This is a genomic window from Acidovorax sp. GW101-3H11, assembly GCF_001633105.1.
In the GTDB taxonomy this organism is placed as follows: domain Bacteria; phylum Pseudomonadota; class Gammaproteobacteria; order Burkholderiales; family Burkholderiaceae_C; genus Acidovorax.
The window spans coordinates 115,344-160,423 of the sequence record NZ_LUKZ01000019.1; the positions used below are offsets into that span (position 1 = coordinate 115,344).

The window sequence follows — 45,080 nt, forward strand, 5'->3', positions numbered from 1 at the left end:
CCATCCCGCGCTTGCAGGTGGGACAGCTGGCCGTGCTGCCCCAGCCCCCACGCGAGGAAACGCTGCGCCTGGGCCAGAACCCGTTCATGCACAAGAGCAAGGCGCCGCTGTCGCACCACTACCTGGCGGTGTACCTGTGGGCGCAATTGGAGGCCGACGCGCTCATCCACTTTGGCACCCACGGCACGCAGGAATGGGCCGGTGGCAAGGCGCGCGCGCTGGATGTGCACGACGACGCGCTGCTGCCGCTCGGCGATCTGCCGGTGGTCTACCCCTACATCGTGGACAACCTGGGCGAGGCCCTCACGGCCAAGCGCCGGGGCCGCGCCGTGCTGGTGAGCCACCGCACGCCGGTGTTCGCCCCGGCGGGCTTCGAGGCGCGCATGGCCCACATGCACGAGGTGATGCACGAGTGGGAAACCGTGGACGAAGGCCCCACGCGCCGTGCACTCGAAAAGCAGCTGGTGGCGCAGTTTGTGGAGCACCAGCTGCACCGCGACCTGGGCTGGAGCGCCGCGCGCATCGCGGCCGACTTCAGCGGTTTCCTCGAAATCCTGCACCCCTACCTGGACCAGCTCGCACAAAGCTCGCAGCCCAAGGGTCTGGCCGTGTTCGGCCGCGTGCCCGCGCCCGAGCAGCGGCGAGAGACCATCCTGCAGGCGCTGCGCAAGCCGCTCATAGAGGCGCTGGGTGAAGACATCGACGAAGCCTTCCTCATCAAGCACGATGCCGTGCTGGCCGCACGCCCCGCGCGCTGGCTGGAAGTGGCATTGAAGGACGCCGAGGCCGCAAGCAGGCTGGACCTGCGCCCCGCGCTGCCCGCGCAGGCAGCAACGCCGGGCACGGCGGGGGCATCCGACGTGGTGCGTGCCGAAGACCATGTGCCCAACCGTGCCGCGCGCAAACCCATCGACACCCCCGCGCTGCTGAAACTCGCGCAGCGCGCGCAGGAGCTGGAGCGCCTGCTGGCCACGGAGGGCGAGATGCCCGGCCTGCTGGCGGGGCTGGAGGGCCGCTACCTGCCCGCAGCCTACGGCGGCGACCCCATCCGCAACCCCGACAGCCTGCCCACGGGCCGCAACCTTACAGGCCTGGACCCCAGCCGCCTGCCCACACGCCAGGCCTATGCCGTGGCGCAGACGCTGTTCAACGACTGGTTCAAGGACTACCAGGCGCGCCATGGTGGCCAGGCGCCAGAGCGCATGGCGCTGTCGCTGTGGGCGGGTGAAACGCTGCGCCACCAGGGCATCATGGAAGCCCAGGCGCTGGTGGCGCTGGGCATGCGCCCGGTGTGGGACGACGCGGGCCGCCCGGTGCGCGTGGAGACCATTGCCGCCGATGAACTCAAGCGCCCGCGTGTCGATGTGCTCATGAGCATCACCGGCTCGTACCGCGACCAGTTCCCCGCTTTGATGGCGCTGCTCGACCGCGCGGTGGCCCAGGCTGCCACGGCCGATCCCGGCAACGCGATTGCGCGCAACACCGCGCAGATTGGCCAGGAGTTGCGCAAGCAGGGCGTGCCCCGCGCGCAGGCCGAGCAGCTGGCGCGCGTGCGCGCCTTCGGCAACGCGGTGGGCGACTACGGCACCGGCCTGTCGGACGCGGTGCAAAGCGACGGCCTGCAAACCAACGATGCGCGCTTGGGCCAGATGTTCCTCGAACGCATGAGCCAGCCTTACCTGGATGGCGAACCCGTGACGGGCGTGGCGGGCGGCACGGCGGCGAAGGCGCTGGGTGCCCACCTGCGCCGCACCGACGCGGCCATCCTCTCGCGCAGCTCGCACCTGTACGCCATGGTCAGCTCGGACGACCCGTTCCAGTACCTGGGCGGCCTGTCGGCGGCCGCCCGTGTGGCTGGGCGCAAGCAGGGGCTGGAGCTGCATGTGGCCCAGTTGCAGGACGTGGGCGAGCCCACCACGGAGACCGCGCAACGCGCCATTGCGCTGGAAATGCAGTCACGCTACCTGCACCCCGGCTGGCTGCAGGCCCAGAAGGCCGAGGGCTATTCGGGCACGCTGCAGGTGCTCAAGGCCGTGCAGTTCGCCTGGGGCTGGCAGGCCGTGGCGCCGGACACGGTGCGCAGCGACCACTGGCAAAGTTTTTACGACGTGCTGGTGCGCGACAAGCACCAGCTGGGCCTGCCTGAGTGGCTCAAGGAACACCCGCAGGCCTACGCCCAGTCGCTGGAGCGCCTGGTGCAGGCGCAGCGCCAGGGCTACTGGCAGGCCGATGCCGACACGCAAAAGCAGCTTGCGCAGATGTACCAGGAACTCACACGCGCTGCGCCCCTGGCGGCCGAGCTGCCGGTCGTGCGCCGCTGGGTGGAGCAGGCTGCGCAGGGCACCCCGGCGGCAGACGCCGCACCCGTGGGCCTGGCCGTGGCCACGCCGCAGTCACCCGCGCTGCCGCTGCCCGCACCGCCAGCCGCCGACCTGCCTGCACCGCCACCGCAGGCTGAAGCCCCGCCTGCTTTGCCCGCCGTGCCTGCCATGGGTGTGCTGCTGGAGCGCCAGCCTGAGCGCGAAGCACCCGACGCTGCCCAAGAGCCCAGCCCCGTGGAGCGCATGGCCCACATCGTGGCCCTGCTGGTGATGGCCCTGGTGGTGCTGGCGGGCGCTGCGTGGCAGGCGCGTCGTCCGTTTTCACTCTCCGCTGCGCCCGGCCTGGCCCGCGCTTGAATCCACCATTCTTGAAAGCACCCCCAACCATGCAGATCGAAACCCCACCCACCGAGAAGCGCTACGAAAAGCCCGAGGGCGAGCGCCGGGGCATCGTCATCGTCAACACCGGCGACGGCAAGGGCAAAAGCACGGCGGCCTTTGGCCTGGCGCTGCGCGCCCACGGCCGGGGCAAGGCCGTGAAGATTTACCAGTTCATGAAGGTGCCCACGGCGCGGTTTGGCGAACACCGCATGTTCGAGCAGATCGGCCTGCCCATCGAGGGCCTGGGCGATGGCTTCAGCTGGAAGAGCAAGGACCTGGAGCACTCGGCCCAGCTCGCGCGCGATGGCTGGGAGAAGGCGCGCGCCGCCATCCTGTCGGGTGAGCATTTCCTGGTGGTGTTGGACGAGATCACCTACCCGCTGATCTACGGCTGGCTGCCGCTCGATGGCGTGCTGCAGACGCTGCGCGATCGGCCCAAGGACGTGCATGTGTGCCTCACCGGCCGCCGCTGCCCGCCCGAGATCATCGAGCTGGCCGACACCGTGACCGAGATGCAGCTCGTCAAGCACGCGTTCAAGGCGGGCATTCCTGCCCAGCGCGGCATCGAGGACTAGGCCGCCGTGTCTGACCACTGGTTTTTGCTGATCACACCCGCCGGGGGCTGGCCCTTTTTAGCGGTGTGGCTGGGGGTGCCGCTGCTGGCCTTGGCGGTGGACTGGTGGCTGGGCGAGCCACCTGTGGCCTGGCACCCCGTGGTCTGGATGGGCCAGGCGCTGCAGTGGTCGGGCGACCGGCTGGCGCCCAGCAGCCCCGTGGCCCGGGATTTCAAGGTTTTTTGGCGCTCTGCGCTTGTCTGGTGTGCCTTGGTAGCTATCGTTTTGATAGTTTCTGGGCTGGCGCAGCACCTGGTGCTGATGCTGCACGGGTTTCTGGCAGCGGCATTGCTGGCATTGCTGCTCAAGCCGCTGCTGGCCTGGCGCATGCTGCACGACGAGGTGCTGGCGGTGGAGGTGGCGCTGGGCCAGTCGCTGCCCGCAGGCCGCGCGCAGCTTGCGCGCCTGGTGAGCCGCGATGTGAGCAGCCTGAGCGCCGTGCAGGTGCGCGAATCTGCCATCGAGTCGCTGGCCGAGAACCTCAACGACTCGGTGGTGGCGCCGCTGTTCTGGTTTGCGCTGCTGGGCCTGCCCGGTGCCGCGTTGTACCGCTTTGCCAACACGGCCGACGCCATGTGGGGCTACCCCGGCATGCGCGGCGGGCGCTACTGGCAGTGGGCGGGCAAGTGGGCGGCGCGGGCGGACGATGTGCTGTCGTGGCTGCCTGCGCGCATCACGGCCCTGCTGCTGGTGCTGGGCGCCCAGGGCCTGCCGCTGCGCACCCTGGCGCGCCAGGCGCGCAAGACGCCGTCGCCCAACAGCGGCTGGCCCATGGCGGCCATGGCGCTGGTGCTGGGCGTGCGCCTGGCCAAGCCGGGGGTGTACACGCTGCACGGCAAGGGGCGCAGGGCAGGGCCGCTGGATACGCGGCGGGCCGCGCGGGTGGGCACCCGGGTGGTGGTGGCCCTGGTGCCGGTGGTGGCGGCCATCCAGTTGCTGGTGGCCATGGTTTTATCTGCGTGGATGTCCGCATGACAGAGCATGAAATCACGCCCGTGTGGGATTCCATTCACGGCGGCCCCGATGCTGCGGGCGTGCCGCTGTTTGATTTTTCAACCAACAGCAACGCCTGTGGCCCCTGTGCGGAAGCGCGTGAGGCGGTGCAGGCGGCCGACGCCACGCGGTATCCCGATCCGGCGTACACGGCCTTGCGCGAGCGCCTGGCTGCCTTCCACGGCGTGGCACCCGCCCGCATCGTGCTGGCGGCCAATGCCAGCGAATTCATCCACCGCATCACCGCGCTGGCGGCGCAGCAGGGTGTGGTGCAGGTGGCCCTGCCTGCGCACAGCTATGGCGACTATGCCCAGGCCGCACAGGTGCGCGGGCTGGGCTTGGTGCGAGGTGGCGATGCGGCGGCGGGCCTGCAGTGGGCGTGTGAACCTTCCAGCCCCTTGGGCCTGGCCGACCCGGCGGTGCGGGCCTGGCAGCAGCAGGGTGTGGAGTGTGGTGGTGACGATGCAGCCGGTGTGCTGCGGGTGCTTGACTGCGCCTATGTGCCCCTGCGCCTGGGCCCTGAGGGCGCGTGGACAGGCACGCCGCCTGCGCAATTGCCATCGGCCTGCTGGCAGCTGTGGACCCCCAACAAGGCCCTGGGGTTGACCGGTGTGCGTGCCGCCTACGCCATTGCGCCCGCTGGCAGCGAGGAGCTGGTGCGCGCGCTGGTGGCCCTGGCGCCGTCGTGGCCGGTGGGGGCGCATGGCGTGGCCTTGCTGCAGGCCTGGGTGTTGCCCGTGGTGCAGCAATGGCTGGTGTACAGCCTCTCCACCCTGCGCGAGTGGAAGTCGCGCCAGCAGGCGCTGTGCTTGGACCTGGGCTGGGCGGTGCACGCGGGCAGCCTGGCCAACTACTTTTGCGCGCAGCCTGTCAGCACGTCGTTGCGGAACGACCTGGCGGCCTTGCGCGCAGCGGGCATCAAGCTGCGCGATACCACCTCGTTCGGGCTGCCGGGCAGCGTGCGCCTGGGGGTGCTGGCGCCCGCAGCGCAGGATGCGTTGCGGCAGGCCTGGAGGGCTGTCGCAAGCAGCCGTACCATCGCCGACAGCCATTCAACCGGTTCAAAGGACGCCTTGTGAGAACCATCACTGTCAACCGCTACGTCACGCCGCTGCGCGAAGGCGGCTCCATGCCCGCCATCGTCGAGGGCGACGACCTGGGCACCTACGTGCTCAAGTTCCGGGGCGCAGGGCAGGGCGTGCGCGCCCTGCTGGCCGAAATGATTGCGGGCGGCATCGCCCGTGCGCTGGGCCTGCCTGTGCCCGAGATCGTGCTGGTGCAACTGGACCCCGCCCTGGCGCAGACCGAGCCCGACCCCGAGATCCAGGACCTGGTGCGCGCCAGCGGCGGGCTGAACGTGGGGCTGGACTACCTCTCGGGCGCGCTGAATTTCGACCCGGCGGTGGATGTGGTGACGGATGACTTCGCCTCGCGCCTCGTGTGGTTTGACGCACTGGTGGGCAATGTGGACCGCACCGCGCGCAACACCAACCTGCTGATGTGGCACCGCCAGCCCTGGCTCATTGACCATGGTGCGGCGCTGACCTTTCACCATGCGTGGAATGGCGCGGTGGCCCTGCCCGCCAAACCCTTTGCGCCGATTGCCGACCATGTGCTGCTGGCCCGTGCCACGGCGTTGGCGCAGGTGGATGCCGAGCTGGCCGCACGGCTCACGCCCGAGGTGGTTGCGCACATTGTTGGCGATGTGCCCGATGAGTTTCTGGCACTGGCCGGTGCCGAGCACACCGAGGGCCCGCTGGCGGCGCCCGCAAGCCACCGCCAGGCTTACGTGGATTACTTCTGCGCGCGCCTGGCTGGCCGAGCAACGTGGGTGAATGCCTTGAAGGAGGCTGTCGATGCACGCGCCTGAGGTCTACGACTACGCCATCGTGCGCGTGGTGCCGCGCGTGGAGCGCGAGGAGTTCATCAACGCGGGCGTGATCCTGTCGTGCCAGCGCAGCGGTTTTCTGCAGGCCGCCATCGCGCTCGACGAAGCCCGCCTGCTGGCCATGGACCCGCAGGCCGACATCGACACCGTGCGCCGCCACCTGGCCGCCATCGTCGCCATCTGTGCGGGCGACGATGGCTGTGGCCCGATTGCCCGCCTGCCTTACCGCCAGCGCTTTCACTGGCTCACTGCCAAGCGCAGCGCCATCATCCAGACATCCCCCGTGCACACGGGCCGCTGCACCGATGCGGCAGCGGCGCTTGAACACATCATGGACCGCATGGTTCGCCCTCTGCCTTGACTTCCTCCACCTCTCCCAAACGAGCCCGCTGCGTGATGGTGCTGGGTACCACCAGCGGCGCGGGCAAAAGCTGGCTGACCACCGCGCTGTGCCGCTACTACAGCAACCTGGGCCTCAAGGTGGCGCCGTTCAAGGCGCAGAACATGAGCAACAACGCGCGGGTGGTGGCCAGTGAGACGGGCAGTGGCGAGATCGGCTCTGCCCAGTACTTTCAGGCCCTCGCCGCCCGCGCTGAGCCCGAGGTGCGCATGAACCCGCTGCTGCTCAAGCCCGAGGCCGACACCCATAGCCAGGTGGTACTGATGGGGCAGGTGAGTGCAGAGCTCACGGCCATGCCCTGGCGCGGCCGCAGCGAAAAGGTGTGGCCGCAGATAGCGGCTGCGCTCGATGCATTGCGTGCCGAAAACGATGTCGTGGTGATCGAAGGCGCAGGCTCGCCCGCCGAGATCAACCTGCACGCCAGCGACATCGTCAACATGCGTGTGGCCCGCCATTCTGAAGCCCGCTGCCTGCTGGTGACCGACATCGACCGGGGTGGCGCGTTTGCCCACCTGTATGGCACCTGGGCGCTGTTGCCCGAGGATGAGCGCGCACTCATCCACGGCTTTGTGCTCAACAAGTTTCGCGGCGACGCCAGCCTGCTGGCGCCTGCGCCGCAGATGCTGCAGGAGCTGACCGGTGTGCCCACCGTGGCCACCATCCCCATGCACTGGCGCCATGGCCTGCCCGAAGAAGACGGCGTGTTCGATGACCGTACCCTGGTGGCGGGCGCCGTGCACACCACGGTGGCCGTGGTGGCCTACCCGCGCATCAGCAACCTCGACGAGTTCCAGCCGCTGAAGAACGTGCCCGGCGTGCGCTTGCTGTGGGCGCGCAGCCCGGCGGACCTGGGTGGTTTGAAGCCCACAGACTGGGTGGTGCTGCCCGGCTCCAAGGCCACCGCCGCCGACCTGGCCTGGCTGCGCGCGCAGGGCCTGGACCAGGCGATTGCCCAGCACGCCGGGCAGGGCGGCACGGTGCTGGGTGTGTGTGGTGGCCTGCAGATGCTGGGCGAGGCGCTGATCGACACCGCAGGCATCGATGGCAATGCGCCCGGCCTGGGGCTGCTGCCCCTGGTCACCACCTTCGAGGTTGCCAAAACCGTGCAGCGCACGCAGGCGCAGTTTGGCGCAATGTTGGGCGCGTGGGCGGCGCTGGCTGGCGTGCTCGTCACAGGCTATGAAATCCACCACGGCCAGACGGCCCAGCACCCGGCCATGGCCGCCAAGGGGGATGTGGCGCGCGAAGTGATCCCGGGCATTGCCTGGCAAAACGCTGCGGGAAATGTGCTGGGCGTGTATCTGCATGGCCTGCTCGAAGACCCCGCTGTGCTGCAGGCCCTGTTTGGCCGTGGGGGCGCGTCCCCCGTTCCCACGCTCGACGCCGTGTTTGACGGCCTGGCCCGCATGGCCGAGGCCAGCTTTTCCCCGGGTGCGCTGCAGGCGCTGATCGCGCCAGATTCCACGGCTGCCTGAGCGCCTGTCCCTCGTTCCATTTCGTTTTCTGCTTCTTTTCCTCACACCATGCAATCCCTCGCCGCATTCAACGTCCCCGCCATTGCCGACATCTCCGACGCACCATTGACTGCCCGCCTGCAGCACCTGCTTGACAACAAGACCAAGCCGTTGGGGTCGCTGGGTCGGCTGGAGGCGTTGGCCTTGCGCATTGGCCAGGTGCTGGGCACCGAGGCCCCCGCGCTGCTGCTGCCGCAGATGCTGGTGTGCGCGGGCGACCATGGCTTGGCGGCCAAGGGGGTCTCGGCCTTCCCGAGCGACGTGACCTGGCAGATGGTGGAAAACTTTCTGGCCGGTGGCGCCGCAGTGAGCGTGCTGGCGCGCCAGCACGGGCTGCAGCTCACGGTGGTGGACTGCGGTGTGGCGCGCCCTATTGCACAGCGCGAGACAGCCCCCGGTGCGCCGCGCCTGCTGGTGCACAAGGTGGCGCCCGGCACGGCCGATGCATCGGTGGGCCCGGCCATGACGGCGGAGCAGTGTGCCCAGGCCATCGCCAACGGCATGGAGGTAGTGCGTGGCCTGCCGGGCAATGCATTGCTGCTGGGTGAGATGGGCATTGGCAACACCTCGGTGGCATCGCTGCTGCTGGCGCGGCTGGCTGGGCTGCCGCTGGCCGAGGTGACAGGCGCTGGCACAGGCCTGGACGCAGCAGGCATCGAGCGCAAACGCGCTGTGCTGCAACAGGCGCTGGATGCCAATGCCGATGCCGCCACGCCGCTGGCCGCCCTGGCTGCGCTGGGGGGTTACGAGGTGGCGACGCTGGTGGGCGCGGTGCTGCAGGCAGCGGCCGAGCGCCGTGTGATTGTGGTGGACGGCTTCATCACCAGCGCCGCCGTGCTGGTCGCCAGCCGCCTGCAGCCCGCCGTGTTGCAGCGCTGCGTGTTTGCCCACCGCTCGGGCGAGCGGGGGCACACCCTGATGCTGGCGCAGATGCAGGCCGAGCCGTTGCTGGACCTGGGCCTGCGGCTGGGCGAGGGCTCGGGTGCCGCGTTGGCCTGGCCGCTGTTGCAGTCGGCTTGCGCGGTGCTGGCCGAAATGGCGAGCTTTGAGTCCGCCGGGGTGGCCACCCAGACGGCCTGACACGGCTTTGCGGTCAATCGCAGGCAACTGTTTGGGCCGAGCCTGCCTGCGCCGCGCGTGGCGCCTGAACGGGCTCCGAGGCCACCACGGTCCGGTTGCGCCCTTCGCGCTTGGCGCGGTACAGCGCCGCGTCGGCGCGTGAGAGCATCGCGTCCAGCGTGTCGTGGGAGCCGGTCCAGCTGGTCAGCCCGATGCTGACCTGGCAATCCAGCGCATGGCCGGTGGCCAGCGTGGCGTGGATGCGTTGGGCCACCACCATGGCGGCATCGGCATCGCTGTCGGGCAGCAATACCAGAAACTCCTCGCCCCCGTAGCGCCCCAGCCTGTCTGCGCGGCGCAGCACCTGGCGCGTGCATTCGGCAAAATGCACCAGCACCGCATCACCATGCTGATGGCCCCGGGTGTCGTTGACGGCCTTGAAGTTGTCCAGGTCCACCATCATGATCGACGGACCGTGGCCGTAGCGCTGGGCGCGCTCCAGTTCGTCCTCGCAGCGCGCCAGCAGCGCGCGGCGGTTCAGCGTGTTGGTCAGGGAGTCGTGCGTGGCCAGGTGTTCCAGCTCGGTGCGCAGGCGATCGGTGGCCATCAGCACCGCACCGATGGAGAGCATGAGCACCATGAGCACATAGGCGCCGATGTAGAGGGTCTGGAACAGCGAGGGTTCCATCAGGTCGGAGCCGCCCTTGCCGATCAGGATGGACGTCAGGCGCACGGCCAGCACCAGCGTGTGCACGGCCAGCACCACCTGCACCAGCCGCACCGGGAAGCTGCGATCGCCCTGGCGCAGCATGAAACGCAGCTGCGCCACATAGATGCAGCCCATCAGCACCGTGAAAAAGCCCACCCGCAGCGTGTAGCTGGGAAACCAGTAGGTGAGCACCACAAACACCGTGGTGCTGCCCGCCATGATCCAGCCCCAGAAGCGCCAGTCAAAGCGGTGCCCCAGAAAGTGGCGTGTGCCCATGTAGTAGATCAGGGCACCCAGCACCAGCAACTGGTTGGCAAGCACCAGACCCAGCCAGGACGGGATCACACCCCGCGCACTGAAGAGCACGGTGGACACCAACCACAGAAGCGGGGCAACGGCCCAGGCACCGACGCCCCGGATGGAGGGCGGGTAGTGGCGCCGCATGAAGAGCAGAACGACGGCCATGATGGCGGACATGAAGCCCGCCATGGCAATCATGGAGCGTGGATCGAGGTTCGTCATCCGTCGTGCGTGGGTGGGGTGGCGCGCCTGCGTAAGCAATTGTTTCTTATGCCTGGGCCCAGTATAGCCACGCGTTGTGGGTGCCTGGTCTGCAAGGCAAGTGCCCGCCGCCAGACGCCCGTGCACCATGAAGGCCCCGGGTGCGGGCCGGGGATGGTGCATGGCGTGCGCCCCGCTGGGGCGGTTGCGCACGGCGTTGGTGCATTTTGTATGCAATGTATTAAAAGCATTGTGTACAAAGTTGGCATGGGCTTTGCATACACCCTGGCCCATGCACGCCACCACTTCTGCGCAGGCTCCCGCCGCCATCGAAATTGTTGCGCTCACCAAGCGCTATGCCAGCGGCAAACCCGCCGTGGATGCGATCAACCTGCGCATCGCCAGCGGCAGCTACTGCTGCTTGCTGGGCCCCTCGGGCTGCGGCAAGAGCACCACCTTGCGCATGATTGCCGGGCACGAGTCGGTGACCAGTGGCGACATCCTGCTGGAGAACCGCAACATCACCGACCTGCCCGCCGCCGCGCGCGGCACGGCCATGATGTTCCAGAGCTTTGCGCTGTTCCCGCACCTGTCGGCGCTGGACAACGTGGCCTTCAGCCTCAAGATGAAAGGCGTGCCCAAGGCCGAGCGCCAGGCCAAGGCGCGCGACCTGCTGGAGCGCGTGGCGCTGGGCCACCTGGCCGAGCGCAAGCCCGCTGAACTCTCTGGCGGGCAGCAGCAGCGTGTGGCGCTGGCCCGTGCGCTCATTACCCAGCCGCGTGTGCTGCTGCTCGATGAACCCTTGTCGGCCCTCGACCCTTTCCTGCGTATCCAGATGCGCGCCGAGCTGCGCCGCTGGCAAAAGGAACTGGGCCTGACCTTCATCCACGTCACCCACAGCCAGGAAGAGGCCATGGCCCTGGCCGACACCATGGTGGTGATGAACCACGGCGTGATCGAGCAGGTGGGCAGCCCGCACGAGGTCTACAACCGGCCCGCCAGCGAATTCGTGGCGCGCTTCATGGGCGGGCATAACGTGATCGACACGCCCGAAGGCAAGGTGGGCGTGCGCACCGATCACCTGCAGATTGCCCCCGCCAGTGCCGAGCTGCCCTGGGGCGCCCAGCGCATGTTGGCCGTGGTGACCGATGTGGAGTACCAGGGCACCTACGTGCTGCTGGGCCTGCAAAAGCAGGGCGTGGCCCTGTCGGCCAATGCCACGGCGGCGTATTCGGTGATGGTGTCTGAAGCCGCCTTTGCCGCGCAGCCCTACCGGGTGGGGCAGGGCGTGCAACTGCACTGGACGCCCGACCAGGCGCATCCGCTGTCCGTGCCCGCTCCCGCAATGGCCGCAGCCGTCTGACCGCGCCGCTGCGCTCCCTGTTTTTTCACCCGTCCCCTTCCGCAACCCAAGGAGTTTTCCCATGTCCGATGCTTCCCGTGCTGATTCCCCTGTTGTTGTCTCCGATGCCACTGGCGTTGTCCGTGAAGCCACTGGAGTGGCGCGCCGTTCGTTGCTCAAGGGCACGGCGGGCATCCTGGCGGCTGGCGTGTTCCCGGCCGTGCATTCGCAGGAAAAGATCGTGCTGCGCTACCTGGGCACGGCGGTGAACCAGGACAAGGCGATTGCCGAGAAGTTCAAGGCGGACACCGGCATCGAGATCCAGTATGTGGCCGTGACCACGGACGATGTGACCAAGCGCGCCGTCACCGCCCCCAACAGCTTTGACCTGATCGACACCGAGTACTTCTCGTTGAAAAAGATCGTGCCCACGGGCAACCTGAAGGGCATCGACACCAAGCGCATCAAGAACGCCGACAAGATCACCACGCTGTTCACCACCGGCCAAGTGGCCGGCAAGGCCGTGGGCGACCAGGGCACCGCGCCCAAGAAGGTGATCTACCTGGAAGGCGAAAAGTCCAAGAAGTTCGCGACCGCGCCCACGCAGTTCATGTCGCTCATCCCCACCGTGTACAACGCCGACACGCTGGGCATCCGCCCCGACCTGATCAAGCGGCCCATCAACTCGTGGGCCGAGCTGCTCAACCCTGAGTTCAAGGGCAAGACCGCGATCCTGAACATTCCTTCCATCGGCATCATGGACGCCGCCATGGTGGTCGAGGCCCTGGGCCTGTACAAGTACCCCGACAAGGGCAACATGACCAAGAAGGAGATCGACCTCACGATCAAGACCCTGATCGAGGCCAAGAAGCAGGGCCAGTTCCGCGCGCTGTGGAAGGACTTCAACGAATCGGTGAACCTCATGGCGTCGGGCGAGGTGGTGATTCAGTCGATGTGGAGCCCGGCTGTGACCGCGGTGCGCACCAAGGGCATCGCCTGCAACTTCCAGCCGCTCAAGGAAGGCTATCGCGCCTGGGCCGCAGGTTTTGGTCTGCCGGCCACGCTGTCGGGCCGCAAGCTTGATGGCGCCTATGAGTTCATCAACTGGTTCCTCGACGGCTGGGCCGGTGCCTACCTGAACCGCCAGGGCTACTACAGCGCCGTGCTGGATACCGCCAAGTCCAAGATGGAAGCCTACGAATGGGCCTACTGGATGGAAGGCAAGCCCGCCACACAGGACATCAAGAGCCCGAATGGCGACGTGCTGGCCAAGGCCGGTGCAGTGCGCGACGGCGGCAGCTACGAGTCGCGCATGGGCGGCATTGCCTGCTGGAATGCGTTGATGGATGAGAACAACTACATGGTGCAGAAGTGGAATGAGTTTGTGGCTGCTTGATGGGCTGAGGGCGATGCCCTGGCTTCGACAGGCTCAGCCCGAACGGTTCGGGGATGGATGCTCGCTTTCCCCCGCCCGTTCGCACTGAGCTTGTCGAAGTGTGGGTCCACGCACTTGCTCTTGATACCGATTTGTTTTCAGTGATCCCTCAACCCGTTCACGCTGAGCTTGTCGAAGCGCCGCGCAAGGCTTCGACAGGCTCAGCCCGAACGGGTGAATGGGGTGGATGGATCGACCCGACCATCGAACACCCGTCCCAATGAAGCGCCACGCTCTCCCGAGCCCCCTTGCATGAATTGATTGCCATGAGCACGACCACCACACCGTCCCTACCTGCTGCTGCCGTCCCTGGCCGCAGCATTGCCGCCTGGTGGCAGGCTGCGCCGTTCACGCTGGTGTTCGTGCTGTTCTTCCTCGTGCCACTGGCGCTGATCGTGATGGTCAGTTTCTGGGACTTCAACGAGTACGAGCTGCTGCCCGGCTTCACGTTCAAGAACTACGTGTCGATTTTTGCGGGCTGTGGTGATGCGTCAGACGGCCTGTGTGTCACGCTCAAGACGTATTACTCCACGCTCAAGTTCAGTTTTCTGGTGTGGCTGATCACGTTGGTGATCGGCTTCACCGTGGCCTATTTTTTGGCTTTTCATGTGCGCTCGTCCGGCATGCAGACGCTGCTGTTTGTGCTGTGCACCATCCCGTTCTGGACCTCGAACGTGATCCGCATGATCTCGTGGGTGCCACTGCTGGGGCGCAACGGGCTGGTGAACCAGACGCTGATGGGCATGAACCTCATTGAGACGCCTGTGGAGTGCCTGCTGTTCTCGGACTTCTCGGTGGTGCTGGCCTTTGTGCACCTCTACACCATGTTCATGATCGTGCCCATCTTCAACAGCATGATGCGCATCGACCGCAGCCTCATCGAGGCCGCCAGCGACAGCGGCGCGAGCGGCTGGCAGACGCTGTGGAACGTGATCGTTCCGCTGTCGCGCACCGGCATCATCATCGGCTCGATCTTCGTGATCACCATCGTCATGGGCGATTTCGTGACCATCGGCGTGATGGGTGGGCAGCAGATCGCCTCCATCGGCAAGATCATCCAGGTGCAGACCTCGTACCTGCAGTTCCCGCTGGCGGCTGCCAATGCCGTGATTTTGCTGGCCGTGGTGCTGATGATCATCTGGGGCCTCACGCGCCTCGTCGATATCCGCAAGGAGCTGTGAGATGAAAGTGCGCGACACCCGCCCCGCCAGCTTCTGGCCCCTGGCCATCTTCTTTGCGCTGTTCGTGCTGTTCATGTACGGGCCGATGTTTGTGATCTTCATCCTGAGTTTTCAGGGGCCGGAAGGGGGGCTCACCTTTCCGATGCGCGGCGTGTCGTTGCACTGGTTCACCAAGCTGGCCGAGGGGCTGGGCGTGGTGGACATCGGCGCGGCGCTGTGGCGCTCGCTGGGGCTGGGCCTGGCGGTGATGCTGTGCACGGTGGTGCTGTCGGTGCTGGCCGGGCTGGCGTTTCGCAAGCGCCTGGCGGGCGGCAACACGCTGTTCTTCATCGTCGTGGCCAGCCTGATCATGCCGTCCATCATCGTCTCGCTGGGCATCGGGCTGGAGTTCCGGCTCATCGACAACGGCATCAAGGCTGCGCTCGAATGGCTGGGCATGGAGAGTGCACTGGAGGGCTACGGCACATCACTCGGCCTGTTCACCTCGGCCCTGGGCGCGCACCTGACGTGGACGCTGCCGTTTGGCCTGCTGATCATGTTCGCGGTGTTCAACCGCTTCAACCCCGCTTACGAAGAAGCCGCGCGCGACCTCGGCGCCACGCCCTGGCAAGGTTTTGCGCACGTGGTGCTGCCGCTGATCGCACCGTCGGTCGTGGGCATCGGTATGTTCGGCTTCACGCTGAGCTGGGACGAGATCGCCCGCACCTCGCAGGCGATTGGCGATGTGAACACGCTGCCGCTGGAGCTGCAGGGCCTGACCAGCACGGTGACCACGCCGTCGATCTACGCGCTGGGCACGCTGACCACCGTGGTGTCGTTTGTGGTCATGGGCATCACGCTGGCGCTGGTGTGGGCTTTGGGGCGCAGGCGCAAGGGCCGCGCGGGTTAAAAACGGCAGCTTATGACGACCACCCCTTCCAAGCCACGGCGCGCGCGCGCTGTAGTCACCGCGCCGCCCGTTGCGTCCGACGTTACCGGCCAGCTTAGCGACAACGACATGTACGACCGCATGGTCTCGGCCATCCTGGACCACCGCCTGCCGCCCGGCACCAAGCTGGTGGAAGACAAGCTGGCGGCGGCCTTCGGGGTTTCGCGCACGCGGGTGCGGCCTGTGCTGGTGCGCCTGGCCAACGAGCAGGTCGTCACGCTCACGCCCAACCGGGGCGCATCGATTGCGCAGCCCACGCCGCAAGAGGCGCTGGAAGTATTCGAGGCCCGCCGCCTGCTGGAGCCGCGCCTGGTCGAGCTTTTCATTGCCAACGCCACCGATGCCGACATTGCCGCGCTGCGCACCTGCATCGACGACGAAGAGGCTGCCCGTGCCAGCGGCGACATGCGCCGCGCCATCCGCCTCTCGGGCGACTTTCACCTGCATATCGCGCAGGCGGCCGGGCACCAGACGCTGGGGCGCATCCTGCGCGAGTTGGTCTCGCGCACCTCGCTCATCCTGATGACCTACAGCCCCAGCCACGCCCAAACCCGCGAAGAGGCCACGGCCTGCGGATGCCGCGAGCACCGGGCGCTGATCGACGCCATCCGCCTGCGCGACGCGCGCGAGGCGCCCCGGCTCATGCTGGCGCACCTGGCACGCATCGAAACGCAGCTGGAGTTCACCCCGCCAGCCAGCGGTGTGCCCGATCTCGCACAACTGCTGGGCGCCTGAATCCCGCGACCTTGCCATGCGCCAGCTGCTTGTCATCAACCCCAACACCTCGGCCAGCGTCAGCGCCTTGCTGCAGCGGCATGTGCAGGCGGCGGCGGGTTTGCATGTGGCGGTGCGCACAGCCACGGCGCGCTTTGGCGCCCCTTACATCGCCTGCGAAGCCAGCTACGCGGTGGCAGCCCACGCCGCACTGGATGCCTGGGCCAATGAGCTGGCACAACCCAAGCCGCAGCCCGGTGCCGTGCTGATCGGCTGCTTTGGCGACCCGGGCCTGATGGCGCTGCGCGAAAGCAGCCCGGTGCCTGTGACTGGGCTGGCCGAGGCGTCTTTCATCGAAGCGGCGCGCCATGGCCGCTTTGGCATCGTCACGGGCGGCGAGCGCTGGGGCCCCATGCTGCAGCGCCTGGCGCAGGCGCTGGGCCACGCGCACGGGCTCGCGGGCATCCACACGGTGGCGCCCACGGGCGCTCAGCTGGCGGCAGACCCGGAGGCCGCGCGTGTGTTGTTGGCCCAGGCGTGCCGCGACGTGGTGCGACAGATGGGCGTGCAGGCGGTGATCCTGGGCGGGGCGGGGCTGGCCGGTATGGCCGCTGCCGTGCAGCCGCAGGTGAGCGTGCCGGTGATTGATAGCGTGGTGGCCGGTGCCACCTGGGCGCTGCGCGCGCACCCGGTGCCGCCGGAGCGCAAGTTGGCGGGGTTTGATGTGGCGTGGGCGGGGGTGTCGGGGGAGATGGCGGCTTTGGGGATGGCAGGGGTGGTTTGACTGTACCCAGGGGGAAGTTTAGTATTACGTTTGTAATTACTTGAAGGATCTTCCATGCACATGCTCAAGCTGACCCAGATCGGAAATTCTGTTGGTGTTGTTTTGCCCAAGGAAGCCCTGGCGCGTTTGAAGCTGGGCAAAGGCGAATCCATCTTCCTGACGGAAACGCCCGATGGTTATGCGCTGACACCGTACGACCCCACCCTTGAGGAAGAGATCAAGGCTGGCCGTGAGTTCATGCACGACTTTCGTGACACCTTTCACCAGCTGGCCAAATGAGCTGGCGCTGGATTAGCAAGCAGGCGCTGGTTCTGCTCCACGGTGAAAGCCTTGCCACGCACGGCGGGCGCGAAGGCATGCGTGATGAGGGCTTGCTGGAATCTGCCCTGATGCGGCCGCAGAACATCATGGCGTATGCGGATGCCGACAATCCCCCAGACGCAGCGGCCCTGGCCGCGAGCTATGGGGTGGGCCTGGCCAAGAACCATCCCTTCGTGGACGGGAACAAGCGGGCTGCGTTCCTGGCCGTGGGCTTGTTCCTGTATCTCAATGGCTTGCGTTTGCAGGCCACCCAGACAGACGCCACGTTGACCATGCTCGCCGTCGCCGCAGGCGACATCACCGAAGAGGCGTTTGCGGCTTGGCTGCGGGAGCACGCCGTAGCACGTTGAGTGAAATTTGAAGCGTTTTTAGGCTCTACCGCCTATCCAGTAAGCACTTTAAGCTATAAAAATGATAGCTAAATACTGCACCCGCGCCTGCTGGCTCAGGGCGCGGGCGTCTTCGGCCGGTAGTCGCAATGCTCGCTCACCACACATTCCCAGCAGCGCGGCTTGCGCGCCTGGCACACATAGCGGCCCAGCAGGATCAGCCAGTGGTGCGAGTCCACCGCATAAGCGGCGGGCACGCGCTTCAGCAGCTGCAGCTCCACCGCCAGCGGGTTCTTGCCCGGTGCCAGGCCGGTGCGGTTGCTCACGCGAAAGATGTGCGTGTCCACCGCCATGGTGGGCTGGCCGAAGGCCACGTTCAGCACCACATTCGCCGTCTTGCGGCCCACGCCGGGCAGGGCCTCCAGCGCTTCGCGCGTGCGGGGCACCACGCTGCTGTGCTGCTCCACCAGGATGCGGCAGGTCTCCATCAGGTTCTTGGCCTTGGTGCGGTACAGGCCGATGGTCTTGATGTAGCCCTCCAACCCCTCCAGCCCCAGGTCCAGAATGGCCTGCGGCGTGCCCGCCACGGGGAACAGCTTGCGCGTGGCCTTGTTCACGCCCACGTCGGTGGCCTGTGCCGACAGCAGTACGGCGGCCAGCAGCTCGAACGGCGTGGTGTATTCCAGCTCCGTGTTGGGCCTCGGGTTGGCCGCCTTGAGGGTGGCGAAGAAGGGCTCGATCTGGGCGGTTTTCATCATCATCGTTGGCGGGGTGGGGCAGGGGGCGGGCTTCTTTTGGTGGGCGTGGCCGGTGGCGCATTGTCCCGCAGCTGGGCCTGCAAAAACTCCAGGAACATGCGCACCGCAGCGGGCAGGGTGCGGCCGCTGAGGGTCTGCAGCTCGGCGGCGCGGGCGCCCATGCCGGGCTCGCGGATCTGGGCGGCATGCAGCTCGCCGCGCAACACGCGGTCGCGCACTGTGACCTCGCCTGAGATGGACAGGCCGCCGCCATGCAGCACAAAGTGCATCAGCGTCTCGAAGTGGTTGCACACCAGGGCGGGTTCGAACACCAGGCCGCGCTGGCTGCAGCCAATGTCGAACAGCTGGCGCACGGTGTTGTCGCGCTCGGGCAGGGCGATGGGGTAGGCGTGCATCTGCGCCAGCGTGACGGAGTGGGCGCGCGCCAGCGCGTGGTCGGGCCGCATGATGGCAATCACGGGCGCGGCCTGGCGGTGCTGCACCACGATGTCCCGCTCGGCCGAGCGGCTGTAGGTCAGGCCAATGTCCGCATCGCCGTTGAGCACCGCCGTGGTCACGGCAGCCGGGCTGGCCACGCGCAGGTGGAACTGGATGCCGGGGTATTGCAAGCGGAACTGCGCCATCACGCGCGGCAGGAACTCGATGGCAAACCCTGCGGAGCTGCAGATGCGCACCAGCCCCGTGCGCAGGCCCTGCAGCGCCTGGATGTCGGAGACCACGCGGTCGGCCTCCAGCGCCCCCCGCCGGGCATGGGCGGCCAGCAGCTCGCCCGCCGCGCTGGGCGCCATGCCGCGTGGGCGCCTGTCAAACAGGGGCACGCCCAGCAGGTCTTCGAGGGCAGCCACCTGGCGGCTCACGGCCGAGGGCGACACATTGAGGCGCGTGGCGGCTTCGCTGACGGAGCCGCTGCGCACCACCTCCAGGAAGTAGCGCAGCGCGGTGTCTTGAAGGCGGCTGGATGAAAGCATGGGGCGTCTTTTGCTGTGGATTGCGTAAAACGCAAAGATAACCCCAGAAATCGTCGATTGTCGAAACGCAGCGGGCTGCTTATGCTGACTTGCAAATGACACATTCACCGGCCCCCGCCCCCATGCCTTCTGCAACCAGCGTCACCCCGGGTGGCACCCCCAGCCACATCGTGGACTACACGGCCACCGGCCTGTCGCGCGCCATCCATGCGCGGGAGGTCTCCTGCGCCGAGGTGCTGGATGCCTACCTGGCCCAGGTGGACCGGCTCAACCCCGTGGTGAACGCCCTGGTGGCGATGGTGGACCGCGACGCCCTGCGCGTGCAGGCCGCAGAGCGCGATGCGCAACTGGCGCGTGGGGAGAGCCTGGGCCCGCTGCACGGGTTTCCGCAGGCGCCCAAGGACATCATGCCCGCAGCGGGCATGGTCACCACGCGGGGCTCGCCCATCTTTGCCGGGCAGGTGTCGGCCACCGACGCCGTGGTGTTCGAGCGCATGCGTGCAAGCGGCGCACTGTTCATCGGCCGCAGCAACTCGCCCGAGTTTGGGCTGGGCGGCCACACCTACAACCCGGTGTACGGCACCACGCGCAATGCCCACAACCCGGCCGTGTCGGCGGGCGGCAGCAGCGGCGGTGCGGCGGTGGCCGTGGCGCTGCACATGCTGCCCGTGGCCGACGGCTCGGACATGATGGGATCGCTGCGCACGCCAGCGGCCTTCAACAACGTGTATGGGCTGCGCACCTCGTTCGGCCTGGTACCGCACGGGCCGACGGAGGAAGTGTTCTTCCAGCAGTTCAGCGTGTCCGGGCCCATGGCGCGCAACATCCCCGACCTGGCGCTGCTGCAGTCGGTGCAGGCAGGTTTTGATGCGCGCCTGCCGCTCACGCGGCGCCATGAGGACGTGGCCTTGCTGGGCCAGCCGCTGGAGCGCGATTGGCGCGGTGCCCGTATTGGCTGGCTGGGCGACCTGGGTGGCCACCTGCCCGCCGAGCCGGGCGTGTTGGCCACCTGCGAGCAGGCGCTGGAACACTTTCGCACCCTGGGCTGCACCGTGGAATCCGTGGTGCCCACGTTCAATCTGGAGCAGCTATGGAACGCATGGATCGACCTGCGCAGCTTCAGCGTTGCCGGGGCCAATGCGGCCCTGTACCGCGATGCGCAGACCCGTGCGCTGCTCAAGCCCGAGGCGGTGTGGGAGATCGAGCGCGGCATGCGCCTCACGGCCCTGCAGGTGTACGACGCGGCCCGCGTGCGCAGCGCCTGGTACCAGGTGCTGCGTGGCCTGTTCGAGCAGTTTGACTTTTTGGTGCTGCCCGCTGCGCAGGTGTTCCCGTTCGATGCCGGGCTGGACTGGCCCCACGAAGTGGGCGGCCGCACCATGGACACCTACCACCGCTGGATGGAGGCCGTGGTGCCCGCCACCATGGCGGGCCTGCCTGCATTGGCCGCCCCCGCAGGCTTTGGGCCTGGCGGGCTGCCTGCGGGCTTGCAGATCCTTGGCCCGGCGCAGCAGGATGCCGCTGTGCTGCAGATCGGCCATGCCTACGACCAGGCCAGTGGCTATGCCCGTGTGGCGAGCCCGTTGCTGGGTTGATGTGCCAGATGCCAGTCCGCTTTTCTAGAATTTTTTGACCGGAGAACTCCCCATGTCCTTGCCGCGCTCCCGTTTTATTTCCTGTCTTCTGGCTGGCGCGTGTGTGCTGGCGGCGCCCGCCGTGGCCTGGGCGCAGGGCTATCCTGAGCGGCCCGTCAAGCTGGTCATACCGTTTGCCCCCGGCGGCGCCACCGACATCCTGGGGCGCCTGCTGGCCACGGCCATGGCCGAGCGCCTGGGCCAGCCCATGGTGGTGGAAAACCGGCCCGGCGCGGGCACGGTGGTGGCCGCCTCGCTGGTGGCCAAGGCCCCGGCCGACGGCTACACCTTGCTGCTGGGCGCCAACACCACGCTCACCATGAACCCCGCCATCCGCACCAACCTGCCGTACGACCCGGTGCGCAGCTTCACGCCCATCGGCATGGTGGCGGACATGGGGCTGTTGCTGGTGGCACACAACGACGTGCAGGGCAACTCGCTCAAGGACATCGTGGCGCAGGCCAAGGCCGCGCCGGACAAGTTCTCGTATGGCTCCTACGGCACGGGCTCCTCCGTGCACTTCGGCGCCGAGATGCTCAAGACCACGGCAGGCTTTCCGATGATGCATGTGCCCTTCAACGGCAGCTCGCCCAACCTCACGGCGCTGATGGGCGGGCAGGTGCAGCTAGCGGTGGACACGGTGGTGGCCTCCACCCCGCTCATCAAGGCGGGCAAGATCAAGCCGATTGCCGTGCTGAGCCCGCAGCGCCTTACGCTGTTGCCCAATGTGCCCACGGTGGCCGAGAGCGGCTACCCGGGCTTCGACATGGGCTCGTGGTTTGCGTTTGTGGGCCCGGCAGGCCTGCCCGCTCCGGTGCAGAAGAAGCTGGAGAAGGCCCTGGCCGACACCATGGCATCGGCCGAATTCAAGAAGAAGCTGGTGGACATCGGCATGACCCCCGCCTGGGGCAACGGCGACGCACTGCGTGCCCGCATCGAGCGCGAACTGCCGCTGATGCGCGCCGTGGCTGCGCGGGCGGATATCCGCGTCGATTGACGGGCGTGCGCAGCCGCGTTGCTCAGGCGGTGCGTTGCACCGCCAGGTACAGCCAGCAGGGAAACGCGCCTGTGGCGGGGTTGACCGCAAAGTTCTCGTCATAGACCTCGATGGCTGGCCGCGCTGCAGGTTCCCAGCCCACAGGGATCTGCCCCGGCGCCGCCATGCCAGCCCAGGCGGCACCGATTTCGGGCCCGGTTCCGACGAAATGCAAACAAGCGTAGTCGCCCCCTGCAAAGTCTTGAATCTGCGCTTCGGTGCCCGTGCGCAGCCCGACGCCCACCTGCACACAGGCGTCGTAGCGGCACTGCGCGGGCGGGGTGCAGGCGGGGTTGTCCAGGCTGATGCCGTAGTACCTGGGGCGCGGATCAGTCAGTCCGTGTGCCTCGCACCACCGGCCAAAGCGCTCCCACAGGTGCGTGAGCGACGGGCCGTAGGGGCCGGTCTGGCGCATGTAGGCCAGGCGCATGCGGGGCAGTTGGCGGATTTCGAGGGGCATGGGGGCTCCGTAGCGGGGCGGTGGTTCAGGTTTTTGCCCCTGCAGTCTAAGCCGCAGGAAACCTGCACGCCAATTGGCGACAATGCGGGATCCTTTGCCACCCACTTCTGTCCACGCCATGCAATTTGCCGACCGCCTGAACAATGTAGAAACCTCCGCCATCCGCGAGCTTTTCAAGCTGCTGGGCAAGCCCGGCATCATCAGCTTTGCGGGCGGCTTCCCCGACAGCGCGATGTTCGACGTGGAAGGCATCCGCGCCGCCAGCAACGCCGCCCTGGCCGAAGAACCCGGCGCCGCGCTGCAGTACGGCGCCACCGAGGGCTACAACCCGCTGCGCGAGCAACTGGCCGCCTTCATGACCAGCAAGGGTGCCAAGGATGTGGCGGCCGACAACCTGATCGTCACCACCGGCAGCCAGCAGGCGCTGGACCTGCTGGGCAAGACGCTCATCAGCCCCGGCGACAAGGTGATTGTGGAAGGCCCCACCTTCCTCGCCACCATCCAGTGCTTCCGCCTGTATGGCGCTGAACTCATCAGCGCACCCATCGACGGCAATGGCGTAAAGACCGACGAGCTGGAAAAGCTCATCGCCGAGCACAAGCCCAAGTTCGTCTACCTGATCCCCACCTTCGGCAACCCCAGCGGCGCCATGCTGAGCCTGGAGCGCCGCAAGGCCGTGTTGGAGATGGCCGTCAAGCACAACACCCTGATCGTCGAGGACGACCCCTACGGCGACCTGTACTTTGGCGATGCGCCACCGCCCAGCCTGCTCAACCTGTCGGCCACCGTGCCCGGCAGCCGCGAGCTGCTGGTGCACTGTGGCAGCTTGAGCAAGGTGCTCTCGCCCGGCCTGCGCGTGGGCTGGATGATCGCCCCGGCCGAGCTGCTGGGCAAGGCCACCATGTGCAAGCAGTTCAGCGATGCACACACCAGCACCTTTGCGCAGGCCACGGCCGCGCAGTACCTCAAGGCCGGCCGCATGCCCGGCACACTGGCCAACGTGCGCAAGGTGTATGCCGAGCGCGCCCAGGCCATGGGCGATGCGCTGCGCAAGGAGCTGGGCGATGCCATCGAATTTGTGCAGCCCCAGGGCGGCCTGTTTGTGTGGGCGCGCCTCACCGGTGCGGGTGGCAAGGTGGCCGACGGCAACGTGCTGGCCAAGCGCGCGATTGAAAAGGGTGTGGCCTTTGTGCCTGGCACACCGTTCTTCTGCGCCAACCCCGACCACGCCACCTTCCGCCTGTCGTTTGCCACGGCCGATGTGGACAAGATCCGCGAAGGTGTGGCGCGCCTTGGGCAGGCGGTGTGATGGACGACGCCCAGCAGCAGATCATTGAGCGCCTCGAAAGTCTGGAGATCAAGGCCAGCTTCACCGAGGACCTGCTGGACCAGCTCAACATGACCATCTACCGCCAGCAGGAGTTGATTGACCGGCTGGCGCAGGAAGTCATCCAGCTGCGTCGGCAGGTGCCCGAGGGCGGTGGCGCGGCGCCGCGCAACCTGCGCGACGAGCTGCCGCCGCATTACTGATCTTCTGATCTACGCCTTCACGGACCGCCACGCCGCATCCGCCAGCTCTGCACGGTAGGTGGTGGGTGAGGGCAAACCTCCCTGGGCAGCATTGCCCGACAGCCAGGCCCTGCAATAGCTCTGCACCGGTCCCATTACCAACGACGGCATCAGCTCACACGGCAGGTCGCGCAGCGCGCCGGACCGGCGGTGGGGCTCAAACCAGGCCACAAGCGCCTGGTTGCGGCGCCGCGCGGCGTCGGCCAGGTCGGGCGTGCGTGGGCCTGCGGCCACGGCGCCCCGCGCCTGGAACATGAAGCGCGCCCGCTCGGGCTGCGCCACCACCCAGTCCAGATAGCCCGTAACGAGGGCCAACACGCCCGCCTCCACGCCCTGGGCGGCATCCAGTTGCGCCTGCACGCTGCGCGACTGGTCGTGATAGATCTCAAAGAACAACGCCGCCACGATGCCGTCGCGGTTGCCAAAGTGGTGATAGATGCTGCCCACGCTGGCCCCGCAGCGCGCACGCACACCGTCGATGGTGACGGCATCGACCCCACCTTCGGCCGCGCAGGCCAGGGCGGCGTTCAGGATGTCCTGGCGGCGGTCGGTGGTTGCTTCGGCAGGGAGAGAGACGGGGGGCGGGGAATTGCGGCTTGCCATGGAGTGGGATTCTAGAATAAAGTTCTAGAAAATACTTCTAGTCACGATGGTTCTCATGCATTCTTCTCCCATTGCCGCCCCTGCAGCCGCTGCATCCATGTCTGGCGCAGCCTTGTACCCGCACCTGCTCGCCCCCCTCGACCTGGGCTTCACCACCCTCAAGAACCGCGTGCTCATGGGCTCCATGCACACGGGGCTGGAGGACGGGCGCGATCTGTCGCGCATGGCGGCGTACTTCCGCGAGCGGGCCGAGGGGGATGTGGGCCTGATCGTGACCGGCGGCTTTGCGCCCAACATCGCGGGCTGGGCCAAGCCGTTTGCGGGCACCTTGTCCACCTCGGGTGCGGCCAAGCGCCACCGGGTGGTGACGGACGCGGTGCACGGCGCGGGCGGCAAGATCGCGCTGCAAATCTTGCACACGGGCCGCTATGCCTACCACCCGCTGGCCGTGGCGCCCTCGCGCCTGCAGTCGCCCATCTCGCCGTTCACGCCCTTCGCGCTGTCGGCACGCGGGGTGGAGCGGCAGATCCGCGCGTTCGTGAACTGCGCCATGAAGGCGCGCGAAGCCGGGTACGACGGCGTGGAGGTGATGGGCTCCGAGGGTTACTTCATCAACCAGTTCCTGTCGCAGGCCACCAACCTGCGGCGCGATGCCTGGGGTGGTGACTACAGCCAGCGCATGCGCCTGCCGGTCGAGATTTTGGCCCGCATGCGCGAGGCCGTGGGGCCGGACTTCATCATCATCTACCGCCTGTCGATGATCGACTTGGTGCCCGGCGGCAGCGCCTGGGACGAGATCGTCACCCTGGGCAAGGCCGTGGCCACGGGCGGGGCCAACATCGTCAACACCGGCATTGGCTGGCACGAAGCGCGCGTGCCCACGATTGCCACCAGCGTGCCGCGCGCGGCGTTTGCCTGGGTCACGCAGAAGATGAAGGCCGAGTTTGCGGCAGCGGGTATTGCCACGCCGCTGGTCACGTCCAACCGCATCAACGCACCCGAGGTGGCCGAGCAGGTGCTGGCCGATGGCTGTGCCGACATGGTGTCGATGGCGCGGCCGCTGCTGGCCGACGCGGCGTTTGTGAAGAAGGCTGCGCAAGGCCGGGCCGACCGCATCAACACCTGCATCGCCTGCAACCAGGCCTGCCTGGACCATGTGTTCCAGAACAAGACCAGCAGCTGCCTCGTCAACCCCCGCGCCTGCCACGAGACCGAGCTGGTGTACCGGCCGACGACCCAGCGCAAGCGCATCGCCGTGGTGGGTGCCGGGCCAGCGGGCCTGACCGCCGCCACCGTGGCGGCCGAGCGGGGGCACGAGGTGCACCTGTTCGACGCCGCGCCCGCCATCGGCGGCCAGCTCAACATGGCCAAGGTGATTCCGGGCAAGGAAGAGTTCCACGAAATGCTGCGCTACCTGGCCACGCGCGTGGAGGACACAGGCGTTCAGCTGCACCTGAGCCGCCAAGTCGATGCCGCCGACCTGGCGGGCTTTGACGAGATCATCGTCGCCACCGGCGTGCTGCCGCGCGACCCGCAGATCCCCGGCCAGGACCACGCCAAGGTGCTGAGCTACATCGACGTGCTGCGCCACGGCAAGCCCGTGGGCGAGCGCGTGGCCATCATCGGCGCGGGCGGCATTGGCTTTGACGTGGCCGAGTTCCTCACGCATGGCGAGCACCCGTCCACCACGCTCGACCTGCCCGCATGGAAGGCCGAGTGGGGCATCACCGACCCCGCCGAGGCGCGCGGCGGCCTGGCGCCCACGGGGCCACGCACCACACCGCCCGCGCGTCAGGTCACGCTGCTGCAGCGCAAAAAGGGCAAGCTGGGCGGCGGCCTGGGCAAGACCACGGGCTGGATCCACCGCACGGTGCTCAAGATGAAAGCGGTGGAGATGGTGGGGGGCGTGAACTACGAGCGCATTGCCGACGAGGGCTTGCTCGTCTCGTACGGCGAAAAGCGCGAGGACCCGACCTGGATCGCCTGCGACACCGTGGTGCTGTGTGCAGGCCAGGTGCCCTTGCGCAGCCTCGCCCAGGCGCTGGAGGCCCAGGGCCGCAAGCCCCACCTGATCGGCGGTGCGCTGGAGGCGGGCGAGCTGGACGCCAAACGCGCCATCGACCAGGCGGCGCGGCTGGCGGCGCGCCTGTGAGGCACGGGCAGGGCGTGGTCTATGGCAAAAAAAGGCCGTTACCGCGCTCTGGATATGCCTTTTAAGCTATGTATTTAATAGCGAATAACGGTTGTGCGCCATGGCCTGGCGCAGGCCCTCAGGTGGCGGCGGGAGCCTGCAGCGCATGGAACACCCGCAGTGCCGCCCAGGCGTCGTTGGCGGCGTAGACCAGTTGGGCTTCGGTGAGCTTTTCGTTGGCCCAGTTGGAGGTGGCGGCCTTTTTGGACTTGATGAAGCGCCGGTTGAACAGCACGGCCACGGCGCCCTTCACGCCCATGTCCTTGCGGTAGCCGCGTTGGCGGAACACGGTGTTCAGCTCCAGCACGTCGCTGGGTTGCACCCCCAGCTTGGCCTGTATGCGCTTGGTGTCGTCGCCCAGCCCAAAACCTGCTTTGGTCACGCCGCGCAGCGCCAGCAGCTCGGCCACACGCGCACGGCAGCCGGGGTCGTGCAGCTGGAAGACCCAGGCACGGTCCAGCGTGGCCAGCTGCACGATGTGGGGCCCGTCGGACTGCTCGCCCTGCACGAAGGTGGGTTTGGATTCGGTGTCGAACCCCCAGGCGCGGGCCGTGGCCAGGGCGTTGCAGGCCTGCTCGGCCTGCGCGGGGGTGGAGACCAGCGCGATGCGGTCGGTGCCCAGGCGCTCAAAGGGTTCCAGCAGGGCGATCTGGTCTTTGTCGGGGGTGGGGTGGTGGGAGGGGCGCGCACTGGTGTGGTGGCGCCGGGCAGGGGGAGTGGCCGTCATGCGGGCATTGTGCCGTGTGCCTCGGCGTGCCCCCGCGTGCCCTGTATTTGCCCGTATCCGTGGAGTAGCTGAGGCCTGCAGGATAGATTATTGGAAAGCGCTGAAAAAATGGATTGTTGATTTCATTTTTCAGCGTTTCAATAATGAAATGATTTATGGCTGCAAGGGCGCGGACGAAGAAATCAAACTCAGCCCCAAGGGTGTGCCCTTTTGATCGCGAATGGATGTGATGACCTTGAATGCGGCGGCTTGAACCCGGTCGGGCAGGCGAACAAAGTTGTTTTCACTGACCAGGGTGTCGCCATTCACAAAGGACCAGATAATGAATTTGAGCGCCTGGCTGGTTTGCTCAGAATTGCTGGTGACCTTGGGGAACACCACAAACGTGCCCATGGTGATGGGCCACACCGATTTGCCCGGTTTCTGCGTCAGCGTGTTGTGGAAGGCGCCGGTGGCAGACCATTCGCTGTTGGCCAGTGCGGCCTTGAAGGCATCGATGGAGGGTTTGACGAAAACACCCTCGGCATTTTTCATCTGCACCGATGCCAATCCATATTCGGCCACGTAGCCAAAATCCACATAACCAATCGCGCCCACGGTGTCACGCACGCCTTTGGCCACGCCCTCGCTGCCTTTGAAAGCCAGGTGACCATCGGGCCATTTGATGCTGGTCTTGACGCCCAAAGACGCCTTCCATGGGGCGCTGACCTTGGCCAGGTAATCCGCGAAGTTGTACGTGGTGCCCGAGCCATCGGCGCGCACCACGACCTTGATGGGCAGGTCGGGCAGCGGCGTGTCCGGGTTCAGGGCGGTGATGTCGGGCGCGTTCCAGCGGGTGATTTCGCCCATGAAGATGCGGCTCAGCACCTCGCCCGTCAGGCGCAGTTGCGCGTTCTGGACCTTGGGCAGGTTGACGATGGGGCTGATGCCGGTGATGGCCACGGGCAGGGCGATCAGGCCGTGCTCGATCAGGTCCTTGTCGGATGGGTGCACGTCGGTGGCCCCGAAGCCCACGGCCTGCTGCTGGATTTTCTTCATGCCGGCGCTGGAGCCGACAGAGTCGTAGGCCACCCCGGAGCCTGTGGCCTTGGTGTAGGCCTTGGCCCAGCTGCGGTAGATGGGCGCTGCGGCGGAAGAGCCCGCACCGGTCACGGCTTGCGCGCTGGCCCCACCCGCCAGCAACAAGGCCCCTGCGAGCGCAAAAATGGCATAGATATATTTCATGGATTTCTCTGTTATTCGTTTTGAGTGTGTTTGTATTTATCGAAACTCCGCAGGCCCCTGGCCTGCGAGGCCGGTAGCTTATCAAAAAATATTATCTTTTTTAAAAACCCGGTGAGGGTGAAAAGGTCTTGTCGCTGCGTCATGGTTTTGTCATTTGAAACAAATAGTATCTTTCTCCGATGGCCATACCGTGGCTGGAAATGGTGGCTGAAACAGGGGTGGCACGACCACACCAGGTTTTCGCCACGTGGATCGAACGCGATGGTGGTGCCCCCGGGCCGCCACCGGGTCATTGACGAGACTTTCAGATGCTTCAAAAAATCAAAATTGGTACCCGACTGGCCCTGGCATTTGCTGTGCTGCTGCTGTTGATCTCGGCCCTGGCGGCGGGCGGCATCAGCGGTGCCAAGCGCCTGACCGAGCGCAGCGCCGCGCTGTATGGCGACCGCACGGTGCCGCTGGGGGTGCTGGCCGAGATCAGCCACCTCACCCAGCGCAACCGGGTGCTGGTGATGGACATGCTGATGGACCCCGGCACCAGCAACCTGCAGGCCAGCCACTCTGAGCTGACGGCCAACGTGGAGCGCATCCGCAGCCTGTGGGCCAGCTACACGGCCAAGCCGCTGGCTGCGCAAGAACAAACCCTGGCCCAGGCCTTTGCCGAGGCCAACACCCAGTATCTGGACAAGGGGCTGCTGCCCGCCGCGCAGGCGCTGGTCTCGGGCAAGTACGACGACGGGTCGGAGCTGTACATCACCCAGATCCGCCCCCAGGCCGCCAAGGTGCAGTCGGCGGTCGAGCAACTGGTGGGCCTGCAGATCGAGGTGGGCGCAGAAGAGTTCGGTGCCGCCAAGGCGATGAGCGAGACCATCCATGTGTGGATGTTGGCCGCGACCGCGCTGGCGCTGCTGGTGGGTGCGGCGATGGCGCTGGTCATCACGCGCTCCATCTCGCGCCCGCTGCAGCAGGCGGTGGCGCTGGCCCGCACCGTGGCAGGCGGCGACCTGAGCGCGCAGATCGTGGTGCGTGGAACCGACGAAACCGCCGAGCTGCTGGGCGCCCTGCGGGAGATGAACCAGCAGCTGGTGCGCGTGATCACCGAGGTGCGCGACAGCACCGAAACCGTGGCGCGGGATGCCGTGCTGATGGCCGGTGGCGCCGAAGACCTGGCCCGCCGTACCGAGGTGCAGGCCTCCAATCTGCAGGAGACTGCGGCCTCGATGGAGCAGCTCACCATCACCGTGCAGCACAACACCGACAACGCCCACCGCGCCACGCAACTGGCGCAGGAAGCCAGCAAGGTGGCCAATGAAGGCGGCAGCGTGATGCGCGACGTGGTGGCCACCATGCAGGAGATCAACCTGCAGTCGCAGAAGATCACCGACATCATCAAGGTGATCGACGACATCGCCTTCCAGACCAATCTGCTGGCCCTCAATGCCGCTGTGGAGGCGGCCCGTGCCGGTGAGCAGGGCCGGGGTTTTGCCGTGGTGGCGGGCGAGGTGCGGGGGCTGTCGCAGCGCAGCAGCACGGCGGCGCGTGAGATCCGGGGGCTGATTGCGGCCAGCGTGCAGGGTGTGGGGCGGGGCTCGGCGCTGGTGGGCCAGGCCGGTGAGCGCGTGGCCAACACCGTGCGGCATGTGAACCAGGTCGTGGCGTTGATCAGCGAGATCCAGAACGCGGGCCAGGAACAGGCCCGGGGCATCGCCCAGATTGGCGAGGCCGTGCGGCAGCTCGACGCCGCCACGCAGCAAAACGCCGCGCTGGTGGACGACAGCTCGTCCGCCTCCACCGGTGTGAAGAACCAGGTCCGGCGCCTGCTGGAGGTGATCCACCAGTTCCGGCTGGCGCCCGACGGTGCCCGCCCGGCCGTGGATGCACTGGAAGCGCCCCGCCAGGGCGGGTTGCCACAGCCCGCAGTGCCGCACACGCTGGCAACCGCGCAGGCAACAGCGCTGCCCGCCGGGGCCACGCCGCGCCAGCTGTCCATGGCACCGCGCTAGGCCACGGCGTGCCCGCATCTTCCGTGGCCACGCACCGGCGGGCCGGTGGCGTACTGGCAGCCCGGCCATGAATCACACCGATGTCCTGATCGCCATTGCCGAAGTGGCGCGCAGTGGCGGCGCGTCGGCGCCTGAAGACGCGATCGCGCAACTGGCCATGATCATCGACGGCCTGGAGCTGTCGCAACAGGGCGCCGAGCAGGTGATGGAAATGCTGCTGGGGATTGCCGCCTGCCTGTGGAACCTGCAGCAGGAGCGGATGCGCCTGTAAAAAAGTGGCGTGGCCCCACCCGCCATGCGGCGGCACGGCAGGGGCGGGGCGCCCCGCGTCAGTCGCCCGGGGTTTCGAGCGAGGCGATCTGGTCGCGCCCCCGGTGCTTGGCCAGGTAAAGCGCCTGGTCGGCACGGTCCAGCATGTCGCGCAGGCTGCGGTCGCTCTGGCGGAAGGCGCCCACACCCAGGCTGGTGGTGATGCGGTAGGCCTGGCCCGTGTCGTCGCTCAGCTGCAGCGCGCGCACGCTCTGCAGGATGCGGTGGGCGGCCTCCAGGCCCTCGGCCAGGGTGGTCAGCGGCAGCAGCACGCCAAATTCCTCGCCCCCGAGGCGCCCCACGGCATCGCTGGCGCGCAGCTGGCTTTTGACGGCCTGGGCAAAGGCCACCAGGGCCCGGTCCCCCTCCAGGTGGCCATAGCGGTCGTTGATGGCCTTGAAATGGTCCAGGTCCAGCATCAGCAGCGTGAGCGGCTCGCCGCTGTGGCAGGAATGGGCGTACGCGGATTCCGCCGTCTCCAGAAACGCGCGCCGGTTGGCAATGCCGGTGAGCATGTCGGTGGTGGCCAGCCGCTGCAGCTCGCGCTCCAGGTTCTTGCGCTGCGTCACGTCGCGGTAGATGCCTTCGACCCCGGCGAAGTTGCCCGCATGGTCGTACAGCGCGTGGCTGCTGATGGAGATGTCGATCACCTGGCCGTCGCGCCGCACCATCTGGCCCGGAAAGTCCGACACCTCACCGTGCTCCATGATCGCGGCCTTGAACGCATCGCGGTCGGTGCTGTGCGGGTAGTACGACTCGGCCGTGCGGCCCTCGATCTCGTGCGGCTCGTAGCCCAGCACACGCCGCACCCCAGGCCCCACATGCTGCACCACGCCCTGGGCATTGGTGCGGTAGTACACGTCCTGCAGGCTGTCGAACAGGCGGCGGAAGTTCTGCTCGCTCTCGCGCAGCTGGGCTTCGATCTCGCTCTGGTGGGTCATGTCCAGGCCACACATGAGCACGGCGGGGGCGCCGTCCCACTCCGTCGCCACGCTGCTGATCAGCACCATGCGCAGGTTGCCGAGCGCGGTGCGGATGCGGAACTCGGATGACTTGTTGGGCCGCCCCGCCTGCCCGGGCACGGCCACCTGCTGAATGCGGTGGCTGGAGCGCACCTGGTCGATGGGGTGCACAAAATCACCCGGGAGGCGGCCGATCAGGCTGTCGGCGCTGGGCGCTTCCAGCAGTTCCACGCTGGCCGCATTGGCAAAACGGATGGCGCCATCCTGTGTAATGAGCACAGCCGCTGGCAGCATGTGCAGCAGACGCAGGTCGTGGGACATGGGGCTTGATGGTAACCAAAAGTAATGCACCATTGTGGCACCTGGGGGCTTGGCTGGGAACGGGCGGGTGTCACAGGCGGTACCATCGCCCATGAGAAAAACTTTCCAACTCCACGTTGAAGGCAAGAACCGCGACCGCGTTCTGGATGCCGTCAAGCACGAAATCCGCAAGTACATCAAGCGCGAACGGCGCCGCGACCTGCCCGAAGGCGCCGATTTCTGGGACTTTGACTGCCAGTTTGGCCGCACCAAGGAAGACGCCGCCATGGCGCATTTGTCGGCCCTGACCGGGCTGATCAACGGCGTTGCCGCCGAGGGTGGTGCGCAGTTCTATGTCGAGATCCTGGCCAAGCCCGCCAAGCGCACGCCACGGGCACCGGGCGCGTCGCATGGCGCTGATGAGGATGGTTTGGACGAGGGCGACGAAGAGGTCTGACGCTGGGGCCACTGGGGCTGCCGCCCTTCACGGCGTTTCCAAAGGCTCCTGTCAGGAGCCTTTTTTATGGGCGGCGGCGGGCGATTCGGTCGCCGCTGCTGCCGCTGCCGCGCGCAGCTTGTCCTTTTTGCTCGGCCGCTTCCCTTTGATGCCACCGGTGCCCTGGGGGTCTGTGGATGACGGGGGGGCCGGGGTCTCGGTGGGCTCAAAGCCCGCAATCTGCTCGCGCGGCAGGGCCAGGTGCTGGCGCTTTTCGATCAGGCGGAAATGCGCTTCGGCGTCGGCCGTCACAAAACTCACGGCCATGCCACTCTCGCCCGCGCGGCCGGTGCGGCCAATGCGGTGCACATAGTCCACAGCCGAGCGCGGCAGGTCGTAATTGACCACGGCAGGCAGCTGCGCAATGTCGATACCGCGCGCGGCCAGGTCGGTGGTTACCACCACTTGCCAGCGCTCGTCCTTGAACTCCTGCAGCACCTGGTTGCGCGCGCCCTGGCTCAGGCCACCGTGGAAGGGCGATGCAAAGATGCCCGCCTTGTACAGCTTCTCGGCCACATGTTCGGCCGCGTATTGCGTGGCCACAAACACCAGCACGCGCGACCAGTTGTGCTCCTTGACCAGGTGGCGCAGCAGCTGGGTGCGGCGGCTGGCGTCCACCGCAATGGCGCGTTGTTCGATGGCGGGTTCGTTGCCCGGGGTGTGGGGCACCTCCACGCGCACGGGGTTTTTCAGCAGGCCATCGGCCAGCGCCTGCACCGCCGCAGGGAAGGTGGCCGAGAAGAACAGGTTCTGCCGCTGCGCAGGCAACAGCGCCAGCACACGCTGCAGTTCTTCGGCAAAGCCCAGGTCCAGCAGGCGGTCGGCCTCGTCCAGCACCAGGTGCGCCACGGCCGACAGCCGCAGTGCGTTGTGCTCCACCAGGTCCAGCAAGCGGCCCGGCGTGGCCACCACAATGTCGGCGCCACCGCGCAGGCCCAGCATCTGCGGGTTGATCGAGACGCCACCAAACACGATGGCCACTTTCAGCGGCTGCTGCAGGTGCTGGGCCAGGCTGCGCAGCACCTCGCCCACCTGGGCGGCCAGCTCGCGCGTGGGCACCAGCACCAGGGCGCGCACCCGGCGTGGGCCGCCAGGCCCTTGCGTCGCGCTCAGCTGCAGCTGCTGCAGCAAAGGCAGGGCAAAAGCCGCTGTTTTGCCGGACCCCGTCTGGGCCGCCCCCAGCAGGTCAGCCCCTTGCAGGATGGAGGGGATGGCGCCCGCCTGGATGGGCGTGGGCGCGACAAAACCCGCTTTTTCTGCAGCGTGGACAAGGGCAGGGGACAGACCGAGGGAGGCAAAGGGCATGGAAGCGGCGCTGGGGCGGCGGCAGAAAGGGCCACACGGCAGCGCGAAACGGGGAAGGAGATGGGGGATTGTCGCCGCAGTTGCCGTCTTGGCCCCTGCGCGCACCGAGGCGATGGCATGCCGGGCCACACTGCGGGCCCTGCAAAGGGGCATCGCGCAGATAATCGGGGCCACCGGCGTCCCGCCGGTTTTCCCTTTTTTGTAGCGCCATGGCCCTCACCCTTGACTCTTCTGCCATCACCCACGGCATCCAGCTGGCGGTGGCCCCTGTGTTTTTGCTCACCGCCGTGTCCGGCATGATCGGCGCCGTGGCCGGGCGCCTGGCCCGCATCATCGACCGGGCCCGCGTGGTGGAAGACCGCGCCCGCGCCAGCACCGAACCCGAGTTTCTGGCCCGCGCCTACAGCGAGCTGGCCGATCTGCGCTTGCGCGGGCGGCTGGCCAATGGCTGCATCGGGCTGCTGACCTTCTGTGCGTTTCTGATCGGCATCACCATCATCCTGCTGTTCCTTGGGGAGACCACCAACTTCCAGTCCAACCGGCTGGCCGTGGCGGGTTTTCTGGCGGGGGTGGCGTCATTTTTGCTGGCACTGGTGTGTTTCTTGACCGAAACCCTGCTGGCCACCCGGTTGCTCAACTTCCACATGCTGCAGCAAGAGGTGGAAGGGAAAAAGCCATGAAGTCGTTTGCCGACCTGGGCGGCCTGGTCTATTCGACCGAATCAGGCCGCATGTGCCCCGACTGCCGCCAGCCTGTGGCGCAGTGCACCTGCAAGCAGAACAAGCCCTTGCCCACCGGCGACGGCATCGTGCGCGTGTCCCGCGAAACCAAGGGCCGGGGCGGCAAGGCCGTGACCCTGGTCAAGGGCGTGCTGGTGGATGCCGCTGCATTGGAGCAACTCGGCAAGCAGCTCAAGGCGGCCTGCGGCAGTGGCGGCACGGTGAAGGACGGCGTGATCGAAGTGCAGGGCGACCATGTGGAGCGTGTGATGGCCGCGCTGCAAAAGCTCGGCCACAAGGTCAAGCGCGCAGGCGGCTGAGGGGCTGGCGATGGATGCCGACAAGCTGCAGCGCCTGGTCACCACCGAGATGCCTTACGGCAAGCACAAAGGCACGTTGCTGGCCGACCTGCCCGGGAACTACCTGAACTGGTTTGCGCGCGAGGGTTTCCCCAGGGGCGAGCTGGGGCAGTTGCTGGCGCTGATGCATGAGATCGACCACAACGGCTTGTCGGACCTGCTCAAGCCCTTGCGCGCAGCGCGCAACCTGAACCCTTGATCCTTGGTTGTGCGGGGATCTGCCAAGCTCCCCGCCGATTGTTGCGCCATGGCCGCGACCCCTGGGCGGGGTGTTCTGCGTGCTTGTCAGCCCTTGGTCGGGCCTGTGCTGCCGTTCAAGCCGGCGTAGTTGATCGCAATGAGTTGCGCGATGGCGAGAATTTCCGCGCGCGAATGGTCGGCTCCTGGAAACATGTCCTTCGCCAGGCTCTGGGCTTCTACCACCTGTTTTGTGGCAAGTTCGCTGGCCTGATAGAGCCTGCGCGCAAGGGCGATTTCCGCATTTTGGGTCATGCTGTTCTCCTGGTGTGTCGGGGCCTCAGTATGACCGCCGATCTACGCCATGGCTCGCGGTTTGCCATCGGGGCTGCCCTTTTGAGTGAAGGACCGAGGCGCCGACGCATCAAGCGCCAATAGCCCACTGGCTGGCGACAGGAGGAATCGCGGGTAGCGCGCTGCGATCCGGTGCACCGCAGGGAGCCTCCATGGCTTCCGGGTGGTCTGCGTGCAGCCATAATCGTGCGCAATAGCAACTCAGCACCCGAGGGAGTACACATGAAGGGCCATATCGCTGCGATCGTTCTGGTCGTTTTGGGCGTGTTTTTTCTGCTGACCAATCTGGGGCTGATCAGCATCAGCCTGCGCGAGCTGCTGCGGGTGTGGTGGCCGGTGGCGCTGATCGCGGTGGGCCTGGCGCTGTTCTTCACGCCTGGCGACAAGAAGAAATAAATTACTTGGCGCCACGGCCTGGGCAAGGGCCGTGAATCAATGCCCGCCGTGCCCAACGTGCTCGCTGCGCGGCGGCACAAACGCCGGGTCGCTGCCAAAGTAGCCCCGGAACAGGTTGCGCGCAATGCCATGCGCCGCCACCTGCAGGTCGTGCGCCACCTCGGGGGCCAACAGGCGGCTGGTGTGCTGCTGCCACAGCCCCACCCAGGCCGCAAAGTGGGCGGGCGTCACGCCCTCCAGCGCCATGTGTTTGCCAAACACATCCCCCTTGAAGCTGCGTGTGCCCAGCGCCACCGTGCTCCAGAAGTCCACCAGCCGCTGCAGGTGGGCGTCCCACTGGCCGTGCAAGGCCTTTTCAAACACGGGGCCCAGCAGCTGGTCCTGGCGCACATCGCCATAAAACCCGTGCACCAGCTGCGTGATGCTCTCCACGCTGGCGGGCGCGTGGGCCTCGGGGTTGCCGGATGGGAGCGTTTGCAGGGTCATGCCTGCAGTGTGCCCCCGCCGCTGCAGGCGCAGCCTGACGGGCCGCAACCTTGCGACGAAGGTGCCGCGCTGGCCTCGAACGGTGGGAACAGCACGTTGTTTTCGAGGTGAATGTGGTTGATGAGGTCGTCGCCCAGCTGGGCAATGCCTGCATACAGTGCGCGCCAGGTGTTGCACGCGCCTTGGGGCGGCGTGGCGTCGTTGGTCAGGGCGTTGAGCTTGTCCAGCGCCTCACCATGGTCCACGTGTTCGGCGCGCATCATGCCGATGGGCTGGCCCACAAAGGGGTTGCCGCCGCTCTTGAGCATGGGGAACAGCACCTGCTCTTCCTTGAGCATGTGCGAGAGCAGTTCCTCGTGCATGGTTTCCAGGTGGTCGGCCAGCCCGGCGGGCACATGGGGGTTGTCGCGGTGCACGGCTTCCACGCGGCGGGCCATGCGGATCAGTTCGGGCAACTGCTGGCGGTGCACCTCGTGGTAGCGCGCCAGGATATGGTCGATGAGCGCGCTGGGCGATGCGGCTTCGGGCACGGCGTCGCTGCGCTGCAGAGCGGCCAGCTCGGCCAGCACGGCGTTGGCGTCCAGCCCCTTGTCGGCCGCCGCCTTGGCCAGGCTCACCTGGCCGCCGCAGCAAAAGTCAAGCTTCAGCCGCCGGAACACCGCCGTGGCGCCGGGCAGTTGCACCGCGATCTGGCCGATCTGCTGGTCGGCGCTGAGGGGCGTGGGGTGGGCGGGAGCAGCATCCAGGTGTTCAACGCGGGCGTTCATGGCGGGTCCTTTTAAAGATTCATTTGGTGTGAATATTTTATTCAATAAAATTCGTCCTGCATACCTCTTTAAATTGACCTGCGGCAAAACCCATGCGCCTGACCCAATGGACCGACTACACGCTGCGCGTGCTCATGTACTGCGCCGCCACCGAAGGCCGCGAGCAGCCGGTGACCATCACCGAGGTGGCCGAGGGCTACGGCATCTCGCGCAGCCACCTGATGAAAATCGTGCAGCAGCTGGCCGCCCAGGGGCTGCTGGAGACCACACGCGGGCGGGGCGGTGGCATGCGGCTGATGGTGCCTGCGTCGGCCATCAACATCGGCGCCGTGGTGCGCGCCACCGAGACCGACTTCAACCTGGTGGAGTGTTTTGACCCCGCCACCAACCAGTGCCGCCTGAGCAGCCACTGCCGCCTCAAGGGCGTGTTGTGGCAGGCCATGCAGGCCTATCTGGCGGTGCTGGACAGCGTGACGCTGGCCGACCTGATGGCCCCGGCAGCTGCGGGTGGGGCGGGCGGGGCGGCCGCACGCGCCCTGCTGCCCACGGTGGCACTGCCCCAAAACAGCGGCGCTGTGCGCAGGAGCGCATGGGCGGCCGGGTTGCCATCCAAGGCCGAAAATACTGAATAAAAATGGCCGTTTTGGCGCGATGGATATGCCTTTTATGCTATCAAAATAATAGCTATCCAGGTCCTGGCATGCCCCCGCTCGCAAACGCCTGCCGGTAGCGCGCCGGGGTCAGGCCCACATGCCGTGCAAATTCGCGTGTGAAGTGGGGCTGGTCTGAAAAGCCGCACGCAAACCCGATTTCTGCGAGGCCATGCGGGCTCTCCAGCAGCCATTGCGCGGCCACGCGCGCCCGGGCCTCGGTCACGATGTGGCGGCAACTCAGGCCACGTTCGGTCAGCGCCCGCTGCAGGCTGCGGCGGGCCAGGCCGGTGTGCTGGGCCAGTGCTTCCACGGTGTGCTGCGCCGCCGGGTCGTGCAGCACATGGCGCGCCAGCTGGTGCGCCAGGGGCGGCCAGGGCAGGGCGTCGCACAGGCGGGTGGCGGGCTGGGGCGGCTGGGTGGGGGTTGTGGGTGCCTTGCTGTCGCGAGGTTCCCAGTGCAAGGTCCAATGGCCCAGCCACCTTTGCCCGGCCAGTGGCGCCAGTTGGGCGTGCAACTCGGCCGGGGCGGTGGCTGGGGCTTCCATCTGCAGATGCACGCGGTGGCCAGCAGCGTCGGGCGCGCCGATCTCCGCCCGCAGCCCGCGCACACCCAGGGCCTGGCTGGCGCCCACCAGCACACCCAGCACGGCCAGGCTTTCGGTGGGGTGGGGCTCTTCCGGCAGGCCGGGGCGCGCGTGGTGGTGCAGCGCCAGGGTGCCCGGGGCGCTGGCCGTGATGCTGACCTGGTGGCGCGAGTGCACATACCGCTCCAGCCGCTGCCAGCGCGCCATCAGTTCGGGCACATCGTTCGCGCCCAGCAGCGCGCGGTGCACCGGGTCGCCCGCCAGCAGGTCCACCCGCTGCGCCAGCTGCAGCAGCGTGCCCAGGCCGCCCTGGTGCAGCACGGTTTCGACCACGCTGCGTTTGTAGGCCAGCGGCACATGGCTGGCAGCCAGCCCGTCGGCACCTGGTGGGGGCGGTGGCGGCACCAGCCCGTGCGCGGCCATGGCGCGCACCAGCAGGCGGACCATGGCGGCGCTGGCAAAGTCTTGCATGGGCGGATTGTGCCGTTGGTGCTGCCTGATTCAGCTCGGTGTGCTCAAGGCCCGCAGCACATCCGCACTGCGCACCGGCAGGCGGGAAAAACGCACGCCGGTGGCATCGCGCAGTGCGTTGGCGATCGCTCCGGCCCCGGCCACCATGGCGGTTTCTCCGGCACCGGTGGGCGGCGCGTTGCTGTCGATCAGGTGCACATGCAGCGGCGGCACATCGCCCATGCGTGGCAGCGGGTAGTCGGCAAAACTGGCAGCGGCGATGCCCGAGCGGGCCACGGGCAGCTGCTCGTGCAGCACCATGCCCAGGCACCACACCAGGTTGCCCTCGGTCTGCGCGCGCACGCCGTCGGGCTGCAGCACCAGGCCGCAGTCGTGCGCGCACCATAGCGCCACCACACGCACCCGGCCGGTGGCGCGCTGCACCTCCACATCGGCCACGGCGGCGGCGTAGCTCACGCCCTTGTAGATGCCGCCCGCGATGCCGCGCCCGCGCAGCGTGGTGGCGTCGCTGGCGGGGCGCGCTGGCCAGCGGGCCTCGGCGGCGGCGCGGCGCAGCACCTGGGCTAGGCGTGCATCGGTGGTGTGCTGCAGGCGCCAGTCCAAGGGGTCGGCCCCGGCGCGGCGCGCGCATTCGTCCATGGCGCTTTCCACCACCAGCGTGTTGGGCCCCGCGCCCAGGCCGCGCCAGGGGCCGGTGTGCACGGGCAGGCGCTGGGCGGTGAACTCGATGCGCTGCTGGGGCACCTCGTACGGCATTTGCGCGCCGCGCGCCACGCCGCTGTCGCCCGCCAGGTCGGCCAGGGTTTGCATCCACACCGGCATGGCGGCGGGCGTGAACAGGATGTGGCTGCTGGCCAGCGCGTGCCACCAGTGGGTGATGCGCCCGCCCTGCACACACGCGCGCACACGGTGGCTGGAGGGCGGGCGCTGGAAGCCCTGGGCAAACTCCTGCGCACGGCTCCACTGCACCTTGACGGGCGCGCCCACGGCCTGGGCGAGCACGGCGGCTTCCAGCTCCACCGTGCACAGCGTGCGGCCGCCAAAGCCGCCGCCAATGTGGCAGGCCTGCACTTCGATGCGTTCGGCATCCAGGCTGAACTGGCGGGCGAGCACATCGCGCATGTAGAACAGGTCTTGGGTGCCCGCCCATACCTTCAGGGCGATGCCTTTTTTGTCTGCGTCGGCCAGCCACTGCGCCGTGGCGCTGCGCGGCTCGATGGGCGCGTGGGCGGCCAGGGGCACGTCCATGCGCAGGTCCAGCGTCCATGCTGTGTCTGTGGGCAGGTCGTCCTTGCGCAGGCGGTGCTGCAGCGCACCCCGGTGCAGGTGCGTGTCGATGTCGATGTGCTCGTCGATGGCGGCCTGCTCGAACGCACTGCCATCGTCCACCTGCCATTGCACGGCCAGCGCGGCCTCGATGCGGTCGAGCGCCGACGGCGTGCGCGCCACGATGCCCAGGCCCAGGCTGCCCATCTGCGCGAGGCGCGGGTGCTGCACCACGGCCACGCAGGCCGGGTCGGCGCGGGCGGCTGCGGCGTCCCACGCCCGTGGGCGCGAGGTGATTTCGGCCGACACCGGTGCGCGCAGCACGCGGCCATAGAGCAGGCCGGGCAGGCGCGTGTCACCCGCAAACAGCGGCTGGCCGGTGATGAGGGCGTGCAGCTGGCCCGGCGCCGCCGCAGCTTCTTTGGCGGCCCCCGTGTGCGGCTGCAGGCTGCGCAGCGCGCCGGGCGCAATGTCGCGCGCGGCCAGCGTGCCCGTGGTCTGGCCTTGCGCCAGGGCCTCGCGCAGGGTGGCGCAGGCGCGGGCCAGGGGCAGGGCAAAGTCCTGCACGCTGGCGCTGCCCACGGTGGCGCGCACGCGGGTGATGTGGCGGGTGCTGGGCAGCTGCAGGTGCACCTGCGCGGGCGGTACACCCAGCTCGGCAGCGGCCAGGCCCTGCAGCGCGGCGCTGATCTGCTGGCCCATCTCGGCGCTGGGCAGCCACAGGGTGTAGCGGCCGTTTTCGTGGCGTATCCAGCCCAGCGCGTCATCGGCGGTGGAGGTGGGGCGCTTGGGGATCACCGGCACCAGGCTGCAGCCTGCAAGCGTCACGGTGAGCGCCCCGGCGCCCGCTGCCGTCAAGAACTGGCGGCGCCTCATGGCTTCGCACCCTCAGCAGCCTGGTGGATGGCCGCGCGCACCCTGTGCTGCGTGCCGCAGCGGCACAGGTGGGCCGACATGGCGGCGTCGATCTGCGCATCGCTGGGGCGGGGCGTGGCGCGCAGCAGGGCCACGGCGCCCATGATCTGGCCGCTTTGGCAGTAGCCGCACTGGGGCACGCGAAGGTCCAGCCAGGCCTGTTGCACGGGGTGCAGCGTGCCGTCGGCTGCCGCCAGTCCCTCGACGGTGGTGATGGAGCGCCCCTGCAGCCCGCGCGCCGTCTGCAGGCAGGCGCGCTGCGCCACGCCGTCGATGAGCACGGTGCAGGCGCCGCACTGGCCCATGCCGCAGCCAAAGCGGGTGCCCGTGAGGCCCAGCGGCTCGCGCAGCAGCCAGAGCAGGGGTTCGTCCTCCCAGCCGGGGGGCACCGGCTGGGTTTGTTGGTTCAGGGTGATGTGCATGGGGCCTCCGTGGGTGTGACGGGGGCCAGTGTGCAAAGCCGAGGGGTGGCGGGTCTTGAAGATTTGCGCCAGACGCAGCGCGGGGCGCTTCAGGGCATGGGGCGCCCTGTGGGGGCGAAAACAAGGGTCAAAATGGCCGTCTGCGCGCGCCCATCAAGCGCAAGTAGCTATTGTTTTGGAAGCAATGCCTTCCACTGCGGCACGGTCTGCGCCCACCACAGCCGCAGGCGCATCGCCCATTCGGGCGTGTAGCCCGAGGTGGCAAACCGCACCTGGCCGTGCGCGTCGATGACCACCAGCGCGGGCACGGAGCGCACGCCCCAGCTGTGCGACAGGGTGCCCTGCGGGTCTACCGCCGTCTGCCAGGGCATGCCACGCTGGCGCTGCACCTGGGCCACGCGTTCGGCATTGCCCGACTGCATGGCCACGCCCAGCACGGGCCAGGTAGTGGACAGGCTGGCGATGCTTGGCTCTTCGAGCTTGCAGATGGAACACCATTCAGCCCAGAAATGCACCGCCACGGCCTGGCCGGGGTGCTGGGCGCGCCATGCGGCCAGGGTGGTGGCGGGCGCGGTGCCTGTGGCGGCTGCGGCCATCACCAGCGCCACATCGGGCGCAGGGCCCTGGGGCAGGTCACGCGTGCGCCAGGTGTCTACCGCCACGATGGCGACCCAGGCGAGCGCGAGGGTCGTCAGGTGCTGCTTCCAGCTTTTGCGCAAGGACTGCGCAGCGCGGGTGGCCAGGGCCTTCAGCATGGCGGGGCTGTGGTGTTGCGAATCAGCGCAGCACTTCGAGCAGCCGGTCCAGCCCGCCCTGGTTGATGGCCACCTTGGCCTGGGCGCGCACGGTGGGCTTGGCGTGGTAAGCCACCGACAGGCCGGCCGCGCCCATCATGGGCAGGTCGTTGGCGCCGTCGCCCACGGCAATCGCCTGCTGGGGCGAGATGCCCATGAGCGAGGCCACTTCCAGCAGCGTGCGGCGCTTCTCGGCACCGTCGCAGATGTCGCCCCAGGCCTGGTCCACCATGCGGCCCGTCAGCTGGCCGTCTTGCACTTCCAGCATGTTGGAGCGCGCAAAGTCGATGCCCAGGCCCGCCTTCACGCGGTCGGCAAAAAAGGTGAAGCCGCCGGAGACCAGCAGTGTGGTCAGGCCTGCTGCCTTGGCGGCGGTGATCAGCTCTTGGGCGCCGGGGTTGAAGCGCAGGCGCTCGGTGAACACCTGCTCCATGTGCTGCACCGTCACACCCTTGAGCAGGGCCACGCGCTGGCGCAGGCTCTCTTTGTAGTCGGTGATCACGCCCTGCATGGCCGCTTCGGTGATGGCGGCCACCTCGGCCTTGCGGCCTGCGGCGTCGGCGATTTCGTCCACACACTCGATGTTGATGAGGGTGGAGTCCATGTCAAACGCAATCAGCTTGTAGGCAGACAGGGACAGGGGGGGCGTGATGCCCTGGACAACGAGGCCGGGGGCGAATTCGGTAGCGTGGGTCATGGCGCAGGCGGCGGGGTGTTTTGTAGGGGGGAGAACAGAACCCGCAATGGTATCGCCCCGCTTCATGCCCCTTCAGGCTGCGCCTGTTGCCCCGCCACCGTGGGTGCGGACGCCCTCCGCAGCCTCACCGCTTCAGCGCGATGGCGGCAAGCCCTTGGTGCTGCTGTTGCCGCCACCTGCGCGCGCCGCAGGGTTGGGTGCGGGCGGCTCGTTCATCTTGACCAGGAACATGCGCACAAAAAACGCGGCCATGCACAGCATGAACCCGATGCCAATGATGCTCATCAGCCCGTAGTCGGTAGAGAAAAGATCACTCAGCAGCTTCATGGGGGAGCACTCCTTGTGGTGGGTGTGGCATCCACTATCGCGCTGCGCCGACCAAAGCCTCTTGCGCTGTGTCAAGCATCGGCTGCGGGCTGGCATGGCATGGCACGGAGCGAAGCGGGAGGGGCGTGCTCGGCTCTGGCGCCGTGTGACTCAATCCCGTTCTGCCGCCACCAGCAGGGCGGCGATACGCTGCTGCAGCGCCAGCGCCGCCACGGGCTGGGTCTGCAGCCACGCGTGCAGCGCATGGCCCACGCCAGGCAACTGCACCACGTCCACGCTGCGTGCGGCCTTGGCGGCCAGGCCGTAGCCCTGGATCACGGCGGGCGGGATCACTGCATCCTCCGCGCCCCAGACCAGCAGCAGCCGGCCGCGAAAACGCCGCAAAGCCGCCCAGGCCAAGGCATCGGCGAAGTCCGTGGTGGCGCGCAGGGTCTGCTGGAAGGCCGGGCCAAAGGGCAGGTGCTCGGCTGTCGGTGTGTAGGCTGCGGGGCAGAACAGCACCAGAGCGCGCGGCTGCAGCGCATCCAGCAGCTGGCAGGCCGTGTGGCCGCCCATGCTGGAGGCCATCAGGGCCAAGGGCGGGCAGGCGGCCCCCAGGCCCAGGTGAGCGGCCACAGCCAGCGCCTGGGCCTGGCGGTCTGCCAGGCTGGAGCCCTGCAAACTTCCGCCTGTGGTGCCATGGCCCACGCAGTCAAAGGCTGCGCCAGCCCAGCCGTGTACGGCCAGGGGGTGGAGCAGGTATTCCACGCGTCGATGGTCGGTGGCGGCGCCGCCGCCATGGAGGGACAGCAGGCGCGGCACTGTGGCGGCTGTGCGGCCCCAGGTGCTGCCGTGCAGTCGGTGGGCGCCATGGGCCACGGAAAAAGGCGTGCGCACGGCAACGGGTGCGCCGTGCACTGCGGCCTCTGCGGCGTCGGAGTCAGGGTTTTGGGCCATGCAGGTACAGCCGGTCCGACCAGGTGGCCAGCCATTCGGGCTTGAAGGCCACAAAAATCGCAGTGAGCATGCCGGTGACAAAACCGTCGCCCCAGGCCATCAGCCAGCGCGCCACCAGCGACAGCTCATCGCCCACGCCGGGCAGCAGGTGGCCGCTCCACTGCGACAGCACGCCCGCTGCAAACACGCACACCACCGTGCCCAGAAACGCACGGCCCAGCACATAGACAAATGGCCTGGTCCCCGTGTAGCGCCGCACCAGCGCCCCCAGGCCCAGCGCCAGCGTGGCGGGCACGACGCCCAGCCACACGGTGGCGCCCAGCGCATCGGCCCAGGCCAGTGCGGGCGAGATCACGCAGGCGGCCGTGCCCACGGCGATGAGCGCCGGGATCGCCAGCGGCCAGCCCAGCATCAGCACCACCAGGCACGCGCCCGACCACTGCAGTTGCAGCGGCATGGCGTGCAGTGTGGGCAGGGCCCACAGCCAGGGCAGAAACACCAGCGTGGCGAGCAGCGGCGTCCACAGCGCCGACGGCGCGCCATGGCTTTCGTGCGCCAGCGGCTTGCGGCTGGCCAGCATGCGCCAGGGGCGCGCGGCCAGCGCGGCAGCCAGCGCCACAAGGAGGAGGATGCCTTCAAGCCACATGGCCGCAGGGCAATCGCATCTAAACCCTGATGCCCAGGACATGGGCCAGATAGCCCACATCCCAGCCCGCTCGCTTGCGCTTGGCCTGCACCCCCACCTTCACCGAGGTGTCGCTCTTGAGCACCTGCAGCGCCATGCGCCGCAGCAGCGTCT

General features: G+C 67.6%; 48 protein-coding genes and 1 pseudogene (1 of these 49 only partly in view). 29 read left to right on the plus strand and 20 right to left on the minus strand.

All coding sequences use genetic code 11. From position 1 onward, the window contains the following. The 8 genes in view from cobN to cobT are tightly spaced (at most 48 nt apart) and all read left to right on the plus strand, a layout consistent with a single transcriptional unit that may run on beyond the window. A protein-coding gene (gene cobN, locus A1D30_RS16670) for a cobaltochelatase subunit CobN (protein WP_063461845.1) crosses the window boundary here: on the plus strand, nucleotides 1-2,678 show its 3' portion. The gene continues 1,513 nt to the left of window position 1, outside the view; only the last 2,678 of its 4,191 coding nucleotides appear in the window; its start codon lies beyond the left edge, outside the window; the stop codon is at nucleotides 2,676-2,678. A 29-nt stretch (nucleotides 2,679-2,707) separates the two neighbouring features. Next, the gene (gene cobO, locus A1D30_RS16675; protein ID WP_063461846.1) at nucleotides 2,708-3,277 is read left to right on the plus strand and encodes a cob(I)yrinic acid a,c-diamide adenosyltransferase; all 570 of its coding nucleotides are present in this window, start codon (nucleotides 2,708-2,710) and stop codon (nucleotides 3,275-3,277) included. A 27-nt stretch (nucleotides 3,278-3,304) separates the two neighbouring features. Then, nucleotides 3,305-4,291, plus strand: coding sequence for an adenosylcobinamide-phosphate synthase CbiB (gene cbiB / locus A1D30_RS16680; protein ID WP_242421927.1), 987 nt, complete (start codon nucleotides 3,305-3,307; stop codon nucleotides 4,289-4,291). Continuing rightward, the gene (locus tag A1D30_RS16685) at nucleotides 4,288-5,388 is read left to right on the plus strand and encodes an aminotransferase class I/II-fold pyridoxal phosphate-dependent enzyme (RefSeq protein WP_063461847.1); all 1,101 of its coding nucleotides are present in this window, start codon (nucleotides 4,288-4,290) and stop codon (nucleotides 5,386-5,388) included. The genes cbiB and A1D30_RS16685 overlap by 4 nt, the downstream gene beginning before the upstream one ends. Continuing rightward, nucleotides 5,385-6,179 (plus strand): HipA family kinase, encoded by a 795-nt coding sequence (locus A1D30_RS16690; RefSeq protein WP_063461848.1) that lies wholly within the window; start codon nucleotides 5,385-5,387, stop codon nucleotides 6,177-6,179. Before A1D30_RS16685 ends, A1D30_RS16690 begins: the two co-directional genes overlap by 4 nt. Continuing rightward, on the plus strand, nucleotides 6,166-6,558 hold the full coding sequence (locus A1D30_RS16695) for a DUF3037 domain-containing protein (RefSeq protein ID WP_063461849.1): 393 nt from the start codon (nucleotides 6,166-6,168) through the stop codon (nucleotides 6,556-6,558). The genes A1D30_RS16690 and A1D30_RS16695 overlap by 14 nt, the downstream gene beginning before the upstream one ends. Before the next feature lie 35 nt (nucleotides 6,559-6,593). Continuing rightward, nucleotides 6,594-8,072: a cobyric acid synthase gene (locus A1D30_RS16700; protein ID WP_109790972.1), complete on the plus strand. Its 1,479-nt coding sequence runs from the start codon at nucleotides 6,594-6,596 to the stop codon at nucleotides 8,070-8,072. 48 nt (nucleotides 8,073-8,120) lie between these two features. Further along, entirely contained in the window at nucleotides 8,121-9,191 is a 1,071-nt protein-coding gene (gene cobT / locus A1D30_RS16705; protein ID WP_063461851.1) for a nicotinate-nucleotide--dimethylbenzimidazole phosphoribosyltransferase, read from the plus strand. Between the two features lie 13 nt (nucleotides 9,192-9,204). Here the strand turns inward: cobT and A1D30_RS16710 are convergent, their stop codons facing one another. Next, nucleotides 9,205-10,401, minus strand: coding sequence for a GGDEF domain-containing protein (locus A1D30_RS16710; protein WP_242421925.1), 1,197 nt, complete (start codon nucleotides 10,399-10,401; stop codon nucleotides 9,205-9,207). Nucleotides 10,402-10,672: 271 nt separating this feature from the next. On the opposite strand from A1D30_RS16710, the gene A1D30_RS16715 reads away from it, so the two are divergent. From A1D30_RS16715 to A1D30_RS16750, 8 genes are all read left to right on the plus strand, one after another. Then, entirely contained in the window at nucleotides 10,673-11,743 is a 1,071-nt protein-coding gene (locus A1D30_RS16715; RefSeq protein ID WP_063461852.1) for an ABC transporter ATP-binding protein, read from the plus strand. Nucleotides 11,744-11,804: 61 nt separating this feature from the next. Next, the gene (locus A1D30_RS16720; protein ID WP_063461853.1) at nucleotides 11,805-13,118 is read left to right on the plus strand and encodes a PotD/PotF family extracellular solute-binding protein; all 1,314 of its coding nucleotides are present in this window, start codon (nucleotides 11,805-11,807) and stop codon (nucleotides 13,116-13,118) included. 305 nt (nucleotides 13,119-13,423) lie between these two features. Next, nucleotides 13,424-14,338 carry an ABC transporter permease gene (locus A1D30_RS16725; protein ID WP_063461854.1) on the plus strand — a complete coding sequence of 305 codons (915 nt, stop codon included), beginning with the start codon at nucleotides 13,424-13,426 and terminating at the stop codon, nucleotides 14,336-14,338. Nucleotide 14,339: 1 nt separating this feature from the next. Continuing rightward, nucleotides 14,340-15,227 carry an ABC transporter permease gene (locus tag A1D30_RS16730; protein ID WP_063461855.1) on the plus strand — a complete coding sequence of 296 codons (888 nt, stop codon included), beginning with the start codon at nucleotides 14,340-14,342 and terminating at the stop codon, nucleotides 15,225-15,227. Nucleotides 15,228-15,239: 12 nt separating this feature from the next. Next, complete coding sequence (locus A1D30_RS16735; protein WP_063461856.1) at nucleotides 15,240-16,001, plus strand: GntR family transcriptional regulator; 762 nt, start codon at nucleotides 15,240-15,242, stop codon at nucleotides 15,999-16,001. Between the two features lie 16 nt (nucleotides 16,002-16,017). After that, nucleotides 16,018-16,764 carry an aspartate/glutamate racemase family protein gene (locus A1D30_RS16740; RefSeq protein WP_063461857.1) on the plus strand — a complete coding sequence of 249 codons (747 nt, stop codon included), beginning with the start codon at nucleotides 16,018-16,020 and terminating at the stop codon, nucleotides 16,762-16,764. Between the two features lie 54 nt (nucleotides 16,765-16,818). Further along, nucleotides 16,819-17,043, plus strand: coding sequence for an AbrB/MazE/SpoVT family DNA-binding domain-containing protein (locus A1D30_RS16745; RefSeq protein ID WP_063461858.1), 225 nt, complete (start codon nucleotides 16,819-16,821; stop codon nucleotides 17,041-17,043). Next, nucleotides 17,040-17,435 (plus strand): type II toxin-antitoxin system death-on-curing family toxin, encoded by a 396-nt coding sequence (locus A1D30_RS16750; protein ID WP_063461859.1) that lies wholly within the window; start codon nucleotides 17,040-17,042, stop codon nucleotides 17,433-17,435. The genes A1D30_RS16745 and A1D30_RS16750 overlap by 4 nt, the downstream gene beginning before the upstream one ends. Before the next feature lie 95 nt (nucleotides 17,436-17,530). Here the strand turns inward: A1D30_RS16750 and nth are convergent, their stop codons facing one another. Together nth and A1D30_RS16760 are read right to left on the minus strand one after the other, a co-directional pair. Continuing rightward, nucleotides 17,531-18,169 (minus strand): endonuclease III, encoded by a 639-nt coding sequence (gene nth / locus A1D30_RS16755; RefSeq protein WP_063461900.1) that lies wholly within the window; start codon nucleotides 18,167-18,169, stop codon nucleotides 17,531-17,533. Between the two features lie 2 nt (nucleotides 18,170-18,171). Continuing rightward, nucleotides 18,172-19,140 (minus strand): LysR family transcriptional regulator, encoded by a 969-nt coding sequence (locus A1D30_RS16760; RefSeq protein ID WP_063461860.1) that lies wholly within the window; start codon nucleotides 19,138-19,140, stop codon nucleotides 18,172-18,174. A gap of 122 nt (nucleotides 19,141-19,262) precedes the next feature. Between A1D30_RS16760 and A1D30_RS16765 the strand changes: the two genes are divergently transcribed. Both A1D30_RS16765 and A1D30_RS16770 read left to right on the plus strand, forming a co-directional pair. Further along, nucleotides 19,263-20,735, plus strand: coding sequence for an amidase (locus tag A1D30_RS16765; protein WP_063461861.1), 1,473 nt, complete (start codon nucleotides 19,263-19,265; stop codon nucleotides 20,733-20,735). Between the two features lie 52 nt (nucleotides 20,736-20,787). Beyond that, on the plus strand, nucleotides 20,788-21,771 hold the full coding sequence (locus A1D30_RS16770; RefSeq protein WP_063461862.1) for a tripartite tricarboxylate transporter substrate binding protein: 984 nt from the start codon (nucleotides 20,788-20,790) through the stop codon (nucleotides 21,769-21,771). Nucleotides 21,772-21,793: 22 nt separating this feature from the next. On the opposite strand, the gene A1D30_RS16775 is transcribed toward A1D30_RS16770, so the two are convergent. Then, a complete protein-coding gene (locus tag A1D30_RS16775; protein WP_063461863.1) occupies nucleotides 21,794-22,270 on the minus strand; it encodes a GyrI-like domain-containing protein in 477 nt (158 codons plus the stop codon). A 118-nt stretch (nucleotides 22,271-22,388) separates the two neighbouring features. Here A1D30_RS16775 and A1D30_RS16780 point away from each other — a divergent pair, with 118 nt between their 5' ends. Then, nucleotides 22,389-23,579 (plus strand): PLP-dependent aminotransferase family protein, encoded by a 1,191-nt coding sequence (locus A1D30_RS16780; protein WP_063461864.1) that lies wholly within the window; start codon nucleotides 22,389-22,391, stop codon nucleotides 23,577-23,579. After that, nucleotides 23,579-23,800, plus strand: coding sequence for a SlyX family protein (locus tag A1D30_RS16785; RefSeq protein ID WP_063461865.1), 222 nt, complete (start codon nucleotides 23,579-23,581; stop codon nucleotides 23,798-23,800). Before A1D30_RS16780 ends, A1D30_RS16785 begins: the two co-directional genes overlap by 1 nt. 9 nt (nucleotides 23,801-23,809) lie before the next feature. On the opposite strand, the gene A1D30_RS16790 is transcribed toward A1D30_RS16785, so the two are convergent. Then, nucleotides 23,810-24,442: a TetR/AcrR family transcriptional regulator gene (locus A1D30_RS16790; protein ID WP_063461866.1), complete on the minus strand. Its 633-nt coding sequence runs from the start codon at nucleotides 24,440-24,442 to the stop codon at nucleotides 23,810-23,812. A gap of 97 nt (nucleotides 24,443-24,539) precedes the next feature. On the opposite strand from A1D30_RS16790, the gene A1D30_RS16795 reads away from it, so the two are divergent. Continuing rightward, nucleotides 24,540-26,594, plus strand: a complete 2,055-nt coding sequence (locus A1D30_RS16795) for an NADPH-dependent 2,4-dienoyl-CoA reductase (protein WP_063461867.1) — start codon at nucleotides 24,540-24,542, stop codon at nucleotides 26,592-26,594. 118 nt (nucleotides 26,595-26,712) lie between these two features. Here the strand turns inward: A1D30_RS16795 and A1D30_RS16800 are convergent, their stop codons facing one another. Next, a complete protein-coding gene (locus A1D30_RS16800) occupies nucleotides 26,713-27,360 on the minus strand; it encodes a 3'-5' exonuclease (RefSeq protein ID WP_063461868.1) in 648 nt (215 codons plus the stop codon). 153 nt (nucleotides 27,361-27,513) lie between these two features. Next, nucleotides 27,514-28,584, minus strand: a complete 1,071-nt coding sequence (gene pstS / locus A1D30_RS16805; RefSeq protein WP_063461869.1) for a phosphate ABC transporter substrate-binding protein PstS — start codon at nucleotides 28,582-28,584, stop codon at nucleotides 27,514-27,516. A gap of 308 nt (nucleotides 28,585-28,892) precedes the next feature. Between pstS and A1D30_RS16810 the strand changes: the two genes are divergently transcribed. Beyond that, on the plus strand, nucleotides 28,893-30,587 hold the full coding sequence (locus A1D30_RS16810) for a methyl-accepting chemotaxis protein (protein WP_063461870.1): 1,695 nt from the start codon (nucleotides 28,893-28,895) through the stop codon (nucleotides 30,585-30,587). A 67-nt stretch (nucleotides 30,588-30,654) separates the two neighbouring features. Further along, nucleotides 30,655-30,858, plus strand: a complete 204-nt coding sequence (locus A1D30_RS16815; protein ID WP_063461871.1) for a hypothetical protein — start codon at nucleotides 30,655-30,657, stop codon at nucleotides 30,856-30,858. A gap of 58 nt (nucleotides 30,859-30,916) precedes the next feature. Here the strand turns inward: A1D30_RS16815 and A1D30_RS16820 are convergent, their stop codons facing one another. Further along, entirely contained in the window at nucleotides 30,917-32,179 is a 1,263-nt protein-coding gene (locus tag A1D30_RS16820) for a GGDEF domain-containing protein (protein WP_063461872.1), read from the minus strand. Nucleotides 32,180-32,270: 91 nt separating this feature from the next. Between A1D30_RS16820 and A1D30_RS16825 the strand changes: the two genes are divergently transcribed. Next, nucleotides 32,271-32,615, plus strand: a complete 345-nt coding sequence (locus tag A1D30_RS16825) for a DUF6172 family protein (RefSeq protein WP_063461873.1) — start codon at nucleotides 32,271-32,273, stop codon at nucleotides 32,613-32,615. A 51-nt stretch (nucleotides 32,616-32,666) separates the two neighbouring features. Here the strand turns inward: A1D30_RS16825 and A1D30_RS16830 are convergent, their stop codons facing one another. Continuing rightward, on the minus strand, nucleotides 32,667-33,959 hold the full coding sequence (locus A1D30_RS16830) for a DEAD/DEAH box helicase (RefSeq protein WP_063461874.1): 1,293 nt from the start codon (nucleotides 33,957-33,959) through the stop codon (nucleotides 32,667-32,669). Between the two features lie 209 nt (nucleotides 33,960-34,168). Here A1D30_RS16830 and A1D30_RS16835 point away from each other — a divergent pair, with 209 nt between their 5' ends. The 3 genes from A1D30_RS16835 to A1D30_RS16845 are packed head-to-tail and all read left to right on the plus strand — an operon-like array spanning nucleotide 34,169 to nucleotide 35,236. Then, a complete protein-coding gene (locus A1D30_RS16835; protein WP_063461875.1) occupies nucleotides 34,169-34,639 on the plus strand; it encodes a DUF2721 domain-containing protein in 471 nt (156 codons plus the stop codon). Continuing rightward, on the plus strand, nucleotides 34,636-34,998 hold the full coding sequence (locus tag A1D30_RS16840; protein WP_063461876.1) for a translation initiation factor Sui1: 363 nt from the start codon (nucleotides 34,636-34,638) through the stop codon (nucleotides 34,996-34,998). The genes A1D30_RS16835 and A1D30_RS16840 overlap by 4 nt, the downstream gene beginning before the upstream one ends. Nucleotides 34,999-35,008: 10 nt before the next feature. After that, complete coding sequence (locus A1D30_RS16845) at nucleotides 35,009-35,236, plus strand: DUF3820 family protein (RefSeq protein WP_063461877.1); 228 nt, start codon at nucleotides 35,009-35,011, stop codon at nucleotides 35,234-35,236. Nucleotides 35,237-35,322: 86 nt separating this feature from the next. Here the strand turns inward: A1D30_RS16845 and A1D30_RS16850 are convergent, their stop codons facing one another. Then, nucleotides 35,323-35,529, minus strand: coding sequence for a hypothetical protein (locus tag A1D30_RS16850; protein WP_063461878.1), 207 nt, complete (start codon nucleotides 35,527-35,529; stop codon nucleotides 35,323-35,325). A 261-nt stretch (nucleotides 35,530-35,790) separates the two neighbouring features. Between A1D30_RS16850 and A1D30_RS26065 the strand changes: the two genes are divergently transcribed. Continuing rightward, nucleotides 35,791-35,964 (plus strand): DUF5668 domain-containing protein, encoded by a 174-nt coding sequence (locus A1D30_RS26065; protein ID WP_171012331.1) that lies wholly within the window; start codon nucleotides 35,791-35,793, stop codon nucleotides 35,962-35,964. Between the two features lie 36 nt (nucleotides 35,965-36,000). Here the strand turns inward: A1D30_RS26065 and A1D30_RS16855 are convergent, their stop codons facing one another. Both A1D30_RS16855 and ytfE read right to left on the minus strand, forming a co-directional pair. After that, the gene (locus tag A1D30_RS16855; RefSeq protein WP_063461879.1) at nucleotides 36,001-36,450 is read right to left on the minus strand and encodes a group III truncated hemoglobin; all 450 of its coding nucleotides are present in this window, start codon (nucleotides 36,448-36,450) and stop codon (nucleotides 36,001-36,003) included. Beyond that, complete coding sequence (gene ytfE / locus A1D30_RS16860) at nucleotides 36,447-37,217, minus strand: iron-sulfur cluster repair protein YtfE (protein WP_199866002.1); 771 nt, start codon at nucleotides 37,215-37,217, stop codon at nucleotides 36,447-36,449. The genes A1D30_RS16855 and ytfE overlap by 4 nt, the downstream gene beginning before the upstream one ends. A 92-nt stretch (nucleotides 37,218-37,309) precedes the next feature. Here ytfE and A1D30_RS16865 point away from each other — a divergent pair, with 92 nt between their 5' ends. Further along, nucleotides 37,310-37,849, plus strand: coding sequence for an Rrf2 family transcriptional regulator (locus tag A1D30_RS16865; RefSeq protein WP_063461880.1), 540 nt, complete (start codon nucleotides 37,310-37,312; stop codon nucleotides 37,847-37,849). Between the two features lie 52 nt (nucleotides 37,850-37,901). Here A1D30_RS16865 and A1D30_RS16870 read toward each other — a convergent pair whose 3' ends face one another. The 8 genes and pseudogenes from A1D30_RS16870 to A1D30_RS16905 form a co-directional block, all read right to left on the minus strand. Beyond that, entirely contained in the window at nucleotides 37,902-38,924 is a 1,023-nt protein-coding gene (locus A1D30_RS16870; protein ID WP_082836497.1) for a helix-turn-helix transcriptional regulator, read from the minus strand. A 30-nt stretch (nucleotides 38,925-38,954) separates the two neighbouring features. After that, nucleotides 38,955-41,066 (minus strand): molybdopterin cofactor-binding domain-containing protein, encoded by a 2,112-nt coding sequence (locus A1D30_RS16875; protein WP_063461882.1) that lies wholly within the window; start codon nucleotides 41,064-41,066, stop codon nucleotides 38,955-38,957. Continuing rightward, nucleotides 41,063-41,527, minus strand: coding sequence for a (2Fe-2S)-binding protein (locus A1D30_RS16880; protein WP_063461883.1), 465 nt, complete (start codon nucleotides 41,525-41,527; stop codon nucleotides 41,063-41,065). The genes A1D30_RS16875 and A1D30_RS16880 overlap by 4 nt, the downstream gene beginning before the upstream one ends. A 167-nt stretch (nucleotides 41,528-41,694) precedes the next feature. Next, nucleotides 41,695-42,282 (minus strand): redoxin domain-containing protein, encoded by a 588-nt coding sequence (locus tag A1D30_RS16885; RefSeq protein ID WP_063461884.1) that lies wholly within the window; start codon nucleotides 42,280-42,282, stop codon nucleotides 41,695-41,697. 22 nt (nucleotides 42,283-42,304) lie between these two features. Continuing rightward, the gene (gene serB, locus A1D30_RS16890) at nucleotides 42,305-43,018 is read right to left on the minus strand and encodes a phosphoserine phosphatase SerB (RefSeq protein ID WP_063461885.1); all 714 of its coding nucleotides are present in this window, start codon (nucleotides 43,016-43,018) and stop codon (nucleotides 42,305-42,307) included. Nucleotides 43,019-43,231: 213 nt separating this feature from the next. After that, nucleotides 43,232-43,345: pseudogene (locus A1D30_RS26475) on the minus strand (DUF3149 domain-containing protein); the annotation flags it as partial. Nucleotides 43,346-43,495: 150 nt separating this feature from the next. Further along, nucleotides 43,496-44,281, minus strand: a complete 786-nt coding sequence (locus tag A1D30_RS16900; protein WP_082836498.1) for an alpha/beta hydrolase — start codon at nucleotides 44,279-44,281, stop codon at nucleotides 43,496-43,498. Next, the gene (locus A1D30_RS16905; RefSeq protein WP_063461887.1) at nucleotides 44,265-44,927 is read right to left on the minus strand and encodes a hypothetical protein; all 663 of its coding nucleotides are present in this window, start codon (nucleotides 44,925-44,927) and stop codon (nucleotides 44,265-44,267) included. Before A1D30_RS16905 ends, A1D30_RS16900 begins: the two co-directional genes overlap by 17 nt. Nucleotides 44,928-45,080 lie beyond the last annotated feature (153 nt).

What these genes read in the sequence shown, in the direction of transcription:
- cobO (WP_063461846.1), top strand. Translation starts at nt 2,708, where the DNA reads ATGCAGATCGAAACCCCACCCACCGAGAAGCGCTACGAAAAGCCCGAG.
- A1D30_RS16685 (WP_063461847.1), top strand. Translation starts at nt 4,288, where the DNA reads ATGACAGAGCATGAAATCACGCCCGTGTGGGATTCCATTCACGGCGGC.
- A1D30_RS16695 (WP_063461849.1), top strand. Translation starts at nt 6,166, where the DNA reads ATGCACGCGCCTGAGGTCTACGACTACGCCATCGTGCGCGTGGTGCCG.
- A1D30_RS16700 (WP_109790972.1), top strand. Translation starts at nt 6,594, where the DNA reads ATGGTGCTGGGTACCACCAGCGGCGCGGGCAAAAGCTGGCTGACCACC.
- cobT (WP_063461851.1), top strand. Translation starts at nt 8,121, where the DNA reads ATGCAATCCCTCGCCGCATTCAACGTCCCCGCCATTGCCGACATCTCC.
- A1D30_RS16710 (WP_242421925.1), bottom strand. Translation starts at nt 10,401, where the DNA reads ATGACGAACCTCGATCCACGCTCCATGATTGCCATGGCGGGCTTCATG.
- A1D30_RS16715 (WP_063461852.1), top strand. Translation starts at nt 10,673, where the DNA reads ATGCACGCCACCACTTCTGCGCAGGCTCCCGCCGCCATCGAAATTGTT.
- A1D30_RS16720 (WP_063461853.1), top strand. Translation starts at nt 11,805, where the DNA reads ATGTCCGATGCTTCCCGTGCTGATTCCCCTGTTGTTGTCTCCGATGCC.
- A1D30_RS16725 (WP_063461854.1), top strand. Translation starts at nt 13,424, where the DNA reads ATGAGCACGACCACCACACCGTCCCTACCTGCTGCTGCCGTCCCTGGC.
- A1D30_RS16730 (WP_063461855.1), top strand. Translation starts at nt 14,340, where the DNA reads ATGAAAGTGCGCGACACCCGCCCCGCCAGCTTCTGGCCCCTGGCCATC.
- A1D30_RS16735 (WP_063461856.1), top strand. Translation starts at nt 15,240, where the DNA reads ATGACGACCACCCCTTCCAAGCCACGGCGCGCGCGCGCTGTAGTCACC.
- A1D30_RS16740 (WP_063461857.1), top strand. Translation starts at nt 16,018, where the DNA reads ATGCGCCAGCTGCTTGTCATCAACCCCAACACCTCGGCCAGCGTCAGC.
- A1D30_RS16745 (WP_063461858.1), top strand. Translation starts at nt 16,819, where the DNA reads ATGCACATGCTCAAGCTGACCCAGATCGGAAATTCTGTTGGTGTTGTT.
- A1D30_RS16750 (WP_063461859.1), top strand. Translation starts at nt 17,040, where the DNA reads ATGAGCTGGCGCTGGATTAGCAAGCAGGCGCTGGTTCTGCTCCACGGT.
- nth (WP_063461900.1), bottom strand. Translation starts at nt 18,169, where the DNA reads ATGAAAACCGCCCAGATCGAGCCCTTCTTCGCCACCCTCAAGGCGGCC.
- A1D30_RS16760 (WP_063461860.1), bottom strand. Translation starts at nt 19,140, where the DNA reads ATGCTTTCATCCAGCCGCCTTCAAGACACCGCGCTGCGCTACTTCCTG.
- A1D30_RS16765 (WP_063461861.1), top strand. Translation starts at nt 19,263, where the DNA reads ATGCCTTCTGCAACCAGCGTCACCCCGGGTGGCACCCCCAGCCACATC.
- A1D30_RS16770 (WP_063461862.1), top strand. Translation starts at nt 20,788, where the DNA reads ATGTCCTTGCCGCGCTCCCGTTTTATTTCCTGTCTTCTGGCTGGCGCG.
- A1D30_RS16775 (WP_063461863.1), bottom strand. Translation starts at nt 22,270, where the DNA reads ATGCCCCTCGAAATCCGCCAACTGCCCCGCATGCGCCTGGCCTACATG.
- A1D30_RS16780 (WP_063461864.1), top strand. Translation starts at nt 22,389, where the DNA reads ATGCAATTTGCCGACCGCCTGAACAATGTAGAAACCTCCGCCATCCGC.
- A1D30_RS16785 (WP_063461865.1), top strand. Translation starts at nt 23,579, where the DNA reads ATGGACGACGCCCAGCAGCAGATCATTGAGCGCCTCGAAAGTCTGGAG.
- A1D30_RS16790 (WP_063461866.1), bottom strand. Translation starts at nt 24,442, where the DNA reads ATGGCAAGCCGCAATTCCCCGCCCCCCGTCTCTCTCCCTGCCGAAGCA.
- A1D30_RS16795 (WP_063461867.1), top strand. Translation starts at nt 24,540, where the DNA reads ATGTCTGGCGCAGCCTTGTACCCGCACCTGCTCGCCCCCCTCGACCTG.
- A1D30_RS16800 (WP_063461868.1), bottom strand. Translation starts at nt 27,360, where the DNA reads ATGACGGCCACTCCCCCTGCCCGGCGCCACCACACCAGTGCGCGCCCC.
- pstS (WP_063461869.1), bottom strand. Translation starts at nt 28,584, where the DNA reads ATGAAATATATCTATGCCATTTTTGCGCTCGCAGGGGCCTTGTTGCTG.
- A1D30_RS16810 (WP_063461870.1), top strand. Translation starts at nt 28,893, where the DNA reads ATGCTTCAAAAAATCAAAATTGGTACCCGACTGGCCCTGGCATTTGCT.
- A1D30_RS16815 (WP_063461871.1), top strand. Translation starts at nt 30,655, where the DNA reads ATGAATCACACCGATGTCCTGATCGCCATTGCCGAAGTGGCGCGCAGT.
- A1D30_RS16820 (WP_063461872.1), bottom strand. Translation starts at nt 32,179, where the DNA reads ATGTCCCACGACCTGCGTCTGCTGCACATGCTGCCAGCGGCTGTGCTC.
- A1D30_RS16825 (WP_063461873.1), top strand. Translation starts at nt 32,271, where the DNA reads ATGAGAAAAACTTTCCAACTCCACGTTGAAGGCAAGAACCGCGACCGC.
- A1D30_RS16830 (WP_063461874.1), bottom strand. Translation starts at nt 33,959, where the DNA reads ATGCCCTTTGCCTCCCTCGGTCTGTCCCCTGCCCTTGTCCACGCTGCA.
- A1D30_RS16835 (WP_063461875.1), top strand. Translation starts at nt 34,169, where the DNA reads ATGGCCCTCACCCTTGACTCTTCTGCCATCACCCACGGCATCCAGCTG.
- A1D30_RS16840 (WP_063461876.1), top strand. Translation starts at nt 34,636, where the DNA reads ATGAAGTCGTTTGCCGACCTGGGCGGCCTGGTCTATTCGACCGAATCA.
- A1D30_RS16845 (WP_063461877.1), top strand. Translation starts at nt 35,009, where the DNA reads ATGGATGCCGACAAGCTGCAGCGCCTGGTCACCACCGAGATGCCTTAC.
- A1D30_RS16850 (WP_063461878.1), bottom strand. Translation starts at nt 35,529, where the DNA reads ATGACCCAAAATGCGGAAATCGCCCTTGCGCGCAGGCTCTATCAGGCC.
- A1D30_RS26065 (WP_171012331.1), top strand. Translation starts at nt 35,791, where the DNA reads ATGAAGGGCCATATCGCTGCGATCGTTCTGGTCGTTTTGGGCGTGTTT.
- A1D30_RS16855 (WP_063461879.1), bottom strand. Translation starts at nt 36,450, where the DNA reads ATGACCCTGCAAACGCTCCCATCCGGCAACCCCGAGGCCCACGCGCCC.
- ytfE (WP_199866002.1), bottom strand. Translation starts at nt 37,217, where the DNA reads ATGAACGCCCGCGTTGAACACCTGGATGCTGCTCCCGCCCACCCCACG.
- A1D30_RS16865 (WP_063461880.1), top strand. Translation starts at nt 37,310, where the DNA reads ATGCGCCTGACCCAATGGACCGACTACACGCTGCGCGTGCTCATGTAC.
- A1D30_RS16870 (WP_082836497.1), bottom strand. Translation starts at nt 38,924, where the DNA reads ATGCAAGACTTTGCCAGCGCCGCCATGGTCCGCCTGCTGGTGCGCGCC.
- A1D30_RS16875 (WP_063461882.1), bottom strand. Translation starts at nt 41,066, where the DNA reads ATGAGGCGCCGCCAGTTCTTGACGGCAGCGGGCGCCGGGGCGCTCACC.
- A1D30_RS16880 (WP_063461883.1), bottom strand. Translation starts at nt 41,527, where the DNA reads ATGCACATCACCCTGAACCAACAAACCCAGCCGGTGCCCCCCGGCTGG.
- A1D30_RS16885 (WP_063461884.1), bottom strand. Translation starts at nt 42,282, where the DNA reads ATGCTGAAGGCCCTGGCCACCCGCGCTGCGCAGTCCTTGCGCAAAAGC.
- serB (WP_063461885.1), bottom strand. Translation starts at nt 43,018, where the DNA reads ATGACCCACGCTACCGAATTCGCCCCCGGCCTCGTTGTCCAGGGCATC.
- A1D30_RS16900 (WP_082836498.1), bottom strand. Translation starts at nt 44,281, where the DNA reads ATGGCCCAAAACCCTGACTCCGACGCCGCAGAGGCCGCAGTGCACGGC.
- A1D30_RS16905 (WP_063461887.1), bottom strand. Translation starts at nt 44,927, where the DNA reads ATGTGGCTTGAAGGCATCCTCCTCCTTGTGGCGCTGGCTGCCGCGCTG.